At 40.6% G+C, this 57,671-nt stretch carries 49 protein-coding genes, 1 pseudogene and 1 CRISPR repeat array (2 of these 51 cut by a window edge); of the genes and pseudogenes, 19 read left to right on the top strand and 31 right to left on the bottom strand.

The window, feature by feature from the left end; translation table 11 throughout:
- From WKK05_RS20955 to WKK05_RS20945, 3 genes are all read right to left on the bottom strand, one after another.
- Window positions 1-1,080, bottom strand: the 5' portion of a protein-coding gene (locus tag WKK05_RS20955; protein WP_341525020.1) for a tetratricopeptide repeat protein. Its footprint begins 390 nt before the window's first position; 1,080 of the gene's 1,470 nt are visible here — the first part of the coding sequence; it begins with the start codon at window positions 1,078-1,080; the stop codon falls past the left edge of the window.
- A gap of 165 nt (window positions 1,081-1,245) precedes the next feature.
- Window positions 1,246-2,300, bottom strand: a protein-coding gene (locus WKK05_RS20950) for an IS630 family transposase (protein ID WP_341525019.1) whose coding sequence is annotated in 2 segments (ribosomal slippage) — window positions 1,246-1,905 and window positions 1,908-2,300 — 1,053 coding nt in all. Because the reading frame shifts where the segments join, the coding sequence is not laid out codon by codon here.
- A gap of 75 nt (window positions 2,301-2,375) precedes the next feature.
- Window positions 2,376-3,596: an ATP-binding protein gene (locus WKK05_RS20945; RefSeq protein WP_341525018.1), complete on the bottom strand. Its 1,221-nt coding sequence runs from the start codon at window positions 3,594-3,596 to the stop codon at window positions 2,376-2,378.
- Between the two features lie 65 nt (window positions 3,597-3,661).
- Here WKK05_RS20945 and WKK05_RS20940 point away from each other — a divergent pair, with 65 nt between their 5' ends.
- From WKK05_RS20940 to WKK05_RS20920, 5 genes are all read left to right on the top strand, one after another.
- On the top strand, window positions 3,662-4,138 hold the full coding sequence (locus WKK05_RS20940) for a hypothetical protein (RefSeq protein WP_341525017.1): 477 nt from the start codon (window positions 3,662-3,664) through the stop codon (window positions 4,136-4,138).
- A 128-nt stretch (window positions 4,139-4,266) separates the two neighbouring features.
- On the top strand, window positions 4,267-4,413 hold the full coding sequence (locus WKK05_RS20935) for a hypothetical protein (RefSeq protein ID WP_341525016.1): 147 nt from the start codon (window positions 4,267-4,269) through the stop codon (window positions 4,411-4,413).
- A 46-nt stretch (window positions 4,414-4,459) separates the two neighbouring features.
- Entirely contained in the window at window positions 4,460-5,467 is a 1,008-nt protein-coding gene (locus tag WKK05_RS20930; RefSeq protein WP_341525015.1) for a zinc-dependent alcohol dehydrogenase family protein, read from the top strand.
- A gap of 78 nt (window positions 5,468-5,545) precedes the next feature.
- Window positions 5,546-7,711, top strand: coding sequence for a pentapeptide repeat-containing protein (locus WKK05_RS20925; protein ID WP_341531141.1), 2,166 nt, complete (start codon window positions 5,546-5,548; stop codon window positions 7,709-7,711).
- A gap of 215 nt (window positions 7,712-7,926) precedes the next feature.
- The gene (locus WKK05_RS20920) at window positions 7,927-8,634 is read left to right on the top strand and encodes a 16S rRNA (uracil(1498)-N(3))-methyltransferase (protein WP_341525014.1); all 708 of its coding nucleotides are present in this window, start codon (window positions 7,927-7,929) and stop codon (window positions 8,632-8,634) included.
- Between the two features lie 30 nt (window positions 8,635-8,664).
- Here the strand turns inward: WKK05_RS20920 and WKK05_RS20915 are convergent, their stop codons facing one another.
- The gene (locus WKK05_RS20915; RefSeq protein ID WP_341525013.1) at window positions 8,665-9,693 is read right to left on the bottom strand and encodes an acyltransferase; all 1,029 of its coding nucleotides are present in this window, start codon (window positions 9,691-9,693) and stop codon (window positions 8,665-8,667) included.
- A gap of 439 nt (window positions 9,694-10,132) precedes the next feature.
- Between WKK05_RS20915 and WKK05_RS20910 the strand changes: the two genes are divergently transcribed.
- Window positions 10,133-11,218 (top strand): tetratricopeptide repeat protein, encoded by a 1,086-nt coding sequence (locus WKK05_RS20910; RefSeq protein ID WP_341525012.1) that lies wholly within the window; start codon window positions 10,133-10,135, stop codon window positions 11,216-11,218.
- A gap of 21 nt (window positions 11,219-11,239) precedes the next feature.
- On the opposite strand, the gene WKK05_RS20905 is transcribed toward WKK05_RS20910, so the two are convergent.
- The gene (locus tag WKK05_RS20905) at window positions 11,240-11,818 is read right to left on the bottom strand and encodes a hypothetical protein (protein WP_341525011.1); all 579 of its coding nucleotides are present in this window, start codon (window positions 11,816-11,818) and stop codon (window positions 11,240-11,242) included.
- A gap of 438 nt (window positions 11,819-12,256) precedes the next feature.
- On the opposite strand from WKK05_RS20905, the gene WKK05_RS20900 reads away from it, so the two are divergent.
- Window positions 12,257-12,874, top strand: coding sequence for a triacylglycerol lipase (locus tag WKK05_RS20900; protein ID WP_341525010.1), 618 nt, complete (start codon window positions 12,257-12,259; stop codon window positions 12,872-12,874).
- Between the two features lie 190 nt (window positions 12,875-13,064).
- Here WKK05_RS20900 and WKK05_RS20895 read toward each other — a convergent pair whose 3' ends face one another.
- Both WKK05_RS20895 and WKK05_RS20890 read right to left on the bottom strand, forming a co-directional pair.
- A complete protein-coding gene (locus tag WKK05_RS20895) occupies window positions 13,065-13,496 on the bottom strand; it encodes a VOC family protein (protein WP_341525009.1) in 432 nt (143 codons plus the stop codon).
- Between the two features lie 292 nt (window positions 13,497-13,788).
- Window positions 13,789-13,941 carry a hypothetical protein gene (locus tag WKK05_RS20890; RefSeq protein WP_341525008.1) on the bottom strand — a complete coding sequence of 51 codons (153 nt, stop codon included), beginning with the start codon at window positions 13,939-13,941 and terminating at the stop codon, window positions 13,789-13,791.
- A gap of 5 nt (window positions 13,942-13,946) precedes the next feature.
- On the opposite strand from WKK05_RS20890, the gene WKK05_RS20885 reads away from it, so the two are divergent.
- The 4 genes from WKK05_RS20885 to WKK05_RS20870 all read left to right on the top strand — a co-directional run bounded on the left by WKK05_RS20885 (window position 13,947) and on the right by WKK05_RS20870 (window position 20,699).
- Window positions 13,947-14,744: a TIGR00297 family protein gene (locus WKK05_RS20885; RefSeq protein ID WP_341525007.1), complete on the top strand. Its 798-nt coding sequence runs from the start codon at window positions 13,947-13,949 to the stop codon at window positions 14,742-14,744.
- A gap of 287 nt (window positions 14,745-15,031) precedes the next feature.
- On the top strand, window positions 15,032-15,790 hold the full coding sequence (locus tag WKK05_RS20880) for a peptidylprolyl isomerase (protein WP_341525006.1): 759 nt from the start codon (window positions 15,032-15,034) through the stop codon (window positions 15,788-15,790).
- Window positions 15,739-18,462 (top strand): type I secretion system permease/ATPase, encoded by a 2,724-nt coding sequence (locus tag WKK05_RS20875; protein ID WP_341525005.1) that lies wholly within the window; start codon window positions 15,739-15,741, stop codon window positions 18,460-18,462. The genes WKK05_RS20880 and WKK05_RS20875 overlap by 52 nt, the downstream gene beginning before the upstream one ends.
- Window positions 18,463-19,229: 767 nt before the next feature.
- The gene (locus tag WKK05_RS20870; RefSeq protein ID WP_341525004.1) at window positions 19,230-20,699 is read left to right on the top strand and encodes a S8 family peptidase; all 1,470 of its coding nucleotides are present in this window, start codon (window positions 19,230-19,232) and stop codon (window positions 20,697-20,699) included.
- A gap of 70 nt (window positions 20,700-20,769) precedes the next feature.
- Here WKK05_RS20870 and WKK05_RS20865 read toward each other — a convergent pair whose 3' ends face one another.
- The 3 genes from WKK05_RS20865 to xth all read right to left on the bottom strand — a co-directional run bounded on the left by WKK05_RS20865 (window position 20,770) and on the right by xth (window position 24,325).
- Window positions 20,770-22,266: an HlyD family efflux transporter periplasmic adaptor subunit gene (locus WKK05_RS20865; protein ID WP_341525003.1), complete on the bottom strand. Its 1,497-nt coding sequence runs from the start codon at window positions 22,264-22,266 to the stop codon at window positions 20,770-20,772.
- Between the two features lie 206 nt (window positions 22,267-22,472).
- Window positions 22,473-23,348 carry an SDR family oxidoreductase gene (locus WKK05_RS20860; protein WP_341525002.1) on the bottom strand — a complete coding sequence of 292 codons (876 nt, stop codon included), beginning with the start codon at window positions 23,346-23,348 and terminating at the stop codon, window positions 22,473-22,475.
- 194 nt (window positions 23,349-23,542) lie between these two features.
- Window positions 23,543-24,325, bottom strand: a complete 783-nt coding sequence (gene xth, locus WKK05_RS20855; RefSeq protein WP_341525001.1) for an exodeoxyribonuclease III — start codon at window positions 24,323-24,325, stop codon at window positions 23,543-23,545.
- Window positions 24,326-24,789: 464 nt separating this feature from the next.
- Between xth and WKK05_RS20850 the strand changes: the two genes are divergently transcribed.
- The 3 genes from WKK05_RS20850 (at window position 24,790) to WKK05_RS20840 (ending at window position 27,327) form a co-directional block, all read left to right on the top strand.
- Window positions 24,790-25,860 (top strand): glycosyltransferase family 4 protein, encoded by a 1,071-nt coding sequence (locus tag WKK05_RS20850; RefSeq protein ID WP_341525000.1) that lies wholly within the window; start codon window positions 24,790-24,792, stop codon window positions 25,858-25,860.
- Between the two features lie 55 nt (window positions 25,861-25,915).
- The gene (locus WKK05_RS20845) at window positions 25,916-26,101 is read left to right on the top strand and encodes a hypothetical protein (RefSeq protein WP_341524999.1); all 186 of its coding nucleotides are present in this window, start codon (window positions 25,916-25,918) and stop codon (window positions 26,099-26,101) included.
- Between the two features lie 203 nt (window positions 26,102-26,304).
- On the top strand, window positions 26,305-27,327 hold the full coding sequence (locus WKK05_RS20840) for an alcohol dehydrogenase catalytic domain-containing protein (RefSeq protein ID WP_341531140.1): 1,023 nt from the start codon (window positions 26,305-26,307) through the stop codon (window positions 27,325-27,327).
- Window positions 27,328-27,377: 50 nt separating this feature from the next.
- Here the strand turns inward: WKK05_RS20840 and WKK05_RS20835 are convergent.
- A pseudogene (locus WKK05_RS20835) lies at window positions 27,378-27,824 on the bottom strand (DUF29 domain-containing protein).
- A 359-nt stretch (window positions 27,825-28,183) separates the two neighbouring features.
- On the opposite strand from WKK05_RS20835, the gene WKK05_RS20830 reads away from it, so the two are divergent.
- A complete protein-coding gene (locus WKK05_RS20830) occupies window positions 28,184-28,795 on the top strand; it encodes a hypothetical protein (protein WP_341524998.1) in 612 nt (203 codons plus the stop codon).
- Window positions 28,796-28,807: 12 nt separating this feature from the next.
- Here WKK05_RS20830 and WKK05_RS20825 read toward each other — a convergent pair whose 3' ends face one another.
- The 12 genes from WKK05_RS20825 to cas3 form a co-directional block, all read right to left on the bottom strand.
- Window positions 28,808-29,176, bottom strand: coding sequence for a Dethiobiotin synthetase (locus WKK05_RS20825; protein ID WP_341524997.1), 369 nt, complete (start codon window positions 29,174-29,176; stop codon window positions 28,808-28,810).
- A 410-nt stretch (window positions 29,177-29,586) separates the two neighbouring features.
- Window positions 29,587-31,711: a CRISPR direct-repeat array (repeat unit 37 nt; unit sequence GTTTCAATCCCTGATAGGGATTTTTATTAGTTGCAAC).
- Between the two features lie 256 nt (window positions 31,712-31,967).
- Window positions 31,968-32,240 carry a CRISPR-associated endonuclease Cas2 gene (gene cas2 / locus WKK05_RS20820; RefSeq protein WP_341524996.1) on the bottom strand — a complete coding sequence of 91 codons (273 nt, stop codon included), beginning with the start codon at window positions 32,238-32,240 and terminating at the stop codon, window positions 31,968-31,970.
- Between the two features lie 135 nt (window positions 32,241-32,375).
- On the bottom strand, window positions 32,376-33,380 hold the full coding sequence (gene cas1d, locus WKK05_RS20815) for a type I-D CRISPR-associated endonuclease Cas1d (protein ID WP_341524995.1): 1,005 nt from the start codon (window positions 33,378-33,380) through the stop codon (window positions 32,376-32,378).
- A 188-nt stretch (window positions 33,381-33,568) separates the two neighbouring features.
- On the bottom strand, window positions 33,569-34,162 hold the full coding sequence (cas4, locus tag WKK05_RS20810) for a CRISPR-associated protein Cas4 (RefSeq protein WP_341524994.1): 594 nt from the start codon (window positions 34,160-34,162) through the stop codon (window positions 33,569-33,571).
- An 83-nt stretch (window positions 34,163-34,245) separates the two neighbouring features.
- Window positions 34,246-35,115, bottom strand: coding sequence for a CRISPR-associated endoribonuclease Cas6 (cas6, locus tag WKK05_RS20805; protein ID WP_341524993.1), 870 nt, complete (start codon window positions 35,113-35,115; stop codon window positions 34,246-34,248).
- Window positions 35,105-35,725 carry a 2OG-Fe(II) oxygenase gene (locus WKK05_RS20800; RefSeq protein ID WP_341524992.1) on the bottom strand — a complete coding sequence of 207 codons (621 nt, stop codon included), beginning with the start codon at window positions 35,723-35,725 and terminating at the stop codon, window positions 35,105-35,107. Before WKK05_RS20800 ends, cas6 begins: the two co-directional genes overlap by 11 nt.
- 21 nt (window positions 35,726-35,746) lie before the next feature.
- Window positions 35,747-36,454, bottom strand: a complete 708-nt coding sequence (cas5d, locus tag WKK05_RS20795) for a type I-D CRISPR-associated protein Cas5/Csc1 (protein ID WP_341524991.1) — start codon at window positions 36,452-36,454, stop codon at window positions 35,747-35,749.
- A 5-nt stretch (window positions 36,455-36,459) separates the two neighbouring features.
- Window positions 36,460-37,494, bottom strand: a complete 1,035-nt coding sequence (cas7d, locus tag WKK05_RS20790; RefSeq protein WP_341524990.1) for a type I-D CRISPR-associated protein Cas7/Csc2 — start codon at window positions 37,492-37,494, stop codon at window positions 36,460-36,462.
- 44 nt (window positions 37,495-37,538) lie between these two features.
- The gene (gene cas10d, locus WKK05_RS20785) at window positions 37,539-40,853 is read right to left on the bottom strand and encodes a type I-D CRISPR-associated protein Cas10d/Csc3 (protein ID WP_341524989.1); all 3,315 of its coding nucleotides are present in this window, start codon (window positions 40,851-40,853) and stop codon (window positions 37,539-37,541) included.
- A complete protein-coding gene (locus tag WKK05_RS20780) occupies window positions 40,853-41,233 on the bottom strand; it encodes a DUF5615 family PIN-like protein (protein WP_341524988.1) in 381 nt (126 codons plus the stop codon). The genes cas10d and WKK05_RS20780 overlap by 1 nt, the downstream gene beginning before the upstream one ends.
- Entirely contained in the window at window positions 41,230-41,490 is a 261-nt protein-coding gene (locus tag WKK05_RS20775) for a DUF433 domain-containing protein (protein WP_322738635.1), read from the bottom strand. The genes WKK05_RS20780 and WKK05_RS20775 overlap by 4 nt, the downstream gene beginning before the upstream one ends.
- Before the next feature lie 28 nt (window positions 41,491-41,518).
- Window positions 41,519-43,651: a type I-D CRISPR-associated helicase Cas3' gene (gene cas3, locus WKK05_RS20770; protein ID WP_341524987.1), complete on the bottom strand. Its 2,133-nt coding sequence runs from the start codon at window positions 43,649-43,651 to the stop codon at window positions 41,519-41,521.
- Window positions 43,652-43,973: 322 nt separating this feature from the next.
- On the opposite strand from cas3, the gene WKK05_RS20765 reads away from it, so the two are divergent.
- Complete coding sequence (locus WKK05_RS20765; RefSeq protein WP_341524986.1) at window positions 43,974-44,840, top strand: WYL domain-containing protein; 867 nt, start codon at window positions 43,974-43,976, stop codon at window positions 44,838-44,840.
- A gap of 35 nt (window positions 44,841-44,875) precedes the next feature.
- Here WKK05_RS20765 and WKK05_RS20760 read toward each other — a convergent pair whose 3' ends face one another.
- From WKK05_RS20760 to WKK05_RS20745, 4 genes are all read right to left on the bottom strand, one after another.
- On the bottom strand, window positions 44,876-45,250 hold the full coding sequence (locus WKK05_RS20760) for a DUF5615 family PIN-like protein (RefSeq protein WP_341524985.1): 375 nt from the start codon (window positions 45,248-45,250) through the stop codon (window positions 44,876-44,878).
- Between the two features lie 8 nt (window positions 45,251-45,258).
- Window positions 45,259-45,507 carry a DUF433 domain-containing protein gene (locus tag WKK05_RS20755; protein WP_341524984.1) on the bottom strand — a complete coding sequence of 83 codons (249 nt, stop codon included), beginning with the start codon at window positions 45,505-45,507 and terminating at the stop codon, window positions 45,259-45,261.
- Window positions 45,508-45,939: 432 nt separating this feature from the next.
- On the bottom strand, window positions 45,940-46,809 hold the full coding sequence (locus WKK05_RS20750; RefSeq protein ID WP_341524983.1) for a fructosamine kinase family protein: 870 nt from the start codon (window positions 46,807-46,809) through the stop codon (window positions 45,940-45,942).
- Window positions 46,810-46,887: 78 nt separating this feature from the next.
- A complete protein-coding gene (locus WKK05_RS20745) occupies window positions 46,888-48,189 on the bottom strand; it encodes a pitrilysin family protein (RefSeq protein ID WP_341524982.1) in 1,302 nt (433 codons plus the stop codon).
- Window positions 48,190-48,502: 313 nt separating this feature from the next.
- On the opposite strand from WKK05_RS20745, the gene crtD reads away from it, so the two are divergent.
- Complete coding sequence (gene crtD, locus WKK05_RS20740) at window positions 48,503-50,020, top strand: C-3',4' desaturase CrtD (protein WP_341524981.1); 1,518 nt, start codon at window positions 48,503-48,505, stop codon at window positions 50,018-50,020.
- A gap of 23 nt (window positions 50,021-50,043) precedes the next feature.
- Here the strand turns inward: crtD and WKK05_RS20735 are convergent, their stop codons facing one another.
- Window positions 50,044-52,146 carry a chromosome segregation ATPase gene (locus WKK05_RS20735; RefSeq protein ID WP_341524980.1) on the bottom strand — a complete coding sequence of 701 codons (2,103 nt, stop codon included), beginning with the start codon at window positions 52,144-52,146 and terminating at the stop codon, window positions 50,044-50,046.
- A gap of 154 nt (window positions 52,147-52,300) precedes the next feature.
- Complete coding sequence (hslO, locus tag WKK05_RS20730; protein WP_341524979.1) at window positions 52,301-53,206, bottom strand: Hsp33 family molecular chaperone HslO; 906 nt, start codon at window positions 53,204-53,206, stop codon at window positions 52,301-52,303.
- Window positions 53,207-53,702: 496 nt separating this feature from the next.
- On the opposite strand from hslO, the gene WKK05_RS20725 reads away from it, so the two are divergent.
- A complete protein-coding gene (locus WKK05_RS20725) occupies window positions 53,703-54,104 on the top strand; it encodes a hypothetical protein (RefSeq protein WP_341524978.1) in 402 nt (133 codons plus the stop codon).
- 311 nt (window positions 54,105-54,415) lie between these two features.
- Here WKK05_RS20725 and WKK05_RS20720 read toward each other — a convergent pair whose 3' ends face one another.
- Window positions 54,416-54,847, bottom strand: a complete 432-nt coding sequence (locus WKK05_RS20720; protein WP_341524977.1) for a universal stress protein — start codon at window positions 54,845-54,847, stop codon at window positions 54,416-54,418.
- Between the two features lie 593 nt (window positions 54,848-55,440).
- Window positions 55,441-56,742: a histidinol dehydrogenase gene (gene hisD, locus WKK05_RS20715; RefSeq protein ID WP_341524976.1), complete on the bottom strand. Its 1,302-nt coding sequence runs from the start codon at window positions 56,740-56,742 to the stop codon at window positions 55,441-55,443.
- A 924-nt stretch (window positions 56,743-57,666) separates the two neighbouring features.
- Between hisD and rpsT the strand changes: the two genes are divergently transcribed.
- Window positions 57,667-57,671, top strand: the 5' portion of a protein-coding gene (gene rpsT, locus WKK05_RS20710) for a 30S ribosomal protein S20 (protein ID WP_341524975.1). The gene runs 292 nt beyond the window's last position; the window shows 5 of its 297 coding nt (coding positions 1-5); it begins with the start codon at window positions 57,667-57,669; its stop codon lies off the right edge, out of view.

Below are 57,671 nucleotides of genomic sequence, written 5' to 3'. Positions count from 1 at the left end.
AGGTTTAATTTTCAGCGCTTGGTCGTAAGATGCGACTGCTTGTTCATAGCGTCCCAAATCATCTAGCGAAATGCCCTGGTTGTGCCAAGCTTGGTGGTAATCAGGTTTAATTTTCAGTGCTTGGTCGTAGGATGCAACTGCTTGTTCATAGCGTTCCAAATTAAATAGCGCAATGCCCCGGTTGTTCCAAGCTTGGTGGTAATCAGGTTTAATTTTCAGTGCTTGGTCGTAGGATGCAACTGCTTGTTCATAGAGTTCCAAATTCCTTAACGCAATGCCCCGATTGTTACAAGCTCTGTGGTTATCAGGTTTAATTTTCAGTGCTTGATCATAGGATGCGATCGCTTTTGTATAATCTTGTCCAGCCAATTGCAAACTTCCTAGTTTCAAAAGTAATTTTGCTTGGCTACTAGTTACTTGATGTTTTTCTGCAAGTAATTCTTGAATTGCTAGTATTTTTTGAGTTCTTTCTTCTGGTGTTAGCGTGAGATATTTTTTATAGTCTCCATCCTGGAGTATACGTAATGATTCTTGCTCTAAGGTTTCTGAATCTATAGGAAATTCAAATAACCCAGAACGCCAATCAAAGAAGTCTGGGGCGCGTTGAATAAAATATTTAATAGCAAATAGTGGTAGTAAGAAAACAAAACAAATATTAAAGCTATCTCTAAAACGTTCTCGCTGTTGATTCAGGTTAATTAAAACAGGTGGTACACTCTTCCAACTATATGAATAAATATCTCTACTATTCCAGCCTGTTAAAGCTTTAGACTCTTCATATTCATAAAATGAATACTCTAAACCTGTAATAAATAAAATATCTATCTGTTCTTTATTCTCTAATTTGTCTATAATTTCATATAAATTAGTAACAGCTTGCTTTAATCGCAAAACTTCAATAGTTTTATCGGTAATATCTTCTTTAACTTTGCCAATTAACTGCTCACCCTCAGCCGGAGAACAGCGCGCAAATAACAAGCCAAAGCCTTCTGTAAATTTAAGAGTACGGACTAATGCTTGATATTCCTCATCTGGTTCTGGTGGTAAATCTTGATCCCAATCAGTCAGTTCCAGTTTCATAAAGCTGTGTCTCACTAGCTAGGGGTCAGATTATTAAAAGCATCTTGAAATTCTTTAATTCCTTTAATTAAAGGATGAACATCATACCAACATTGAATTTGTTCTTCAGCATCTCGGTAGCGATAAGTAGGTAGGCACCGAAATTTTCTACTATGTAACAAAATCTTAAGTTGATAATCTAGAGCTAAATTTTACACGATGTGTGTTGTGATTGTTTTTTTTTCCTCTAGCTTGAACACCATTGATGACGGCGTAAGCGAGATCTAGCTCATCATCAAATGCTTGCCCGGATAACTCATCTTTCTTGAGATGTTGCCATTCCAATTCAATTGGATTCATTTCTGAGCAATATTTCGGGAGAAAAAAGATGTACAAACCCTGACTTTCCCATTTTTTCCACAATTGTTGAACTTCTTGGCAGCGATGTATTGGCCCGTTATCTTGCACAATCACGCTGATACGTCCAGTTTCTTGGGCTTGTTTGGCTTCTTTCTCCATCATTTCTATATAAGATTTACGGTCAACACCACCGATAACTAAACCGTAAACAAAACTGATTAAAGGTTGGAGAAGCCCGATAATACTTAATCTGCGACCACGGCGTTTAGTCTGTTCTAACCGTTTTTGCTCACCTCTAAAGTAATATGTATAACTAGGTTCGCTCCACATACAGAACCCTGACTCGTCTAGGTATTTCAGGTCTATTTCACCAGTGGCAGCAGCTAATTCCAACATGTCTAGGTCTGCTTGCTTGTTTGCTCGTGCTACTGGGTCTTGTTTTCCTTTATGGCTTTTCCTTGTCCGTTTCCAATCGACCCCCTTTTTTTGAGTACCCGTCTTAATCTGTCGGCACTCATCTCAACGTTGCGTTCTGTTTTCAACTTCAAAGCTAACTGAGAACTATTGTATGTGCGTGGCTCGTTTCTGAGGCATTCTTCTAAAAATATCATGTCATCCTCAAGCCACTTTGGTTTCCCCCCTCGCCCAGGAGATTCCCAAAGCCCTTCTGTGCCCAGTTTTTGCCATTGATGCAAAACTTTTGTGACTGTTTTTTTGTGACAATCAAAGTGATCTGCTATCTTCTCTACATACCAACCATGTGCATTTAGCCTGATTATTTCCGCCCTGTCTTTGACTTTCTGTGGTACATCCTGTTTTCTCAGATTTAGTAAAGTTTGGTCTTGCTCAGGAGTCAGAAATACCCTTAAACGCGCACCCATACACCAACTACCTTGTAGATGCATTATCAGTCTTTACATATCTTAACATAGCTGACTTTTTTGGCACCTACCTACTTATTCTAAAATACAGCGATTAAATAATAAGTTACGATGCCGTTCATCATTTTCTATTTGCTTAGAATGATAAACTTTTGCCAGTGCTTGCCATTCATCGGCATAAACTGTATTACGATAGGTAATTCTAGTCTCACTAATTGAGCGTTGTAAAACTTTTTTAGAAATGGGCAGAGCATCAGTGTATTTAATCGCCTCTTTCATTAATAATAGCAAATTCCGCACATGACCCCCACTCATCAGACATAGTTGATGTAAAGCTTCTGGCTGCTCAAACATATCTAAAATAGAAAGATTAGAGTCAACACGACTAACCCGCTTTTGCAACACTTCCTTAACTTTATCGATTCCTCTTTGATAGCTCTGATTGTCAGGAGTTTGCACCATAATCATAGGCAAAACTTGAGCATCAGTACCATAAATATCTCGTAAATCTGTAGCGCGATTAGAATACACCAGCGAAATTGGTACTGTATAAATGAGATGACAATCTAAAGCTTTGAGTTGTTCACTACGGTCTAAGAAAATATGCTCGTGATTGCTGCGCCCATCTTCTTGGACTATGGGTACAATTCGATCAAGGTTATCAGCGATAACTACTAATTGAGTATATCCAGAAGGTAAACGTCTTTTTGCATCTTTAATAAACTGATTTAACGCTGCAATCAAAGTTGTAGTGTGCGGGTCAACTCGCTGACGAATTTTGTGGCGAAGACTAGGTTCAGTTCTTAAATTAGCTGTGATTTTAGCAAATAGGGGAATTTCTTTCTCTACGTCCAGACTTTCTAAAGATACGTTAGGCACAACATCTTTTAAATCATGCCAACGGTCTTTTAACCATGTCAGCAAAGGTTCAGGATCAGCGTTATCTTTTAATGCTTCTAATAAACGTCGCGTACAAGCGAGGAGAATATCTGTATATTGTGCGTCTTCTGGCTCGATATCTTCTTCAGTGGCAAAATAGACTACAAAGCAGCCTTTGTCATCCAAAAATTTTTGGAGACGTAGCAGTTCTGTTGATTTACCTGCACCGCGATGACCTGCATAAAGTTGACAGGTCATTCTATCTGAATACAAAATTTCTCTACCTACCTCTACAAGAATGTCACCATCTCCCCGCACCTCCCCACAATCGACATAAGCAGGATCTCCTGCGGGTAAAGGTCGAAATGGGTCAAAAACGTTGTATATCTTTTTTAAAGTCCCGAAATCCTGAGCCATAGGTAGAATTTATAGTTTAGTGCGATGATAACGCAACTTTACGCGGCAATTGGGGACTCTGAAAGGTGTTTGCTGATTTTGCGATCGCATTTGTTGATTTGGCGTTCGCATTTGCTGATTTGGCGTTCGCATTTGCTGATTTGGCGATCGCATTTGTTGATTCGGCGTTCGCATTTGTTGAGTTGGCGTTCGCATTTGTTGATTCGGCGTTCGCATTTGTTGATTTAGCGATCGCATTTGTTGATTTAGCGTTCGCATTTGCTGATTTGGCGTTCGCATTTGCTGATTTGGCGATCGCATTTGTTGATTCGGCGATCGCATTTGTTATTTCGGCGTTCGCATTTGTTGATTTGGCGTTCGCATTTGTTGAGTTGGCGATCGCATTTGTTATTTCGGCGTTCGCATTTGTTGATTTGGCGATCGCGTTTGTTGAGTTGGCGATGCCTACGGTGGTCACTGAGCTTTGTCGAAGTGCTGGCTACGCCTACGCATTTGTTATTTCCGTTATCTTAGAACCTATAACTACAGCGTTTTGCAGTTGAATCCAATACAGACCTAACCCCCAGCCCCTTCCCTACAAGGGAAGGGGAGTAAGCCTCAAAGCCTCTCTCCTTGTAGGAGAGAAGTTTGGAGAGAGGTCAGAGTGTATTCTATTTAAATGAGAAGCGCTATGTCTTCTCTGCTCCCTCTTGCGGATAAATTGGCGATCGCACCATCAACTTCCACCCCGCAGGTTGTAAAATTTCTCTCAATCCCTGATGTTGAATATGAGGTACACAAACGCGTAGGCATCGCTATGTTCTCCCGATTACGGTAAAGTTGCAAATGAGTGAGTGTGCATCTAAAGCCAGGAGGAAACAATCGTGAAAGCAATCATCATGACAGCAGCTGGCAGTCCCGAAGTTTTGCAAGTGCAGGAAGTACCAAACCCTGGTGTTCCTGTAGGGAATAGTGAACTTTTAGTCCGCTTGGTTGCAGCTGGACTTAACCCCATTGATACTAAACTTCGTAGCCGAGGTACTTTCTACCCCGATCAAATGCCTGCAATTTTAGGATGTGATGGTGCGGGTGTTGTTGAAGCAGTGGGTGCTAGTGTTCAGCGTTTTCGCCCAGGAGATGAAGTATATTTTTGCTATGGCGGTTTAGGCGCACACCAAGGTAATTATGCAGAATATACCGTTGTTGATGAGCGGTTTGTGGCGCGTAAACCCGCTTCTATCTCCTTTGCCGAAGCAGCAGCAGCACCTTTGACCTTAATTACCGCTTGGGAAGCTTTGTATGAACGGGGAAGATTGGAACCTGGGGAAAAAGTTTTGATTCATGCAGGTGCTGGTGGTGTTGGTCATGTAGCAATTCAACTAGCAAAACTTAAAGGTGCTACTGTATCTACCACTGTGAGTTCTGAAGAAAAGGCTAATTTCGTCAAACAACTCGGTGCTGACCATATAATTTTCTACAAACAAACAGACTTTGTGCAGGCGGCTTTAGATTGGACGAATGGCGAAGGTGTAGACTTGGCTTTCGATACTGTAGGCGGCGAAACTTTTCACAAAACCTTCCCAGCGGTGCGGGTATATGGCGATATCGTGACGATTCTCGAACCAGATGCCAATACTGTTTGGAAGAATGCCAGAACCCGCAATCTTCGCATTGGTTTAGAATTCATGCTAGCCCCAGCGTTATTAGGATTGCAACAAAGCCTTCAACACCATGCAGAGATTCTCGAACAATCTGCTACTTGGATAGATGAAGGCAAGTTAAAAATCCACGTCAGTCACAAGTTTCCGCTAAAAGAAGCAGCGTCAGCACACAAACTACTAGAAACTGGCTCTATTACAGGTAAAATTGTTCTGCTGATGAGCGATGAATAATATACAGCCAATTTGGATAAATTATGTTTTAAACGCATAGGAACGCAGGGGAACGCAGAGAAAACTCTCTGTGTACCTTTGCGTTTAACCTTTGCGTGCCTTTGCGTTTTATTAATTTTCCTCTTTCTACCCCTACCTGCTTTGGTAGCACAACCAGAACGCACACCTTTAACTCTGGAATTATTGCAAGAACGACTACGTACACCGACACTCCGTGAAGGTAATTTGACAGTCGATTTGCAGAAGATGCTGATAGATTTGCGGCCAGAAAATGCTACTTTCCGTGATGCTTTTTACCAACTGTTACGCAAAGAATTGTACAAAACTGGTACGAAACCCTTGGGTTTAGACCTTAGCTACTCTTTGATTCAAGGGGATTTTGTGGGTAGCGATTTGGGTTTAAAAACACCTCTTTATGCCCAAGCCATTGCTCCTATTTTCAGCCTAAATGAACAAGAACAACTGGAACGCTTACGCTTGGTATGCTTGCAGTCACTGGCAATAGATTTACCTAACTCTAAAGATTGTCGATCGCTTTTAGGAACTCAGTCAACTCCATCAGGTGAAATCACAGTATTTCGTGGTGTCTTAACATTGGCGCAAACTCGCTTCAATGGAGAAGTCCAATTTTCCAATGTATTCTTTCTTCAGTCTGTGGATGCTCAAGGTGCAATCTTTCTTAAACCAACTAACTGGACTGAAACTAGGTTTGGGCGGACTGCCAACTTTATTAATGCCACTTTTCGACAGTTGAGCAATTTTCAAGGCAGTATTTTTTTTGACAAAGCTAATTTTAGACAAACTCAATTTTTAGAAAACACTGATTTTCAAGGTAGCATCTTTGCAAACACTGCCAACTTCAACCAATCAATTTTTAAGCAATTGGCTAAATTCAGTAGTGTGCAGTGGCAAGGGAATGTTGATTTTTCTAGCGTGCGCTTTTTTCAACAAGCACAATTTACTAAAGGTAATTTTAATCAGAGTTTCATATTAGAAGATGCAAGTTTTGAGCAAAGCGTTACCTTTCGAGAAGCAGAGTTTAACCAACCTGTAAATCTGCGCGGTGCTAGCATTCTTAACCAAGCAGATTTTAGTGATGCGAGGTTTGCTAAAGAAGCTTTTTTAAATGTACCTAGTTTAACTTTTAACTCTAATCAAGCCAAAATTTTAGGTAATCCTGGTCAAATTGGTAAGGTATTCTATGTCTCTACATTGCAAGGTAATCAAAACGTCTTGCGAAATTTAGGGCAGAATTTCCGTCAGCAGCAGCAAGTAGCGGATGCTAATCAGTTGGAGTATACAAAACAAAGGCTGCGATTAACAGAGTTAAGCTACCTGCTAACAGCTACAAATATTAATAGTGCTTCCCTGGCTAGTTTAATTAATGTAGGTTTTTCTCCAACTCAGGCGGAAGCGATCGCTAACCGTCGTCTGGTAAAATCATTTCGCAATAGCAGTGAGCTACTCGCTTTAGCAGACATCGATTTAGAAAAATACACCCAACTAAGCAATCACCTGATTATTAGTGAACCTCTTTCTCCTGCTGCCTGGTTACTGCAAGCTTGGAATTGGTTGGCATTGAGTGTACTGTTGTTATTGAGTGGCTATGGTACGGATTTTTGGTTAGTGTTCGGCGTTGGAGGATTAGCGATCGCTTACTTCGGACTACTATTTTGGCTAGTAGATCGCTATCGTCGTCTACTTCCTATGCCAATTATTCCTACATACTATGAAACCAGTTCAATATTAATTAGTTTTAGCAGCTTAACACTGTTTAGCTTATTAGCTATATTTCGTAATGCCGAACAGCCTTGGCTCACATTAGGCTGTCTTTTAATTATCATAGTCCCCGTACCCGCAGCTTTACTATTGCAACTTTATCAGCAAGGCCGTTATCACAGCTTAATGGATGTTTCCTACTTCACAGAAGATGGAACGATGCGGCAGTTACGATTATTGATTGGGCGCTTACCAGTAATTCCCAGAAATCAGGCTTTCCGTGAACGATATATGCCCATACTATGGGAACGTCGCTGGAATTGGCTGAACTACTACGACTTTAGCCTCAATAACCTAGTTAAATTAGGATTTAACGATATTCGTTTGCGAGACGAACACCTTCCTAGCATCATATCTGCACTTGCTTGGTATCAGTGGAGTTTAGGTTTACTTTACATCACCCTAGTTTTATGGACACTTTCCCGCACAATTCCAGGATTGAACCTGCTGATTTATCTCAAGTAATGCAAAATAGTTGTGTCAAACCATTTTCTCTGCCTCTTAATTACACGTGAGTTCGACAAGTACTATGTTGACCTCTCCCCCAGCCCCTCTCCTCGTAGGAGAGGGGAGTAAAACGATGATTTGTTTCGTTGCTCCTCCCTTTCCGCTTCGGAGAGGGAGGTTGGGAGGGAGAGGTTCATCGAACTCACGTTAATTACGAATTACGAATTATTCTCATGTCTCAGCTGCAAAGAATAGCGATCGCACCCTCTCAATTTCAACAAGGACAAATTGTTCTGACAAAAGAACAATTACATTATCTGGTGCGGGTATTGCGCTTGCGCGAGGGCGATCGCTTTATTGCAATGGATGGTGTAGGTAAATGGTGGTTAGCGCAGCTAGCTGGGGAGCAAGCAGAGGTTTTAGAAGCACTTTTAGTAGAAACTGAGTTACCAGTATCTATTACGTTGATCATGGCGTTGCCTAAAGGTAATGGATTTGATGAAGTAGTGCGTGCTTGTACAGAGTTGGGAGTAGCTTGTATTGCTCCTGTATTGAGCGATCGCACTTTACTTCATCCCAGTCCTCAAAAACTCGAACGCTGGCGGCGCATTGCCGCAGAAGCCGCAGAACAATCAGAACGCTCATTCGTACCAACAATTTTAGAACCTGTTGCTTTTAACACTGCTGTTACTACTAATCTGGCAACTCACCGTTATATTTGTGAAGCTCGTGGTGAGTATCCTTATTTAAGCAAGGTGCTGACTGATATCTCTGGTGAAATCATCATTGCAACTGGCCCAGAGGGAGGATGGACAACAAAAGAATTAGAAAATGCGATCGCATCTGGATTCCAACCTGTTTCCCTTGGTCGTCGCATCCTCCGAGCAGTTACAGCCCCAATAGTTGCTTTATCCCTAATTATGGCAGCCTCGGAAGTTTAAAATCAGCGATATGTATGTTGCCAATTAGGCTTATCTTTGTACTAATATTCTGATTTTATACTGTTCTTTTATAAACCGCATCATTGGTTTTTCAATTTTAAATGTGATTGTAGTTGCTAATAATATAGATATTATTAAAGCAATACATATACTTATATTAGGATTAATTCCCAATTTGTAAAAGGTATATATTATTGCATAACCAATATTTTGATGAATCAAATACAAACTGTAAGATATCGTACCTATAAATAATAGAGGCTGTTGAACAATAAATTTCATTTTATTATCCAATACAAAATTAAATATTGCAGTAAAAACAATAATTAATATGGTTTCTTTCCAAGAATGCTGAAGTTTATATATTAATATACAGCCAGTAATAATACTATACTGCTTTAACGAAAACCCTTCTCTATATTTTTTATAAAACATCATCCCGATTAGAAATAAATTAGCAAATATTAATGAACTATACCTAAGAAAAAATAAAATTCCAACTCTGGTTTCAATAGATATAATTCCTTGTTTTTCTAATACAATATTTAATGCCATCAACACCAGCCATATTATTGCGATTTCATATATATGCTTTAATAGCCTTGATTTGTAAAAAATGAACATAATAAAGTAGAAGCATAATTCTATTCCTAAAGTCCAGTAAACTCCATCAACATTAGAAATATTAAAGAATAATTGGAACATTGAGAGATTTATTATGGCAATATCCCAACTAACTCTATAGTTAGGTAGCCCAGCAATATTAACAATTGCGTAAGTTAAAATAACACAAGTCCAGTAAGCTGGATAAAGCCGTGAGAAACGCCCAACTATAAATTCGAAGCCAGTTTGAATTTTCTCTAGGCTCATGAAAATTACAAAGCCACTAATTATGAAAAATAATTCAACACCATGATGACCTTGAGGAAAGTACATTAACACATCATCTGAATGACTATACTTTTGGTTGTATCGAGTTGTGTAATGAAATAGTACAACACTTATAGCTGCAACCCCTCTGAGAACATCAATTTCTAGGAGTCTATTTTTTGTATTCATTAATAAAAACAATATGCTTGTTTATAGTTATACATCTTCTTTTTGAGGGATATGATTTTTTATATGTTATTTATAAAAAAATTCCAAGCTAGCCAATACTAATTATTTATATAAAGTTTATCTAGAATAAAATATAGGCGCTGTTTTTAATAACTTTGCCTGATTAATTGCAACCTATACATAATCTAAATTACATTTTTTAATTATTCACTTTTAGGTAAATAAGCTATGTCAATTTAATTTATATAGAGTATACATATTGACTCAATACAATCATGAATTACATAAGGTTAAGCCGATTGCCTAAAATTTGTTATTAATGTTAAATTATATCCACTTACCTGCTAAAGGATGTATCTGGCTGGTAACGTTGAGCCTACATTTCTGTTTTTATTGGTGCTAGATGTTGTCAATAAACATAGCTGTTGTGACTTAATTTATGATTGAGCAAGTTGCCACCGCCTTTGAGCGTAAAGATTATCACACTGCTGCTAAATTACTCAAACAGCTACTAAAAGAAACCCCAGACAATCCTTGGGTGCAATTTTATCTTGCAAGACTGCATGAAGCATCTGGAAAACGCCAGGATGCAGAAGAAATTTATCGTCAATTGCTACGAGACACAACCAATACCAAAATAGTCGTCCAAGCACGTGAAAGTTTGCGACGGCTACAAGAAATTGAGCAAGAAGAAAGAATAAGAGCCATTTCTCAAGCAACAGCCCAAGCCAGTGACACTAAACTTGGCGTACTCGTCTTAGAACCTCTCGCTAGCGAACTCAAAACAGTAGCAGCCGGAAAATTTGCTCAGATTATGCAGCTAGATGCTTATACTGCACGGTTAATACTACCAAGTCGTGGCTGGAGACTGTACCGCACTGGACAAGTAGGAGAACTCAGATTTTATGGCGAACAACTACAACAGGCTGGTATTCCCTGCTTTTGGACAACAATAGCTGATATTCAAAAAATTCAAGTCTTTCAAGTTGACTATTTCCAAGAAAACACCTCAAAAGTTACTGTTGTTTGCCGCAACGAAGCAAATCAACTTGGTTCCTTAACCTTTGATTGGTCAGAAGTCAAAGCACGAGTCTTAGGACTGTTACCGATTTTTGAACAAGTTGTAGATATTGACGCTCGTCGTAAACTAGAACGCAAAACTCAAACCCAAGATTACGTCCAGTTTTGTGATTTACACCTAACCGACAGAAATTGCATTCTGCGACTTTACGACAATGGTTATGAATTTCAGCAAGGTCTAGAAATCATTTCCCAAGTTAGCCAAAATACAATCAGAATCAATTGGAATAGTTTATTGCATTGGCTTGAACAGCAAATGCCGCAAGTCAAAGTTTGGTCAGATTTCACACATTTTGCAGATACAGTATTAGATCAAACAGAAATGCTGAGTCAAATTCAATCTCACGTTCACCTATTTCGTAGGGAACAGACGAATTGGGACTCAGCATTTCATTTGTATAGCGGACTAGTATTTGTTAAGGGGGTGATGGATAGTGGGTTATGATTTTTGCGCCAATTACCAGACTTAGTTAGAAGTTTTAACCTTAACTTGACTTGCCATGTCTAGGTAAGCACTCATATTTGCCCCTGGACGACGACGACCGTTAGAGCCGTTAGCCGAAGGAGCAAGATATTTGGGCGCAAAAGTGGTTTCTTTTGGCTCCTCTTTGAGAACTTTAGCTGCTGCGGCTTTTGCATTCTTACCAGGTTCAATCTTAAGTCCCTCAGCAGTCTGGACTAGTTGAACATCAGCTGGTTTTGGATTTTTAGCTGATTTTGCTTCTTTCACTGATTTTGCCTTAGCTTTAGCTGCGGCACTTTTTGATCCGTTCGATGAAGCTGGTGTCTTTGATGTAGCTGTTTCTGCTGTTTGCTTTGCGTTTGATGTAACTGTTTCCGCTGCTTGCTTGACGTTTGATGTAACTGTTTCCGCTGCTTTCTTCGCGTTCGATGCTACTTCTTTAGCTGCCTCTTTAGCTGCCTCTAGTGGCTTCAAATCCTTACTTTCGTCTAGTTCCAAGTAGTAACCGTTACCTTTCTTCTTCGGTAACAGCCCAGTAATGAAACTCAAAATCCCACTGATTAATTTTTTGATAAAATCCATGATTAGAATTGCTCCTGCCTCTTAATATCTGGAAATTAACCGCAATTATTAAGAATTACGGTTGAATGTTACATTTGTTTACGTCACTTAATTCCAGTGACAACCTTATAGGTTTCTACTTAATTAACATTGTAATAACATTACAGGGCAAATGTTCTCGACATCTTTCTTGCAAGCATTTGCAACCTGTATATGTGTATATCGAGAACTAATTATTAAATTTTACTGTAACCAAGCGCAAGATTCTGAAAGCACACTTAATAAAAATTAATATTTATTTATAGCGAATACCTCTTCGGTTGAAGTTAAGTAATTTGCTCTCTACCAGTGGGATGAGTGTCATAATCTCTGGACAGATAGCGATTGCCCAAAGGGCAGTGGCAAAGCCAATCGCACTCGGTTAGATTTTCTACAGATATGATTGAGCGAATTTGATCAATGAACACAGAAAATCAGCAGCACAACCCCGTGTTATTGGTACATGGCATTGAAGACACGGGGGCAGTTTTCAATAGAATGGCAGACTACTTAAGACAAAAAAGTCGGTCTGTTTATACTTTAGATTTAGTACCTAATAATGGTGATGTTGGTCTTGATGAGTTAGCAAAGCAGATAGTCAATTATGTTACCGCCAACTTTCTGCCAGAACAACCGCTGAATTTAGTAGGCTTCAGTATGGGAGGAATTGTCAGTCGTTATTATATCCAACGACTGGGCGGAATTAAACGCGTACAACGGTTAATCACCATATCTTCACCCCATCAGGGAACTGTAGTTGCTTATGGTTCTCTGCGTCCTGGTTGCGTGCAAATGCGCCCCAACAGCCTTTTTCTCAAAGATTTAAATGCTGATGTTGCTATGTTAAAGCAGCTAAATTTTACTTCTATCTGGACGCCTTATGATTTGATGATCCTGCCAGCGAAAAGTTCACAAATGCCTGTGGGAAGAGAAGTAATAGTACCAGTTGCGCTGCACCCTTGGATGTTGACAGACATTAGAGTTTTAGCAACAGTAACAGAAGCATTGGCAGAACCGATTAAGCTGCCTTCGCTCTAATTTACCAGCCAACATGCTAAGCGCGATTCTCCCAAGAGGGAGACGCTAGGCGATCGCATTTCTCAATTACGAATTACGTTAGCGATAGCGAGTCCGCGTATCGCTAAAGCGAAAGCTCCGCTAACGCCTTGGTCTTGTAGAGAGCGTCATTACAAATTACGAATTACGAATTACGAATTACGAATTACAATCAACTTCTATCCCCAATTTGGGCATACTCAGAACTGCCAAAAATTGCTTCTGGGTGGCGATAATATTTGAATTCCATCAAGTTATAAAAAGGATCTTCTAAAAAGAAAGTGCGATGTTCTAAAGCAGAACCAACAAAGCGATTCTTGGGTTCTTCTCTAAAAAGGAGCTGTTGTAGTTGCGCCCTTTCTAGTAAGTCCTGCCAATCATGTTCTTGAGTAAAAATTAGCCCAAAGTGCCTGGGATAGATAGTGCGTTGAGGTATCAGGGGTTCTTTGGTAATATGAGCTACTAATTGATGACCGTAAAGGTTGAGAATTAGCGCGTGGGGATTTTCCCGGCCGGGAATGCAGCCCAAGCCATCCACATAATATGCTTTTGTCTGGGCAATGTCAGTTACAGGGAAAGCAAGATGAAATAAAACTTCGCTCATAGCTAGTGGTGAAGAGGCTGATAGTTGATGCTATCTACAATTTATGCTCTTAAGCTCTAGTTGCGGTCAACTTGAACACAGTTTTTATTGACTTTAACTTATATCCTGATCAGCAAGTTTAGATGTAGAGTCTCTCGCCGGATGCCCGTCGCAGTAGGCTAGTATGAAAATTTTGCTACAGCTGATTTCATATTTTACATTTCATCCTTAATCTAATTGCTTTCTCTTGTGGAGCTATACTAATTTATGTTTGCACTACAGGCAAGGGCGCAAAAACTCTTGCGCTGGATGTTTAAGATATCACCTGTATTTCTACTTTCAGGGCGATCGCCTGCTGCACACTCGAAGCGATCGCAATCCAACCACATGACAAAAAAATTAGACTAGTTAGAGGTAGCAGAATCCGATATTCTGTTGATATTCTGGCAAAACTCTCGTGATTCATTGCTAATGTTACCTTTAATAAATTCTCTGAATCCCTGGTTGGTTGGAGTAGGATTAAACGCAATTTTGTTAGGTGTAGTTTGGATTGCTCCTAAAAAATTGCTCACCCCAGCTGGATTATTCCATGCTTGGTTATTGGGCGTACTCATTTGGGGAACTCTCGGCTGGCAAGGATATTTAGTAGTAGCGTTCTATTTTCTGGTTGGTTCTGGAGTTACCCGCATCGGTTTAGCACAAAAAGAAGCAGAAGGAATTGCCGAAAAGCGTTCTGGGGCAAGAGGCCCAGAAAACGTCTGGGGTTCAGCTTTAACAGGGGCGCTGTGTGCCTTGGGAGTAGGGATGATAAATTCAGGATTTCTTATATCCAATCCCCAGTCCCTAATCCCCAGTCCACAGTCGCTACTGCTATTAGGTTATGTGGCAAGTTTCAGTACCAAACTTTCTGATACCACTGCTAGCGAAGTTGGTAAAGCATACGGTAAACGTACTTTCTTGATTACCACATTGCAACCAGTATCTCGTGGTACAGAAGGGGCAGTAAGTCTTGAGGGAACTATAGCTGGGATTGTGGCATCAGTGGCGATCGCTTTGGTAGGTTGGGGAGTTGGGTTGATTGATGTATTAGGAGTAGCTTGGTGTGTGTTGGCAGCCTTTATTGCCACCAATTTAGAAAGCGTGATTGGAGCAACACTACAATCTAAATACACTTGGCTAACCAATGAAGTGGTGAATATTTTCAATACATTAATCGGGGCGATCGCCGCTATACTACTTGCCTGGACATGGACGAGTATTATTGCCTGATTATTAAGTCAACGTCGATAGAGCTTTTTAACACAACTTACTCTTAGCATGAGAGTTTCGCTACTTCGCCAGCGTTGAAATTTATAATACAGTCCTGTCTTGACTCAACCATATACTTGATAATGCAAAATTATTTTATTTACTAGCAATATAATTTTCAGCTTATATTCTCCGTAATCTAGTTTATAGAATCTTTACCATTTTCGCCCGCTGATGACCAGCTTATTTCTATATGATTTAATTAAAAAGTCATCTTAAGTGTTTAACCATTTCTCCATAATTAGTTCATGGAATCTTTACCATTCTTGACCGTCAATGACCAGCCAATTTTCATTGAGCAAGCAGTAAAATACCTGCAAGCCTCTGGAAAATTGGGACAGTACATTGGAGATATTCTGCGCCAGTACGTAATTGAGCAAGAAATAAAAACACGAGATGATATTGAAATCAAACCGGGATTAACTGAACAGACAATTATAGATTTCCGGTTGAAAAATCAACTGACTGACCCGGAAAGTTTCCAAGAATGGTTAAGTAAGAATAGTACAGACTACGCTACTTTTTATGCATCAGTTGCTTTTGGTTTCAAATTAGAAAAACTCAAGGCTGTAGTTACCGAAGCAAAAATCCCCGAATATTTCATTGAACGTAAAATTTTTTTGGATCGGGTAGTACTATCTCGGATTATGGTTGAGAACCGGGAACTCAGCGAGGAACTACAAACTCAAATCGAAGAAGGAAGTAGCTTTGAGCAACTGGCTAAAGAGTATTCGCTGGCAGATGATCGAGTTGTCAACGGCATGATGGGGCTAATCAGTAGAGGCAGCCTACCGGATAAATTACGGGCGGCTATTGATGTGGCCAGTTCTGGACAATTATTAGGGCCGATAGAACTTGATGGACGTTATGGATTGTTTCGAGTAGAACAATTTCTACCAGCGTCTTTAGAAGATACTCAACTAAAGCAAGCACTACAAAATGAGTTGTTTGAGAAATGGTTAGCAGAGAAAATTCAAAAGCTGACGGTCAAATTACAAGTGAGTTAAAAATTCTGAATAATGAATCTCGACAATTAAGCGTGCTAGCTTCTTTACCTTGGAATCAACCACCGCTATGCTGGCTTACTCCTGAACAGAAATCTCGATTGCAAAGCCAATCAGAAATCCGTCAGTACAATTTGGGAGAAAAAATTTGGTCAAATGAAGCCGGAGGTTACCAATTCTTTGTTGTATCTGGTAAAGTTCGTTTACGAGAAGAGAGTTTAGGCAAACCATTAGCAGCCTTGGAAGCAGGAGATTGGTTTGGTAATTTACAAAAGTTTTCAGCAGATTGTAAAGCTGTAGCTGCTAGTAAAGAAGTATTAGTAGTCTGTTGGGATATTGCAGTGTGGGCAGAAGTTTCTCACCCACAAATTCAGGAGTTTTGGCAAGGGTTATCGCTAGAAAGGGAGAGAGGGAGAGAAGGAGAAAGGGAAACTTTTTCCTACACATCTACGGCCTCCTTGTCTGCACTTCCAAAAGCCTCAGAGGTAACTCCTAGCCCTCATAGTCTCCAACCCCAAAGAGGACTGCCATCTGCAAATTTTGTCAGATCGAATTATCCGTTTGTTGCTAGCTGGAATACAGCAGCTGCCTGTTTAACAATGGTGGCACAACAATTGGAAAATCCCGTACAACTGGAATGGGTGCAACGTCAACTCAGAGGACAAAGCCCAAAAAATGTTGTAGAAGCAGCCGAAAAGTTAGGGTTGGTATTGCGACGGTTAGAACTAAGTTGGAGTGAATTGCGACAGATTTCATTTCCAGCTTTATTGTTGTGGAATAACTCTTCAGTCAGTACTCCCCAGTGGGTGGTAGCGTATGCAATTAAAGGCGATCGCTTAATTATCGCTAATCCGCAAAACCCTGACGGGGCTTGTGAAAGCTTGCCAGAGTCGGTAGTCGAAGCCTCCTGGGATGGGCAACTATGGCAAGCAGAACTGATATCCAAGCAAGAAAAATTTAATCTCAGTTGGTTCACACCAGCAGTTTGGAAATACAAAGGATTACTCACAGAAGTTTTATTAGCATCTTTTACGTTGCAGCTTTTGGGGTTAACGACACCACTAATTACGCAAGTCGTTATTGATAAAGTGATGGTGCAGGAGAGTTTACCGACTCTTGATGTCATGGCGATCGCACTTTTGTCGGTAGCCATATTTGAATCAATACTCGGCACACTGCGTCTATTTATCTTTACCCATACAGCCCGACGCCTGGATTTGAGCTTATCGGCTCAGCTATTTCGTCACCTGATGCGTCTACCTTTGGCTTATTTTGAGTCGCGACGCGTTGGAGATACAGTAGCACGAGTCCAAGAACTCGAACAAATCCGCCAGTTTCTTACAGGTACAGCATTAACCGTAATTCTAGATAGCTTCTTTGCTGTGGTCTACCTAGCATTGATGTTTTACTATAATGTTCCACTTACTTTTGCAGCCTTAGCAGTACTGCCCTTATTTGCCACTTTAACGATAGTTGCAACACCAATTCTGCGTAACTGGCTGAACGAAACATTTAACCGCAGCGCCGACAGTCAATCGTTTTTAGTCGAGACAATCACCGGAATTCATTCCGTGAAAGCCCATGCAGCCGAACCAGTAGCACGCGATCGTTGGGAAGGCTTATTTGCTCGCTTCATCCGCACAGGTTTCAAAGCTTCTACCACCTCCAATATCAGTAGCAATATTGGTGACTTTCTCACCAATTTTTCTACCATGCTAATTCTCTGGTTTGGAGCCAAATTAGTTATTGAACAAAAACTGACAGTCGGTCAGTTGGTTGCCTTTCAAATGCTCTCTGGTAGAGTCACAGGCCCACTTTTACGTCTAGTGCAGTTATGGCAAAACCTCCAACAAGTTCTACTTTCTGTAGATCGGATTGGTGACATTCTCAACGTCGCTCCCGAAGCTGAACTCGGAACTGGTCTAGTTTTACCACTCCTCAAAGGTCAAGTCACCTTCGACCAAGTATTTTTCCGTTATCAAGCCAATGTTGAACCAGTTCTTCGGGGTATTTCCTTTAATGTTGAACCAGGGCAGTTTATCGGCATTGTCGGACGTAGTGGTTCTGGTAAAAGTACCCTATCTAAACTACTGCAACGCCTCTATCAAATTGAATCAGGGCGTGTTCTCATTGATGGATTTGATATTAAAAGTGCCGATTTAGCCTCATTACGGCAACAAATTAGCGTAGTCCTCCAAGAAGACTTTTTATTCAACGGTTCCATCTTAGAAAATATCACTCTCGGTAATCCCGACATCACCGCAGAGCAAGTAGTAGAAGCTGCAAGATTAGCTGTAGCGCACGACTTTATCAGTCAATTACCCTATGGTTACGAAACCAATGTAGGAGAACGCGGTACAGCTCTATCTGGTGGACAAAGACAACGCATTGCTCTGGCAAGGTTATTTCTTTCCCAAGCGCCGATTTTAGTATTGGATGAAGCTACCAGTGCTTTAGATAGTGAAACTGAACAGCAAGTACTACAAAATCTCCAAAGAATTTCTGCCAACCGGACTGTATTCTTGATTGCTCACCGTTTTGCTCCTCTCAAACGTGCTGACTTGATTTTGGTATTAGAGCAAGGTGTGATTGCTGAACGTGGTACGCACTCACAGTTATTGCAACAAAAGGGTTTGTACTGGTCACTATATCAACGGCAGCAGGCCAATGTCTAGTAAGACAAAATCAGGATTTTATACCGCCTTTCTTATTCCGGTTTCTAGAAAGCTCGTCGGATAACGAACCAATCACAATTTAATAGTAGTAATTGAATCAAAAACGCTCTCTGATATTGAGGGCGTTTTTCTTTTTAATGTAATACCAATTCAATTAATGATTGCAATACATCGTTGGGTGAAGGCGCGATTCATTGCGTCTCTACAGCATGGTTTATTTGTCACATTCTTTTTTCAAATTGGTATAACTTTATGATGCTCTTTTTGGAAACAAAAAATACTGCATCGGCTCACTTTATTAAGCTACGGTGTACACACAACTCAGAAAATATTATTGACATACTTTTCATCTAGTAGTAGCGTGGCAAGGCTAAAGTTGTGCATTAGATTTATGTTTTTGGGGCTGAAGCCCAACTACGAGCCTTTTTCTATTCTCTCATTTTAGCTGTGTCACGCCAGTAGGGTGTGTTATGGACGTTATAGTCCTAACGCACCGAACATCGTTAATGGTGCGGCGCTTGGCGACAACACCCCTACTGGCTATTCAAATGAAATAAAATTTGCTTTAAGGTTAATTTAACAAATAAACTCTTAATTAAAATCAAAGTTTTCATAATTAATTTGTAATAAAACTAGCATTTTATATTTAGTTTCAGAGTAATTATTATTTAGCAGATAACTAATTACTCATTAAAACCTGTTATTTGTGCGGGTTTTAATGGTTAAAGCTGTCAAAAAAGATTACTAGTTTTGAGTATAGAATACTTATGATCAGGAATGATGTTAATAAGAGTTTGCTGTCAAATCAAGAGTTAAATGCCACTCCAATCTCTTCATCAGATATCTTTACTCAAAATGATTACAGCCTCGGTGTTCGCAGTAGTAGCTACAACTCAGATGATGCTGATGTGCAGATGCTCAAAAGCAGTAAAACCAGCGATGTTACTACTACCGCCACAAGCACTGGAAACTATAACTCTACTAATGGCTACGGCTTAGTAAATGCCGGGGCCGCAGTAGCTGAAGCTGCTGGTAAGAATACTTTTGCTGATGTGCCTAACCTGGGTGGGAATAATTGGGGAGCGGATCTTGTAAATGCTCCAGAAGCTTGGGCAAATGGGTACACAGGTAAAGGTGTTGTTGTCGCTGTTGTGGATACTGGCGTTGATTACACCCACGAAGATTTAAAAAATAATATCTGGACTAACAGCAAGGAAATTGCTGGTAACGGTATAGATGATGATGGCAATGGCTATGTAGATGATCAATACGGCTGGAACTTTGCCAACAATAACAATAGTACTTTAGATAAAGAAGGTCATGGCACTCATGTTGCAGGCACGATCGCAGGGGAAAATAATGACTACGGTGTCACTGGTATTGCCTATGATGCCAAAATTATGCCAGTCAAGGTTTTAGATGACTCTGGCTCTGGTACTTCGAGTTCTGTAGCTAAGGGCATTCGTTATGCTGCGGACAATGGAGCAAATGTAATTAACCTCAGCTTAGGAAGCAGGTATTCTAATAGTACTTTAGAGTCAGCTATTAAATATGCCAGCAGTAAAGGAGCGATCGTTGTTATGGCAGCGGGTAACAATGGTGGCTCATCACCAGAATATCCTGCTAAGTATGCAAACCAGTCGGGAATTGCTGTTGGAGCAGTAGACAAGAATAATCAAATCGCTGATTTCTCTAACCGCTCTGGAACAGATAAAATCACATATGTCACAGCCCCTGGAGTTGATGTTTACTCCACCGTACCAGATAATCAATATGCCACTTTAAGTGGTACATCTATGGCAACTCCCCACGTTGCTGGTGTAGTTGCTCTGATGCTAAGTGCTAACCCCACACTCACTGATGCCCAAGTACGTCAGATCATCGCAGATACGGCTGGGAATAGTACATCATCTACAACTTCTAGTTTGAATAGTGGCAATGTCAATTCTTTAGTTGATCAAACAATTTCACAGCCGATAGGACACTCTACACCATCTACAACTTCTAGTTTGAATAGTGGCAATGTCAATTCTTTAGTAAATCAGACAATTTCACAGTCGAGAGAATACTCTACACCATCAGCAACCTCTAGCTTATACACTATTTCTACATCTAAAGTCTCGCAGCCATTCCGATACTATCAAGACGTTTTAGACAGTAATAGTATTAGCTATGGTTATGATACTGATGGTGAAAACATCTTGAATCAAACTAAAAAACAGCTAAAGAATTATTAGATAGGCACGATTTATAAATAAATATAGCAGAGACAACAGTAGAGACGTTGCAATGCAACGTCTCTACTATCTACCTGACTGAAAATGCTTCACTAAATCGCCGCGTCACAGGCTCGGTGATGAATGTCAAAATTGACTTTTTACGTGTGACAATTTCACCTGTAGCAGTCATCCCTGGTGTAAATTCTACTTCTTGACCCCGGACATTAACTGAGTGTTTGTTCAGCCTAATTCTTGTGGGAAAAACTAAGCCCAATTCTTTATCAATAATAGAATTTGGGCTAACTTGTGCGACTTCGCCTTCAATAGTGCCAAATTCCTGAAAAGGAAAAGTTGCCATTTTTACTTTTGCTTTCATCCCCTGACGAATAAACCCGATATCGCGGTTGAGGACTTTCACTTCTAATAGCATCTCTTCTCCTTCGGGTAAAATTGACAGCAATTCTTCACCCGATTGCACTGGCCCTTTTGTAGCTTTGACTCTGTAAATCGTGCCGTCAACGGGAGCCTCAATAGTTTCTAAAGCTTGTTGTTTTCTGGCTTGTTCTAGTTGACCTTGAACTGTGGTTAGCTCTTCTTTGCGCTTATTCATCTGTGTCAAAATTTCGCTTTGACGTTCTGATGCTACACGCTGAGCTTGATTACGAGCAGATTGATAGGCTTCTTGGGCTTGGCGAATTTCTTGGGCTTGAGCAGCAATATCTTTTTCTAAGGATGTAACTTTGTCTTGTGCTTCTGTTATTCTGTTTTGGGCATTGATTACTTCATCTTGTGCCTTGGTAATTTCTGTTTTGGTGCGAGTTAATCTTTCTTGCGCCTCAAGATAATCGACTCTCGGTACAGCACCAGGAGTCATAAGAGTCCGCAGACTTTCTTCTCTTTGTTGGGAGATCGCCAAATTACTCTCAACTTTAGTACGGATGTCTTGGGCGTTAGCTAGATTCGTTTTGGCATTGCCAAGGCTGCTTTTAGCATTGACTAAGTTGTCTTGCAATCGAGTCAAACGGACTTTTGCCTGATCAATAAGTGCTAGTTGACGATTTGCTTCCGCTTCTGCGCCTGCTTGCCGCGCTTGGAAGTCTTGCAAGCGGGAGTTTAAAAGTTCATCTTGCAGTTTTGTCCCTGTACTTTTGCCACCAGTGCGTTCTGCATCTAAACGTTGCAAGTCATCCTGAATTAACCTCGTTGATTGGGATAAGCGGGTAACATCGGTTTTTTGCAAGTCTGGATCTTTTTGAATCAAAACTTGACCTTTGGTAACGCGATCGCCTTCTTGCACCCTAACGGCAACGATTGACCCTCCACCCAAGGATGTTACAGGTCTTACCTGGGTAGAAGCAATTAATTCCCCTGGTGCAGTCGCCACTTCATCCACTTTCGAGAAGTGCGCCCAAGCGATCGCTCCAAATACGATAACGCTCATAGTTCCCGCCAATAATCTTGTATACAGGGGTGGTAATTCCTGTACCGCCTTCCCCAATTCATAAGTTAGTTGTTCTTCTGGTTTAGCAAAGCGTTGTTTTGTCTGACGTGCTTGAGCAGCATTTGCAGTTAAGGGAAATCTCATAGAATTTTTGATTATTGGGGATTGGGGACTGAGGATTGGGGACTGGGGATTGGGGATTGGGGACTGAGGATTGGGGACTGGGGAAGGTGGGGCCCCCTCTGGGGATAAGGGGTAATGGGGATTGGGAAAGCTCTTCTCTTGTCCTCCTAGTCCCTAGTTCCTAGTTCCTAGTCCCTAGTCCCCAGCCCCTAGTCCCCAGCCCCCAATTACACTGCTAAATAGCGTCGCAAAAAATTTTCTAATGTTTCTAATTGGAAGTTGAAAATTGCTTCTAATTTGGCAATTTCATCTTTTGTACAGAAAAATTCATTTGCTAGCAACGTACGATAGGTTCCTAAAGCTGTTTGGGCTTGGGGATTAAATAAACCCAATCCACTCCGTAAACCATCAATGACAAATAGAGGCGAGTTAATTACTACTGGTTCTTTGTTGAAGATCCGACCGAAAATTCGAGGAATGTCTTCTCGCAATAAAATCTCTGGGCCTCCGACTGCTAAAGTTTGGTTACGAGCGCCTTCAACTGTCACAGAATCTACCACTATCTTGGCTAAATCATCGGTACTGACAATTGAGGTACGGTTTTTGCGATCGCCAATGAGCAAATACAATTCAGTTTCGCGAAATTGTTCTGCCAGGGGTAGCAAATTTGATGCTAATCCAGATGGACGTAAAATAGTGTAATTTACGCCACTAGCTTCCAAGTATTGCTCTACAGCTCGTTTGGCTTTAAATGTGGGAGCATCTTCATAGCCGCGATCGGCTCCTAGTACAGAAATAAAGACAAAGTGCTGTACGCCATTAACTTTTGCTTGGTCAATCAGTTCAATATTGGCGCGATAATCTAGGGATAAAGCATCGCCATCAGAACCGTGGGCGCTGATAACATATTTTGCACCACGAGTAGCTTTTTGGATATCTTTTTCCAGCTGCAAATCACCAATGAAGATTTCTGCACCCCGGTATTCTAACTCGCTGTAGCGTGAGGTAAGGCGGACAAATGCCCGCACATACTGCTCCCGTTGGCGTAGGAGTCGCACAACTCTGCGACCAATTCCTCCTGTTGCTCCAGTTACCAGAAACATAATGATTAAGGATTGGGGATTGGATATTGGGTATTGGGGAAGGTGGGGCCCCCTCTGGGGATAAGGGGTAATGGGGATTGGGTATTGGGATTGGGCAAGGAAGCAGAAGTCAACAGTCAATAGTAATATTTTTTCTCTTTGTCCTCCTCACCTCCCAGTCCCTAGTCCCCAGCCCCCATTCCCTAGTCTAAAATCTAAAATTCCACTATTACTGGTGTATGGTCGCTGGGCTGGGTTAGTTTTCTAGGTTCTACATCAATCATGCAACTTTTAGCCCGCTCGAAAAGGACAGGTGTAAGATAGTGATGGTCTATCCGCCAGCCTAAGTTACGGCGGAAGGCGGCGGCGCGATAGTCCCACCAACTGTAGTGTCCACCTTCTGTAGTGAATTTGCGAAAGGCATCGGCAAATCCCAGTTCTAAAATATCTCGTAAAGCTTGTCGCTCTGGTTCAGATGCCATGATGTGATTTTCTTGATTGACTTTATCGTGAATATCTTTGGCTTCTAAGGCAATGTTGAAGTCGCCGCACACACAAATGGCAGGTTGTGATAGCAATAATAATTGCAAATATTCCCGCAATACTTTCAACCAGCGTAGTTTGTATTCGTATTTTTCTGTTCCGACTGCTGCGCCGTTGGGAACATATAAATTCACAATTCGAGCGCCATCAATTACACCTGTAATCACTCGCTTTTGTTCGTCCCATTCGGGCTGTATATCTGTCAAAATTCCTGTGAAACCACGGCTCACATCTTGGAGTGGTTGGCGGCTGATTAGGGCTACACCGTTATATGTTTTTTGTCCTGATAAATAAAGGTGATAGCCTAATTCTTCTAAAGGTGATCGCGGAAACTCAGCGTCTATAACTTTAGTTTCTTGCAGGCAGAGAACATCAACCGGATTTTTACTGAGCCAATCAATAACCTGTTCTAAGCGAATACGAATTGAGTTGACGTTCCAAGTAGCAATTTTCATTAGTTAGTTATTTGTATTTCAATAAACAATAAATTACGAATTATATAAATATTTCACATTTTTTAATATTTATAACTTCTCTTCTGACTTTGCCATTTTGACTAAACAAGGCTTTGTTAAATTGATCCCAAGTCATAATTTAGTATTTTCAGCTACAAAATATGCAATTTTGTAAGTTCTGCTACAAAATATTCTACTTGGTTATGATCCTCAAGATAGATGAAGGGATTAACTCATAAGTTGTAATTTAAGAGAACACTTGTCAGTACACTATTGCCGATAGTCTTAATTGGTAATAATTGGTAATGTTTTTGCGATACGGTTAACCAAAACTGCAATTTTGGTAGTCAGTTAGGTTAATTTAAATTTCAGAATAGTGAGTACAAATGCTCCTTCCTCATAAAATAAAAATGACGTAACTCATTATGTTGAGGATGATTTCACCGACTGAGCCAAAATAAGTTATGAAAATAGCTCAAGTTGCCCCTTTATGGGAAAGGGTTCCGCCTCCTAGTTACGGAGGAATTGAATTGGTAGCGAGTCGCTTGACTGATGAATTAGTTCGTCGTGGTCATAAGGTAACTTTGTTTGCCTCTGGTGATTCTCAAACACTGGCTCGTTTAGAAGCAGTTTATCCACGTGCATTGCGCTTAGATCAAAATGTTCAAGAGTATGCAGCGTATGAAATGTTAGAACTGAGCCAAGTTTACGAACGTGCAGACCAATTCGATATTATCCATTCCCATATAGGAATTTCGGCATTACCTTTGGCGAGTTTGACAACAAAAACTGCGACTGTGCATACCTTGCACGGCAATTTTACAAAGGATAACCGTAACGTATTTAGCTACCATCAGAAACAATCATACGTCAGCATTAGTAACGCGCAACGTGAACTTAATCTCAACTATGTTGCCACTGTTTATAACGGCATTGAAACCAAAGATTACCCATTTGTAATCCAGCCGCAATCACCTCCATATTTGGCATTTTTAGGACGCTTTTCACCAGAAAAGGGCCCATTACGTGCGATCGCTATTGCTAAGCAGAGTGGTTGGCGCTTGAAGATGGCAGGAAAAGTTGATTTAGTAGACTCTAAGTTTTTTGAACAAGAGATTGCCCCCCATATTGATGGTCAGCAAATTGAATATCTAGGCGAAATTACCCACGCCGAAAAAACTGAACTTCTGGGCAATGCTGCTATAACTCTCTTTCCCATTAGCTGGCAAGAACCTTTTGGCTTGGTAATGATTGAATCAATGGCAACTGGTACACCAGTGATTGCAATGAATCAAGGTTCTGTACCAGAGGTAATTGCTCACGGCATATCAGGTTTTGTCTGCCAAAGCTATGAAGAAATGGCGGCAATGATTCCATTAGCTTTGTCACTCAATCGTCAAACCTGTCGAAAATATGTGGAAAACAAGTTTAGTGTTAGCCAAATGGTTGACGGATATGAATCTGTTTACAGACAAATTATCAAAGACCGCATAGAATCGAATGGCCGCATTTATGCCGCCAAAATCCAGTTTTAATCAACAGCTTTTTTGACCATTTTAAACAACAACTTTTTTTAAGGAGGACATTGGTATGAGTATGAGAGCGAACACTTGCCCATGTTGTGGTGGTTCCCTCCTGCGTCATGCCCGTCATGGAGAGCTATATTGGTTTTGCCAGTCGTGTCGACAAGAAGTACCGCTGTTGACTGTAACTCGCCTGCCTAATGTAGAAACCCGGAATACGGGAGTAGTTCCCCAACCAGTAGTGAACCCTTGAGGATTGAGGGGGAGATGAAGGAGCAGAGGACAAGGGAAAATAATAACTATTAACCTTTGACTTTTAGCTCTTGACTCAGCACTTTCACTGTTATAAACAACGCTTCCCGATATTAAAGAGTCAGTGCTTTAGTAATTTAGTTTTAATAAAAGTATTGCTCCACTTGGTAAAATCAGGTGGAGCAAATTGATAGGTTAAAAATTTTGTTAGCAGCGTTGCTTTATGGGCAAGAAGATTTACGCTTAGAAGAAGTAGCTGACCCCACTCCAGCAACGGGTGAAGTGGTGATTCAAGTGGGGGTAGCCACAACTTGCGGCACAGATTTGAAAGTCTGGCGACGTGGTGGTCATGCCAAAATGCTCAAACCGCCAACACTTTTTGGTCATGAAGCTGCTGGGCAAATTGTTACTTTGGGTGCAGGCGTTACCGGTTGGCAAGTAGGCGATCGCGTTGTCGCTAATAATTCCGCCCCATGCATGAATTGCTTTTTTTGTCAACGGCAAGAGTATTCTTTGTGTCCAAATTTGACATGGAATAATGGGACTTTTGCTGAATACCTAAAAATTCCGGCGGCTATAGTAGAGCATAATTTATTGAGAATTCCCGATGAGTTGCCGTTTGAATTGGCAGCGATGACGGAACCTTTAGCTTGTGTGTTACACGGTGTAGCGCGTTCAAATATTAAAGCCAAAGATCAAGTAGTCGTCTTGGGAGATGGGGCGATTGGTTTGATGTTTGTAGCGGCGTTGAGTGTAAAAGCTGAAGTGTTGTTGTGGGGAGGTAATAACCACAGGCTAGAAATTGGTAAAAAATTGGGTGCAAGCAAGACTTTTAATTATCACCAAATCCCGAATATTTCTGGTGTAGTGAAAGAATTTACACAAGGATGGGGTGCAGATGTGGTGATTGAAGCTACTGGTGTGCCAAGTGTTTGGGAAACTGCGATCGCTTGCGCCCGTCCTGGTGCAACTGTCAATTTATTCGGCGGTTGTCCACGGGATACGAGCATTACTGTTAATACAGAACAGCTACACTATAGCGAATTAACCCTTAAAGGCGTGTTTCACAATACACCAGAGTATGTAAGGGCGGCACTATCACTGATAGCTAGTCGTCAAATTCCCTTTGAATTGCTTATTAGCGAACAGCGCCCATTGAAGGATTTAGAACAGGTGTTTTCTGACATGAAGGCGCGTAAAGTGATTAAGGTGGCGATGCTGCCATAAAATAATAAATTTTTCATCTTCAAATATGAGTTTTCAAGTTAGTTACTCTTTCATGATGGTAACCAATTTTTATCTATTAGCTGGTCTAAACTATAAGGAAAAATATCAGGCAAAGTGTTCAGCTTTGTTTTAGTTTTAATATAATCCAGAGCATTGCTATAAATTAAAGTTAAATTTTCTTCTAGATATTGGCGTAAATTGGTTGTTAAGTCCTCATTAAGTTGATTAAGAAAGCTAATAATTTCTGCTTTCCAGTGGCTAGAATTTTGTTGGCGTTACAATTCCCAGTATTGGTAGAGAAGTAAATGTCTAATAATCTGCTCTAGTAAACTTCTTAATCTTCTTTTTTATCTTTTAACCAAATCTTCTATTTCCTCAATTAAGTTTTCATAATCAATCTGCTCCATTTGACGGTTTTTCAAAAGTTCAATAGTTTGCTCTAGCCATTCTATGTAATTAGTATCATAAAGTTTTTTCAAATCAGTAGTTACTTTCATTAATAACCTCTTTTAAAAGTAATGTAGAGATACTTTCCTTATGCATTATTAATTCTTGCAACAAGATGAGCCATGACATAGTTGTGGTACAGATGCCTGCGATCGCCAGTCTATAGTTCTGTACGAGTAGTAGCGGCTTGCTGATTTGAAACCGAAGTCATGCTTGTAATCTCTCAGATATCTATCTATATAGTACTTGATGTAAAAAACAAGGTAGATACTCTCTACTTTTCTATGTTAATGAGTCAGATCCTTAATTTGTTAGGTTGGGTTGACGCTTGAAATGATCTTGCTGAAAAACGGGAAGACTATGGTTATTCCCTAATGGGGAAATTTCCATATAAGTCCGGAATAGGAAGATGCTCAAGAAATCTCTGCTTCAGTGTTTGATTTTGCCTTTATCTCTAGCGCCTTGGTTATGTGTAGAAACGGTTTTTGATTCTAGAGCTAATGCTTTACCAGGACAAGGTACTGAGGAAGTTAGTACCTGGATTAAAGCACATCCCACGCTTCGCCCTAGAGTTGGTGAGCAATTATTCGTTCAAAAAACTGATACAGCAGCTCAGCGATTCACGTTTTTAGCATCGGTATTGCCTCCTGGGAAAGTAGCTTTTAGCAAAGACCGGGGGACAATTCGCACTGAGCGGATTACTATGTATGATGCGATTAACGGAATGTCATTTGCCCGTCTTCAAGAAACGTTACGGGTGATTTATAACTTGGATATTTATCAAGACTACGATCGCGCTCAGGTAGTTTACCAATATCCCAACCAAAGTACAGTTAACTCAGCACGTTTGGCGAAAAGTCCTATTAGAGAAGCGTTAAAGGGAGAATTGCGTGTAGGCGATCGCTACGCCTACTGGGTGGAAATTGCCCAACCCAAGGAAGGAAAAGCTTTCACTGGTCAATTGACGATTTTCCTTAAGACTGACTTAGACAAGTTGGAAACTGAACTGCAAACTCGTTAATAATTCCATTTCCTAGAGATTCCCCAACCCCGCAGGAGCTAGGGTTTGCCATGTACCAGAAAAGATACTTTCAGATGCTAGGGAAATTCGTAACAAATCTTCCTTTAGCAGTGGTGGCCAATCAACCCCAGCTTTGCGTCCTGCGGCAAATAACTGTTGTGCCTTGATGCCTAACTGATAAAGGGCTAAAGCCAGTTCTCTGTCAAGGCTTGGGGCATCTTTTAGCGCTTCATAAACTACTTTCAATGCCAGTAAAATCGAGGTTATTTGACCCGGTACTGGCGGTTTACCCTGTTTGAGACGTTTTAACAGGGCATCTGGGTTTTCCTCTTTTGTGAGTGTCTGGTCTATGAGAAGTTTGCGAGCTGTTTCGTAGTTCATTGCTCAAGAGTAACCCTAATTCTGGTACAGAAAACTGAGAACTAGCATACTTGATATTTAAACGACGAGCGATCGCTCTTACTTAAGCTACAGTAATATCTTTTTTAATTTGACGCAAACCTTTGTTGTTATGATGTCGGCGTAGCTTCATACTTATCTAAATTGTGAAAATTAGTTTTTTTAATCAAACCGCAGAGGCACAGAGAAATATTAAAGAGATATTTTCATAAATGATTTAGGTTGCTATAGGTAATGCGCTAAATAATGATTAATATAACGTGAGTTCGACGAGTGCTATGTTGACCTCTCCCCCAGCCCCTCTCCTACGAGGAGAGGGGAGTAAAACGATGATTTTTTCGTTGCTCCTCCCTTTCCGCTTCGGAGAGGGAGGTTGGGAGGGAGAGGTTCATCGAACTCACGTTAATATAGACTTTTATTAGTTGCAACCCAATTTTCAAGCATACTCTCACGCTCATAAACTTTGTTTCAATCTTTAATAGGGATTTTTATTAGTTGCAACGCTGTAATGCACTTTCAGTAGGGGGTGTCTTTGAGAGTTTCAATCCCTGATAGGGATTTTTATTAGTTGCAACGCACTTTTGCTTTTACCTACCCTGGCAAATATCGCTGTTTCAATCCCTGATAGGGATTTTTATTAGTTGCAACCTTAATGTCGTGTTCGGCTTTGTCGTGAGAGTGAGTTTCAATCCCTGATAGGGATTTTTATTAGTTGCAACGTCTAAATGTGCAATCTGAGTTTGCACATTTAAAGTTTCAATCCCTGATAGGGATTTTTATTAGTTGCAACATACCCCTGTTTTTATATATAAATATAGCTATCTATGTTTCAATCCCTGATAGGGATTTTTATTAGTTGCAACCCTGAGAATGTGGAGCGGTGCAAGCGATGGATTGCCGGTTTCAATCCCTGATAGGGATTTTTATTAGTTGCAACAAAGGTGTTTTTGAGGTTTAATTTAAGAAAAGATGTTTCAATCCCTGATAGGGATTTTTATTAGTTGCAACCCTAAACCGTGCCTTTCTCTGTATCCATCACTTAAAAGATGTTTCAATCCCTGATAGGGATTTTTATTAGTTGCAACCCAAAATGTGAGCGAACACAAAGCTAAAATGTAAGTTTCAATCCCTGATAGGGATTTTTATTAGTTGCAACCTTATGATTCGGATATGTTTTTATTCATTGAAAGTTTCAATCCCTGATAGGGATTTTTATTAGTTGCAACGAATTGCACAATTCACAACAATAAAGCTACAAACGCGTTTCAATCCCTGATAGGGATTTTTATTAGTTGCAACTTAAAGAGGGCGATGTATTTCTTAAAGAATTATGTTTCAATCCCTGATAGGGATTTTTATTAGTTGCAACCAGTACTTGGCATTGCAGCAGGGTAGCTATCAAGTTTCAATCCCTGATAGGGATTTTTATTAGTTGCAACAAGCGATCGCTTGATAATGAGGCATCGGAAGCTTTTGCTTAGTTTCAATCCCTGATAGGGATTTTTATTAGTTGCAACCTGATGATGTATCTTCTGAGTGGATTACTTTCAGGAAGTCTACGTTTCAATCCCTGATAGGGATTTTTATTAGTTGCAACTTCCCAAGTATTATCATAAACTTCTATATCTGGGTTTCAATCCCTGATAGGGATTTTTATTAGTTGCAACCTTTTAGGAATTCGCGTTTTGATAGCTACCCTGGTTTCAATCCCTGATAGGGATTTTTATTAGTTGCAACCGATGAGTATTGCTCAAAATCTAACATATTTTTGAGTTTCAATCCCTGATAGGGATTTTTATTAGTTGCAACTGGTCTCTGTGATATGGATTGTTTTCTCTTCGTTGTTTCAATCCCTGATAGGGATTTTTATTAGTTGCAACTTCTATTGCCTGCCTGTCAGCTTTCACTGGCGAGTTTCAATCCCTGATAGGGATTTTTATTAGTTGCAACTATATTGCCAAACTATTATTGAAGTTTGTATAGTTTCAATCCCTGATAGGGATTTTTATTAGTTGCAACGCGAAGGAGTTGACAAAGAGTGGCGATCGCAAAGTTTCAATCCCTGATAGGGATTTTTATTAGTTGCAACTTAGAAAACTTATTAGGCGTGGTGAGATCGCAGTCCGGTTTCAATCCCTGATAGGGATTTTTATTAGTTGCAACAAGAGTTTGGATTTTCCTAGCTTGAAGTTGCCGGTTTCAATCCCTGATAGGGATTTTTATTAGTTGCAACTGGGTATTGATTTGTCCGGTGTGGTGAGAATAGAGGTTTCAATCCCTGATAGGGATTTTTATTAGTTGCAACTTGGTGGAACTGGAATTAAATCTTTCTCTAATGCGTTTCAATCCCTGATAGGGATTTTTATTAGTTGCAACGAACTACAATTCGGTTGGCTTATTCCTCAATATGTTTCAATCCCTGATAGGGATTTTTATTAGTTGCAACGTGATTTGGGTAATGATTGGAAGCCTAATATAGCGTTTCAATCCCTGATAGGGATTTTTATTAGTTGCAACTGCTCAGCTTGAAAGCCTTGATATATTTGGTTTTCAAGGTTCATTGGTGTCAACCTGCAACAAAGATAGCTTTCCAGGGGTTGGGTTGTCAAGATAGGTAGAGGAGTAAATAACCTCAAAAGCAGTTGTAGTGAAGGTTTGCGGGTATGGTGTCAACCATTGAATTCATTAAATATGGTTCAAAGCCAGATTGTGTAAGCTTTTAAGCCGCTAAAATTCATCTTTGTTGAAAAACACCTACTGGTTGACACTTGTGTCAAGCAAAAAAGACTGTGGTATCAATTGGCATTTCGCCGCCGATGCGCTCAATCTTGGGTTGACAGCAACCACAGAGGAAGTAAAAGCGGATACTGTCTTGGTCTGGCTTGATCACTTTAGCAAGACGCGATCGCAGTTTAGCATACTGGGTCTGTGTCAGGTCGCACTCAAATACTGAATACTGCATCCACTGCCCATAAGATTTGAGAATCTTGTGAATTTTAGTACGGCGACTGTCTTCTGATACATCGTAGGAAATCACAACGTACATAGGGAGTAGGGAATGGGTAATAGGGGAATGAGGAATTATTAATTCTATTTTTTACTCTTAACTCTTGTACAGACGCGTAGACGCTCGAAGAGCGGCTTCTCGTAAGAGTATAATCGCGTCTCTTAACTTTACGAATTACTTCATCACTAGAGGTGGATATTTATCAATTTCTCCCATAAGGTATTTCGCTAGCAATCGAGCTTGAATTTCCATACTTTCTTGATAGCTATGCTGCTTTTGCATTACGGGATGTTTAAATTTATCTTGCTTCTTTTCTTGATATAGTCGTAGAAAAATATGCAAGCCTTCTTTAGTTAATGAAACTGCATTGCTTACAGGTTCAGTAATAAAATCTTTTGGTGCTAGCATCCGACGATTAATCGCTGTCAGAACAACAGCATCTACTATTAAAGGTCGAAATTCTTCCATTAAATCTAGTGCTAAAGAAGGTCGTCCATAACGCTCTGTATGTAAGTATCCTAAATAAGGGTCGAAGCCAACAATATTTAATGCACCTTGAATATCGTGGCGTAATAAAGAATAACCTAAACTCAAAAGCGAGTTGACTGGATCTATGGGAGGACGGCGGTTACGAGTGGTAAACTGAAAATTATCCACGCGAATTAGTTGATTAAAATTACCAAAATATGCGGCACTGCCAGCACCTTCTAAGCCTCTGATAGAATCAATTGAGGTACTTTTATCGATGGATGCGATCGCACTTGATAATTTGGTAATTCCAGCATTTAAATCTAGTTCAAAATAGCGGCGCTGTGCTTGTAATAAAGCATAACGATAATTTTTCAGTTTACCTCTAACAAAACCTTGGGTAACATGAACTGCTGATGCTGATTCTCCAGCAGCTTTCCATTGTGCAGAACGTACAAAAATATTTTTACTCATTTCTGGTTCTAGACGAGCAATATATTTACCTGTATTAGTCAGAAAGGTTAGGGGAATTTTTTGGTTAACTAGTTCGGTAATTGCAGCAGGAGAAATGCTGGATCTTCCCATGACTACCAAACCGTCAATTTTAATCAGGGGTACGTCTAAAATTGTCTTTTTATCAAATTTGACATGAAGACGTTCGTCTATTTTGCCAATGAAGGAATCATCTTGTGTGATGTAAACTGTTCCCATAATTTGATTCAAAATTTAATTGATTATTTTCTTAGCGGCTGGAAGTTGCGTCTACACAAACAAAGTCCATATACGCGGACTTATTCAGCAGAGGTGATATATTGATAAGTGAATACACAAACTAAGTCCGCCTGCACGAGCTTATTCGGCAGGGCAAAGTATATTCTAAAAAGGCAGGAAGCTAAAATTTAATTAGCTTCTTGGTAAGTTCTTACCTTATCAACTACTTTGGGCAAACATTGTGAATAAAGACTGCATCCTTTGCAGCGTTTGCTGTATACTGGTTGTGGTATTAATCCTGTTTCTAAGAGATTTGTTACAGCTTGAATAGTAGCGATCGCACTTTGCCGCAGTTCTTGATTAATCTCTACTAATTGGCGTTGATGAGAGTGAGCATAATATATATATCCAGTGGTAACAGTCTGTCCTGTCATTTCTTCTAAACATAATGCTTGAGCGCAGACTTGCAACTCATCGTTATCCCATTCGCCCTTACGTCCCCGTTTGTATTCCACTGGATAAAATTGACCGGATTCAGCTTCAATTAAGTCAGATTTTCCCAGCAGTTTATATTTTTCTGACTTCAGCCAAATTGCCCGAACTTGCCAAGTTTCTCCTCGCTGTCCGTCGCTTGTGGTGTGGACGCGATCGTGTAAACTTGTGCCTTCAATTGTATATTGATTATCGCTAAATTCGCCTGCACAAAACATCCGCCAGCACCGATGCGGACAATAGGCATATTGATTCAATGCCACAATGGAAATATAATCTAAATTGTTCATAAGTCAAAAGTCAAAAATCAAAAGTCAAGAGTTATTATTCTCTCCCTTATCTCCGTCATCTCCATTACTCTCCACTTCCAAATTCAGGGAGAATCCAACCGCCGCGCCATTCCCATACCCATTGTTGTTTTCCGTCCAATTCCTGCATATAAAGCAAAGTCAGCTAAGGCATTAATTTGCTTAATTCGTATTGGTGTAATTTCTCCTAATATCCTATAGCTAACTTCTCCCAGTATGCCAATAAATTTACTGCGGGAATCAGCTATTATTTCGGTATGAATGTTGACAAAAGAAGGAAAGATTGTCTCTATCGCAAGGTTAGAAAATTCGATACCACTGTATTTATTCCACCGTGAAAGTAGAGAATTAAAAACAGATTCTCTAGTAGGAAGGGTAGTATCATACTGTCCCTGACGGAAGGCGGTGGGTGTGGAAAAGACCAAGTTGAGAGTACGTACGCCTTTGGCGTCGGCGAAGCCATCGCTTTCACTAGCCTGCTCATACAATTGAGCATAAGTGCAAGCATTTGCCCAAGGTTGCGTAGATTGGGGTGTACCTTGAATGCTGGTAATATATAAGTCTGCGGGGCCAAGATGCCAAGGGTGGTTGGGATTAAGATTTAGCCATAGTTGAGTAAGTTGACTAAATAAAGTGTCATCTAATAAAGAGATACGCCACCAACAAGGCGTTCCGGCGGGGATGGGTTGTTGATGTGAGTATTGTAATTTAGATCCCCCCCTACCCACTTTCAAAAGGGGGGAGTTAGTTCTACTAATTTGCAGGGGAGAGAGGGTGAAAGCTTTATCTGCGGTGGAATCGTGCAAGCGATCGCCCAATGTGCTATCTACAGAACTAACGAGGGTTAAAAATAGGGCGTGGAGATGTCTACCTGTAAGATATTGTGGTGGAATGGGCGATTGAGGTAGCAAATTCAACACTAAACTATGAGGCATACTTTCTTTTTTTGGTTGTAGACTGAGAGCTTCTTGACTCTACAGTAAACTCAGGGATTTCCTGGAGTTCAGCATCGCTCAAACTATACTGTTCACATACTAAGCTCAGACGATTTCCGGGAGTTTTCACAGCGTTAACGGAATGGGTTAAATCACCTTGAAAATAAACTAAAGTATTGATTTGAGGCTTAATTTGCCCAAGTTGGCGTTTGTGCGACTTGAGTACCAGTTCTCCCCCTTCCATGTCTGCTGGTACTCGCACATACAGAACACTAACAACCGCAGGTGGCTCAACAGTTTTGCAATAAGAACGCAGAGAGCGATCAATGTGCGGATCAACACGGGAGCCTTCCTTTAGCTGTAAAGGATTGAGGTAAAAAGCGTTACAGTTCGGCTGGAGAGCTAAATCTAGGTAAGGCTTGAAGTAGGGGAATTGCTGCTCTACTTTGGAGAGGTGCGATCGTGTGAATACTACCGAGAATCCTTTAGTACCGACAAAATCGCGGTTGAGGTTGTTGATAGCAAAGTAAGAGCAAGCTTGGATTTCTCCCCACAAGTTGTTTAGGTAATCGTTGGGGAAGGCATTGGATTGTTGTTGATAATGTTTCACAGTGAGGGCTTGGGAAAATAATTAATTCCGAAAACGATATTCCATTCGAGCCGGAAGTTTTAGCTCTTTGATACTATCAAATTGGTAGTATTGCCCTCGCATTTGTACATTCTGAATTAAGCTGACTGGAGGCATATTCACCACGTCATAGCTAATTACTTGATTGGTGAACATGACATCTAGAGGATTTAGAGGATAAGTACAGGTGAATAAACCTTCAGCTATTTTAGGTTTTGGTAGTTGTTCAACTGTGATCTCAGCCTTACTCATCCATTTACCCAAACGAATCCACTTTGGGAGCTTGAGTTCTTTTTGGGAGATGACAAAAAACTCAAATACACTTTCTGGTGCTATTTCTTTTGCTCTGCCAAAACTGGGGATATTTTTTTGTGTTTTCTCCATTTCAACGTGGTAGTTATTGTTAGCATACTTCCAGGTGTTGAGGATGGAAGAATGATTGAGCGATCGCGCCGGAGTTACGTAAATTCCCTGTTGATTGAGTGGCGTTAAATGCTCCTCATATTTTGGCACTTGTTCCGGGCAAAAATAGCAGTAGGAATGTTCTTCAGCAACGGTAGTAGAGTAGATTTGGCTATCAACTAAACCCAGTGCATAACAGAGAGCATAATTATTAATTATTGGCTCTGTTTCATACAATCGCCCGATTTCACGAGTTGCGTAATAAAGGCTGTCATGTAGTTCTATTTGACAACGATAAATAATTGTCATCTTGCTTACTCCGTGACAGCAGCAGCTTTCTTATTAACCTTGGTATCTTTCTTAGGGTCTTTCTTACCTGATTTAAGAACCCATGTTTGAGCATAAATAGATGATTCAGCATTTGCTTGAGTCAACATTTCTTGCAATCGAGTTTCATTACTGGTGATAGACTTCACTTCACTCAAAAGTGGTATGAATGATGCACCAACAAAATCAGTATGAGAAATACACTCTTGAGACATTAGAGCAGTAATTGCTTGCGTAGCCGCCTCTAAAACCTCGTCTTCATTGAGCGGATCAGGAGGATTAATTTGCTTTGGAGTTGCATTACTCATTACGTCATATATCTTTTGAGTCCAGAGAAGATTACTAACAATCTCACCATCAGCGAAAATAACTCCAACTAACTCATTACGCACTCTACCTGTGCGGGTAGTCTGCGCTCCGTAATGGCGTGTCCTGAGAATGTTATTGAAAACGTAGAGAAATCCAGCTTCAGTAGGATCTTTGAGCGTGACAATACTGGGAAAAAAGACTTGAGGTAATATATGGTCTTGACTATTAATCCGGCTGGTTACTTCTCCTTGACGGCTCATCGTCCCATTTTCAAAAGGTGCATTGAGGGTAAAGTTAAGGTGAGAATCATCAAAGGGTGTAATAGAGTAAGCTGTGTCTACAACTACTTTCGACTTTTCAGAACCAGAATCACCAATAGCAAAACCGTAGAGAATACAATCAGGAGTAGTTTTGCTGAAATCTACGTTGTAGTCGCATTTTTCCGAATCACCAATTTTGTAGTTACGTAATAATTCTCTACCTGTTAAACGTTCTGGTGTAGACTGCTTGCGCTTAAACATTGCCAAGCGACTAATAGGTTCTTTGTTTTCAATTCCAGCACGCACTCTGGCTTTATTCAGTTCACCATCTGTCTGGAATAAAGGATAAGATTCTGTAACGCGAATAGTAATGAAATGAACATATTTCCCCATAGGTTTAGCAGGAATTACATCGTGGAAAAATTTAGAATCGAGTGTTTTTAAGAATTTCATGGTTTAATTGCTCCGTTTTAGTTAGTTGAAAAAGAAAGAATAAATTAGACTGATGCTTCAAGTTCTAATTCAGGAATATCATCAGGTTCATCTTGTGGACGTGCTTTACGTTCTTCATCATCTGCTAGGCGATAAAGGTATTCACAAGTATCTCTAATTAAATTGAGTTGAGTACCTGCTAAACGTGCGCGATCGCTTTTAAAACTTTCCTCAAAAATGCTTTTCACAAAATACTTAGAAAACTCATAGACTGCTTGACGTTCTTCTTCTGAAGTTAAGGCAGGTTTCCACTTACCATCAATTAAAGTTAATGTTGGTTTTCCTTCAGCCGCTCTCCGTCGTACATTATTCATCAGCTTGGCTAGACGAGCCGCTACCACATCTATTAAAGAATCAGTGTCACTAGCCATAGATTTATCAATTTTCAAAATTACATCAGCAGCCTCATCAATTGGTTTGAGAATTGCATTAGCTTTGGCATATTGACTTTTAGAACGATAAAAACGACGGTAGAGTTCTGTTAACTTACGCAGTTGATTCACAGCTTTTCCTTCTGGTTCAAAATAGTGATAAAAATCCAAGTATAGGCGAACTTTCGCCATAGGTACAGAATCAATTTTGTCTTGCTTTCGCAACCATTTATTAAGGTAATAGAAGACATAGAGAGGACTAGTTTCTAAATCCCGTGCTAAATCTGCTAATTTTCCCCAATCTGGATCGCCATCCTTTTTACGGTTAACTTCCAAGTGAATAGAGTAAGCAGCAGTGAGAGCATTGAGGGGAGAAAATTCACGCTTTTCTGAACTACGAGGTAGAATGCTATCTAAACGATAGTTATCTTTTTGAATCAAAGAACGAATCGCTTGATGTTCTCCATCAATTAAAACTGTTTGTTCAAAATCAGCACCACTAATGAAAGGTGGTACAGGTGATTCTGATGCTACGACTTTCACATCGAGAATAAGCGGTAACGCTAACGCTAACCAAGCTGGTGTTACCCAAGATTCTGTATCTGTAGCGTCTCTTCCAGGCGGTAAACCTAAAAAGAAAAAGGTCAGAGTTTCATGTTCTGGAAAGCTAATTTTGAAAGTCCGGTCATCTTCTGGCTTTAGATTTTCTTTAATCAGTAGAGAATCAACTGTTTGATAATCATCAATTTGAAACTTTGCAACTTGATTTTCTGTGATAAAATGCTTACGCATTTCGGCATCAAACCGAGTTCGAGAAAATTGATTGTAAGCCTTTTGCAAAAATTTATTAGTTTCTGGGGTAAAAAAGTAAGTTGGGTAAAGGTAGAGATAGCGATATTTGCGTCCTTCAAAATCTGCTCCTACGGCATTTGTTTGGTTCATCAAAATTTGTCTCAACATAATTTCAATTGACCAAATTGAGCAAATTTGCCGTTTAGCAGCTTGAGCATTAAATAAAATCTGACGATTACTATAGACTTGAGGAGCAAATAAAGTCGCTGATTCCATCTGTTCAGTCACAGTATATGAAGAACTAGAAATTGCACAAACATTTTCTCGTCCTCTACCTGTAATTTTTGCGGCATTATAGCGTTTAAGTTCAACTAAAAATGAGTCTGGGTTTGGTTCTATAACTGCGCCTGTTGGTAAAGAAATAACTTGATTGACATAAGTTTTTAAGTCATCCCAGCCATCGGGCATATCTTGAAAATCTGCTAAAATGGGTCTAATCAAAACTGCAACATGATTCACCATCCCTTTCATAACTTCCAGAATTTGAGCAAAGTCCAAACCTGAATTATTACGAAAGTATTGCGCTGCTAGGTAATACCAATCAAGAGGTACACCACCTGTTTTTTTCAAAGATTGAATTTCTCTGACGGCTGGAATTTCTGCTGACAATTCCAAATATTCAGCTAGCTTTTGTGTCAAATCTAAATCAGGAATACTTTTTCTCTGATTTTTTGCTAGCTGTTTCTGCCAATCATTAACTTTTTCGCACCAACTACCCCAAATCCCTCGACACAAAACATCACCAAATTCTGCCAAGCGATCAATGCGAATTTCATTAGCAATTTGTAAATTTAAGTGTGCTGATAGTTCGCCTTGTGCTTGATAATTCAGCAAGCTTTCGCCTCGCTTACCAGCAGAAGCAGGTTTTGTGTCTGGAAGTAGCCGAGAAGCAGCATTAATGCTAACTTCCATTAATTCAACTACATCAAAAAATAACCAGTAATAATCTGCAAATTTAAAACCCTTGCCATCACGATTAAAACCTGTCTGTCTTTCCTTCAGTTTCTCTGCACATAAGTACTTTATTTTGGTAATAACTTGTTCAGGAATTCCATCAGTTGTAATCGGAGGAGCATCAACAGTAGCTAAATAGACAACGCCATCAGGTAGATAGAGTAATGGTGTATAAAACTCTTCAGGATGTGCTGTGATTAAAGCATTATTGAAAATATTTGTGAGAATTCCACGATTTTCTGAAAGGGAATGATAGGTAAGTTGTAATTGATGATTGCTTAATCTTGCCAGTAATGTAGGTAAACGACCATTTTCTACATCTCTCGGATGTTTAATTACTGAAGCAAATAAATCAGATAGTGAAACTAAGTCAATCAAAACCTGTCTAATTCTGCTATCTAGTCTTTCATCATTTGAAGGTTTTAATCCACGAGTACTTAAACCTAAATCCGAATCATTTTTAACGCCTGCATTGCTGCTAATTTCAATAATGTCATCGATAAGTTCTTCCCATTGTTCGCCTAGTAAGTGGTATAAACCAAAATCTAAAATCTTTTTGGTAATGTATTCACGTCCCAAATTCGGAGCATCATCTTTTTTTGCTGGTTCTTCTTCCCAATTGCGAATGATAAAATTTTGTTCTAACCAATCTCGATAGTCAGGGAATTTTTCATAGTCATGCAACAAGTAAGAAACAATAAATACAGAGGATTGCAAATCTTCACAATTACGCTTAACTGGATTTGTGCCTATTCCTTCTGCTTGTAACTTCCTTAAAATTCGATAGCTGGGAAATAGACCATTAAGTAAGTGAGCAAGTATAGATTGGTCGCCAGCGTTGTCTCTACGAACAGGATTTTTACCTGCGGCTGCGCGTTTGGCATTTATAATTTCTATCGTGACTTCAAAGAATTTACCGCCTTTAGCGGTTGCGCCTGCTAACTGCCGAATTAAATTAGGTAAGACATAATCTGCAAATTTTTCTAGGATGCGATCGCCTTCATTTCCTTTTGCCTTTTTTACAGCTTCTTTAAATAACCGAATAGTGAGAAGTTCGCGTTTTACAGGCAATTCATCATCTTCATCTTTTTCTGAATCAAAATCTGGTACTTCTTCCGGTAAATCATCATCAAATTCGTTCATTAATTTGCTTCCTCATTTTCAATAGCTTGATATTCGAGTATTTTTGCTTGTTGAATAATCCATAATTTACCTATCACATCGGCGGATTCTAGCCCAGTGATTAATATTTCAATAGCTTCACGCCAATCAGCAAATGTGTAGCGAGAGGGTAGACGGATAATTACAATTCCTGAATAGGTAGAGGGATTATATTTCAGACGATTTCCAAAGCCGCGATCGCAAGTGACTAAACATCTACCCTCACAGCGACAAACATCAATAACTTCGGCATCGGGTGCAGAACTTAAGCCTTGTCCTGGTACTGTTGCAACATCGTGTCCTGCTAATTGCAATAAAGTTACAACGCGCAAGTCGATATTTTCATCTAGCTTTAATTTCACGCACTTGCTTCCTTTTTTTTTGTCAAAGGAAGTTCCACAAAAACATCCCGCGCCATCTCTGCACCGTAGGCGATACAAGCCAGTACATCTTCTCTTTCTATGCTTGGATAAGCTTCAAGAACTTCTTCAATTGTTGTACCACCAGCTAAATAATCCAAAATTAGAGAAACCCAAATCCGATGTCCGCGAATGCACGGTTTACCAAAACAAATATTTGGGTCGATGGAAATACGAGAAAGCAAATCATTGTTAGTCATGTAGCTTCACCTCTAATAGCCTCTAGTTCTAACATATCCATCCTTCATCATCCTTTGGCTTCCAATGCCAAGTTAAGGTTTCCAATAACAGCGCATCTTGTCCAAAAGTAATGGTGTAGCGAGGACTTTTATCCTCTGGCTCATTAGTGAGGGGGTAAGCTTGAAAGTGCATAGGTAATCCGAGAGTGCCGCGTAAAAAGTTGCGATCGCGGTCTGAAATGAAGCACACTAGTTTACGTCTACTCACAACATCACTAATTTGGTTGATACCGTAGCCGTGTCGTTGCGAAATCTCTAAACCTTGTAGTTCGTGTTGTTTATCTGGTAGAACTTGCACTTTACCAGAATTAGCTAATTCTCTCAGATTCCCTAGATAATAGAAGTGCCAATCTTCCCGCACATCCCGATAGCCTTTGAACTTTAAATAACACAAAGCTTTATCAAAGCGAGTAGTAATTACTCCAGCTTTCTCGGCTTTTTCCATAAAGCTATTTTTATCCCATAACTCGAAAATAAAGTTATTGAGAATGCCAGGAAGATTATACATTTTAAATCTTTCTGCTTCTGGCTCATCTGGATTAGTTAAGTCATAAATTGCACAATCTAACTGGCTACTTCCCCGAAAACTCCTAGCCTCATCGATAATTTTGTCTTTCTTTTCACCCTTACACCGATAATATTGAGCTTTCATGCGTTCAAGTTTGATTCCTAAAGCTCTTTGAATACTAGTACCAAATTTTTTATCAATGTTTGGGTATTTATCTTTCATGTGATTATTATTGCTCAGTATTTTATATATGTAATATGACTGGATTCCACCCCAACGCCTTGGATAACATTCAAAGTCGTTTTTAAATATCCAAGATGAACGAATAGCATTATTAAACTCAACCCGGTTATAACTTTCACCATTTTGTAAAGGATGAAATTCATCCTTAAATAACCTTGCAACAAGAAAGTTAGGTATTAAAGCGTAAGCTTGATAAGTTTCAAAACCTTCATGTCTGCCAAGCCTACCAAATCGTTGAATAAAATTTCCTGCATCAGCAGCTTCAAAAACTAAAAAATTAATCCGAAAGTCCACGCCAACATCAATTGTAGATGTACCCAAAAGTAAATCTGCTTCGGCAACTGATTGAGACTTTTCTGTTTCTCCTGTTAAGCCAGTATTTTCTCTAACCTTCCATCGCGGTTCAAAAATAGGTTTTAATTTGTCTATGAGCTTTTTAACTGCTGCGATGGAATTGAGAATAATTGCACCTTTGCTATTAGGATAGTCTTGAAAAAACTTTAAAATCACCGTTTCAGCATTTTCTTCTATCCATTTGTAGCTAGAACTCAGATTAGGCTCTATTCCTTGAGCAAAGCATAAGTTAATAGGTTGACTAATCTGCCGCCACCCATCGGTTGAATCATCTGATGAAAATTTGTAAGCTCCAACATCAACCGGATCGATAATCTTCGGTTCTATTCCAGCTTTTTGAAAATAACTCTTGAGCAATTCATTAGGTGTTGCAGAAAGAAAAAGAAATTTCTTGTTTGGATTCCCAGTGTGTCTCATTAAAAGTATTGTATTGATGACACTAGCTATTTGCGGAGATGAAAAAACATGAAATTCATCATATATAAATAATTTGTAATTCTCGTCTATACGTCTGAATAACCTGTCAGGGTTATCTATTTTTTCTCTCAAGTAGTAAAAATTATGGATGTAATGAAAAATGTCAGGGTTGGTCAGCAGAATTTCATAGTTAATAGAAAAGTCTTCTATCCCATCTCGTTTAGAAGAGAATTTACCAGTCGCTATATCTTTCTCCAAAATAGCTGCTGTTAATCGTCTTATTTGCGGATTTTTCTGAGGTTTAAAAATATCTTTGTATCCTTGAACCTGTTTTTCTTGATCTCTTGCTAACTCGTTTGTTGGATACATTGCCAAAGCCAGTGTCCTACTTGTCATAGCCTGCAAATAAGCAGCCAAGCTTTTACCATCTCCAGTCATTGCAGTGTTGAAAATTACCTCAATACTTGGATCGCGTAATGCCTCCAGAGTTGCCACTTGATGCCAAGAGAGTGACCAATTATTAGGTAATTTCACGCCATCAGGTGTAGGAAAGGTTTTAGAATAAACAGGTTTGAGGCTAATACTGTAATTTTCAGACATATCTTTGAAATTCCTATGTTAAATGCTTGGTTTCTCGGAATTTTTATGCAAAAAGAATGACAGATTTAGTAAATCTAATCAATTTCTGCCACTAATGGTGGCAGTTTTTATATATATGCTAAATACCACCCACAAATTTCTGCAACCAATGGTTGCAGTTTTTCAGATGGGTATAAAAAACATCTCTAGGCTATTTCTCGCACCAATGGTGCGAGTTTTTAAATTTACTTGAAAACTGTCCGTAACTTGTTGTTATTCCCTATAATGCCATGCAAAATAGAAGTTGCCAAGATATATCCGTATAAAAGTGTCCGTATAAAATATGAGTCGAAAAGGTCAATCTATTACACTGTCGATATCAGAACGTGATAAAGCCGAGCTAGAAGCGATCGCTCGTGAATTCGGTATGATGTGGGGCGATCGCCCGAACATCTCTAAATTAATAGAAGCGATCGCTCAACGTAAGTTACTCATAGGTAACAATAACGATTGGAAAGAACCACGCATCAGGGCATTACATAGATGTATCAATGCGTTGACAGATATTGGACAAATCGAACAAGCAAAAATCATTGCAAACTTGCTTCTCGAACGTAGCGAATTATCGATACCACTAAGAAACGAAATCGAACGTTTCTTAGAGAATCTTCCCCCAGCTTGGCGCTTACAAATAGATAGCTACATTTTGCGGAACCAACCATTTCAGCTTTCTTATCAAGATGCAACTGGACGCTTGTTAAATTTCACAGTTCGCTATGCCAAAGTTACACCCCACGAAAAGCGGGTATATCTTGATTGCTGGTGTGAAGAGACAGAAGGAAACTTTGATATTCCAGAATTAACTCATAACTGGAGTTTACGTCTAGACCGGATTACAGATGCTGCTGTGACTTCAATTTTTGGTGAGTGGCGTACTAAGTTGGATGAAATAAAAGTAGAAATGCACTTATTCGCAGGTTTAGCTTTTGCCTATCAAGCTAAACCAGAAGATGATATTAATGAGTGGCTACCAGATAAAGCGCGAGTCCGGCGAGTTGTCAGGCGAGTATCTAGTACATTTTGGTTTAGCCGCGAAGTTATGCAGTATGCGCCAGATTGTGTAGTGATACTACCAGAGAATGTGCGCGATCGCCTCAAACAAAAACTCCTCACTCTCTGCCAGTTATACAATATCGAAACCAAGAGTTAAATGTTGTGGGGTAAGCATCTTACCTGTCCTGACAATCATATCTCTGATTCAATCTGTTGATATTCTTGAATCGTTCCGCCCTGAATAATCCACAATTTTCCAGTGACTTCTGCTGTATTCAGTTCTTGAATAAGGGTCTCTATAGCTTCTTGCCAAAATGTAAAATTAGGACGAGAAGGCAAATGAATAATGACAATTCCTGCATAATCAGACAGGTTGTATTTGAGACGATTTCCAAAGCCGCGATCACAAGTTACTAAGCATCTACCCTCGCGGCGACAAACATCAATTACTTCCCCATCAGGTGCAGAACTTAAACCTTGCCCTGATATATTCGCTACATCGTGTCCTGCTAAACGCAACAAACTTACAACACGAAGATCAATATTTTCATCAAGCTTTAAATTCACCGATTTGCTTACTTTTTTTCAGTTAAAGGAAGTTCTACAAAAACATCCCGTGCCATTTCTGCACCATAAGCAATACAAGCAAGTACATCTTCTCTTTCTATACTGGAATATGCTTCTAAAATTTCCTCAATAGTCATTCCACCCGCCAAATAGTCAAGAATCAAAGACACCCAAATACGATGTCCGCGAATACAAGGTTTACCAAAACATATATTTGGGTCGATAGAAATTCTCGACAGCAGATTATCTTGCTGCATATCAATTTACCTCTAATAACCTCTACTCGTAACTGATTCACCCATCATCATACTTTGGTTTTCAGTGCCTAGTACATTTTGGATTAGCCGCGAAGTCATGCAGTATGCGCCAGATTGTATAGTGATATTACCAGAGAATGTGCGCGCTCACTCCTCTAGCAAAAACCCCGTACTCTATGCCAGTTGTACGATATAGAAATCAGGGATTAAATCTACTAACTCGTAAATCAAGTTTTGAACTTCTAAATCAGGTTTAGAATTTCCAAATCAGGTTTTTAACTTCTAAATCAAGTTTTGAACTTCTAAATCAGGTTTTTAACTTCTAAATCAGGTTTAGAATTTCCAAATCAAGTTTTTAAATCGTAAACCTGTAAATTTCAAAGAATTTTAGAAAATATAGCTTTATTCATCTTATTTCCTCATACTTTTGCTTTAAAGGTGCAAAATCTGGTCAATCATCCGGTTTGCCTGCGAAGCATAGCCGCCGCCAAATAAATTGAAGTGATTCAAAATGTGATACAGGTTATAAAGTGTTTTTCTCTTTTCATAGCCTGCATCCAAAGGAAACACTTCGTTATAACCTTTGTAAAACGCTGCTGGGAAACCGCCAAACAATTCTGTCATGGCGATATCAACTTCGCGATCGCCAAAATAAGTTGCTGGATCAAATATCACTGGTTCTCCCGACGTAGTACACCCAGCATTCCCACCCCACAAATCTCCATGTACCAAAGAAGGTTGCACCTGATGATCTGCAAGTAATTCTGGAATAGCCGCTAATAATTCCTCTTGTTTAGGAAAATTACCACCCCGCTGTCTTGCTAATTGAAATTGATAGTCCAGACGATGTTTAGTATAAAATTCTGCCCAATCTGCTGTCCAAGTATTGATTTGGGGTGTAGAACCAATAGTATTGTTAATTTTCCAACCGAATCCTTGACTACTGCTAGCTTTGTGCATTGCCGCCAACTTGCGCCCCATTTCCGGCCAAAAGTTGCTGTTACCGCCACCAAGTTCCAACCACTCCAAGACGATGTAGCCAGAATTGCCAGCCACACCCCAGCAAATTGGCTTCGGGACGCGAATGCTATTTGTTGTCTGCATTTCCTCTAACCCCAGTGCCTCAGCCTCAAACATCGCCACTTGCGATGCTTGATTGAGCTTCACGAAGTAACTAAGCTCACCATTAGAGACAGCATAACCTTGGTTAATGCACCCGCCACTAACCGATCGCCTTTGCTGACTCTGAAATTTTTCGCCAGTTACTTGGGTAATATGGTTATCAATTTCATTCCAAATCATTGAATTGGGGAGTAGAGAATAGGGAGTGGGGAATGGGTAATAGAGAATTTAACTACTCCCTACTCCCCACTCCCTAATTTAAAACGGTTTGATCACAACTACACCATAAGCATCTGGGGCAAGATGTTGATTTGCTGCTAACAGTAAGTCATTTGCTTCTTGACTCTGAATATAATTTGGGTAGTTAAACGCGGGTTCCAAATCTCCTACCAAAGACTGATAGTAACCATATAACCCAGCCCGATCGCTTGGTGTTTCATTACCAAAAATAAATCTGTTAGCTACTCGTCGCCGCACACGAGCAATTTCTGATTCTGTGACTAATTCTGTTTGTAAGCTGCGAATATGTTGAGCGATCGCATCCTCCACCGCCTGCAAATTTTCCACAGCACACTTTGCTGAAATATAAAACGTCCCTTGCAGCAGGTTGCTCATATTGCTCACAGAAATTGAGGTAACTAATCCTCGTTCTTCCCGCAAATCTCTCACTAGTCTTGATGTCCGTCCATGTCCTAAAATTCCTGCTAAAACATCCAATGCATAAGTTTCATTTAGCTGGTTCAATCCTGGAACTCGCCAAATCATCATCAGCCTTGCTTGCTGAAGACTCTCATCAACAAATTCCCGCCGGATGATTTCTGTAAATGCCGCTTCAGGATTAACAGATGCACCAGGGCGCGTCTCTATATTTAATCCTTGTAGAGACACACCAGGGCGCGTCTCTACATTTGTAAATCCCTTAATAACAGTTTCAATTAATTCTTCTACAGGCAAATTCCCCACAGCCACAACAGTAATTGACTGGGGCTGATACCAACTAGTATGAAAATCCCGCATCTGCTGAGGTTGCAGTTGAGAAATCACCTCTTCTGGCCCCAATACTGGACGGCGATATGGTAGCACTTCAAACGCTGTCTCCATAGCCCGTCGAAATGTGCGGCGGCGAGGATTATCGTCTGAACGCTTAATTTCTTCCAAAACTACCAATCGCTCCCGTTCAAAAGCATCATCAGGGATACTCGCATTAAATACTACATCCATCTGCAATGGAGCCAGTTCGGCAAAATCCTTGGGAGCAGTAGTTATATAGTAGTGAGTATAGTCTTGGCTGGTAGCGGCGTTGGTAACAGCACCCCGCTCTTCAATTTGACGTTCAAACTCGCCACTAGCCAGTCGTTCAGTTCCCTTGAAAATCATATGCTCTAAAAAGTGAGCCATGCCGTTAATGGCATCAGATTCTACAGATGAGCCAACTTTTATCCATAAGCTCAAGTTAACGGCTTCAACTGGCATTTGTTCGGCTATGATTGTCAAGCCATTTGGCAATTGGTGCAGCTTTGGAGCATTGAGTAGAGGAAGTTTCAGCAGGCTTGAGGTCATGGGTAGTAGTGAGTAAAAGGGTCTTTTACTCCTTTATCTTATCTGTGACTTAAAAGTAGTAGTCTGATTGCACACAGCGCAGTACCGGAGGCGATCGCTTAATTCCTGGCAATTTGCTGAAAAATGGCTATAACTGCCACACAAACTGTGTTAACACTCTTACTGTAGTTAGTCTGTTCTGGTGAAGCAATTTCTAACTCTTGTATAGGCAAGTTTAACCAGTTACTCTGTGTGCCTACAAAGTATCTCTTCTAGTCTCCTAGACCATGTAAAATTATTAATATAAATATTAATAAATGTAAACTAAAGCTCAATGTCCAGTCTTCTTATTGACAAAAGTCAATCCCGCGTCATCGTCATCGGTGCAGGAATCGGTGGACTAACTGCTGGGGCATTATTAGCCCATAGAGGTTATAGCGTCTTAATTTTGGATCAAGCCCTCGTACCGGGAGGCTGTGCTTCTACATTTAAACGTCGAGGATTTATCTTTGATGTTGGAGCTACTCAGGTAGCAGGGTTAGAACCAGGGGGAATTCACCATCGCATTTTCTCAGAATTAGCCATAGATTTACCAGAAGCGACACCTTGTGACCCCGCTTGTGCTGTATACTTGCCTGGGGAAAGTACACCAATTAACGTCTGGTGCGACCCAGAGAAATGGCAAGAGGAAAGACAAAAGCAGTTTCCTGGTAGTGAACCATTCTGGCAATTGTTAGCAACTTTGTTTGCAGCCAGTTGGGAATTTCAAGGACGCGACCCAGTGCTACCGCCACGTAACTTGTGGGATTTGTGGCAGTTAACTCAGGCTGTACGTCCTAGTACATTAATTACCGTACCCTTCACCTTGTTTACTGTCGGAGATGCTTTACGGTTATATGGGCTGGGAAATAACCAACGGCTGAGAACATTTTTGGATTTACAACTAAAGCTTTATTCTCAGGTCAACGCCGAAGAAACTGCATTACTTTATGCCGCAACCGCATTAAATGTATCCCAACTGCCTCAAGGATTATTTCACCTCCAAGGTAGTATGCAAGTACTAAGCGATCGCCTAGTACAAGCTTTAGAACGAGACGGTGGCAAACTGTTGATGCGTCACACCGTAGAGCAGATCAAAGTGGAAAATGGCCAAGCTACTGCTGTTGTGATTAAAAATCAGAAAACTGGCGAAGTCTGGACAGAAGCAGCTGACCATGTAGTTGCCAATGTCACGGTGCAGAACTTGGTGGATTTGTTGGGAGAACAGGCTCCATCTGGCTATAAACAGCGAGTCGAAAGACTCCCCCAAGCATCGGGAGCATTTGTAGTGTATTTAGGTGTAGATGCCAGCGCCATTCCCGTGGATTGTCCGCCCCATCTACAATTTATGTACGATGCTAACGGCCCAATTGGGGAGAATAATTCTTTATTTGTCTCCGTCAGCCATCCTGGAGATGGTCGCGCACCAGCAGGGAAAGCTACAATTACCGCTTCTTCATTTGTAGATCCTGCACCTTGGTCGCGTACACAAGATTATCCATTGCTCAAGCAAAAGTATACACAAGAAGCGATCGCCCACCTTGCCCAATACTTCTATTTGAAACCAGAAACTATTATCCATCAAGAAGCTGCAACACCCCGTACCTTCGCCCACTTTACAGCACGCGATCGCGGTATAGTCGGTGGTATTGGTCAAAGGATACCCACCTTTGGCCCGTTTGGGTTTGCCAATCGTACACCCATCAAGCATCTGTGGTTAGTTGGTGACTCTACCCATCCAGGTGAAGGCACTGCTGGGGTGAGTTACTCAGCTCTGACCGTGGTCAGGCAAATTGAGGCACAAAAACCGTAGAATACTCTCAAAATTGTAGATTACTATCCATTGGGAGTGGTCAATGGTTGAATTGGTTGAAATGTCGGTGTCGGTGTAGGCTGAGGATTAAGAAATTGCTGCCAAGTTTGAATTTGCTCTTGTGCCGCACTGTAAGCAGCACTACCGCGAGGAATCAACTTTGCAGTCTCTATACCTCTAGCTATATCAGATTGACCTTGAGAACGTGCTATTTCCAATAATTGCTGACTCCATTGGTCAATAGCAAGATTTGCATCCATCCGCAGAATGCTCCGGTTGGCGACCCGATCAGCCAACCGCATTGCTTCAGCCAAGGCTTCAGGTGTGCCAGCAGTTGCCGCTTGCTGCGCTTTCTGCCAGTTTTCTTGGGTACGAATTTCCCCTTGCCAATCATCTATAGCCGCTTGTGCTTCACCAGAAAGCGCTCTCCCCGACGATGCAATTGCTTGAGCTGTATTAATTGCAGCAGGTAAATTGCCACTCTGAGCCAGTTGTCGCGCCTGATCTAAGTAAGGTTGGTCTTGAATTTGCTGAATTTTTCCTGTCCAAGTACGAATTTTTTTCCGCGCTTCTGGATATAATGCCCGACCTCTACGAACTTGACTAGCTTCAGCGATCGCAGCTTGTAAAGAGTTGATATCCTCAAACAACGCTATCTGTTCGGCACGTTCTAAGTAAGGTTGGTCTTGGATTGTCTCGATTTGGGCTTGCCAGCGACCCATTTCTTCCCTAGCTTCTGTAGCGCGGGGGTTAGTGGCTGGTATCAGTTGTGCTTCGGAGATCGCTGCTGCTAAATCATTGACTGTTCCTTGACTAGCCAGTGTTCTAGCTTTTTCTAACCGGGCAACATCTTCAATTTCTAATTGCCAACGTGCCACAAGTTTTTGTGCTTTGTTATACACTGGTCTTGAGGGATCGATTTGTTGTGCCTGAGCGATCGCTGACTCTAAACCAGAAACATTACCGATCCATGCACTCCTTTGCGCCTCACCCAAGGCAATAAAATCATCGACTTCCGATTGCAATCCTGTAGTTTCAGGAATTTGTCTAGCAATATCCAGTGCTGTATCTGCATCCCGTGCATCCAACTTTGCTTGTGCTAAGTTCAGCATCTTGCGTCCAAATTCTGGAATCGATTTTTGAGCTTTTTGATAAAAGTAACTACCTTGCCCAATCGACTCGACAATTTTGATAGCTTCTTGTAAATTATCTACTACGCTGCTATTTGCTAGACTTTCAGCTTTTGCCAACTTCTCAGCATCTTCCCGCGCTGTAGTAATTAACTGGTTCAATTGGTCGTACTTAGTACTTGCCCAGTACTTATTATCCACACGCAATAATTTGGCTGACAGCATATACGCCGATTGCCAGCGGCTTTGCTGTAGTTCCTTTTCCGAGTCTTGGTAGATTCCTTCTGCCTTCGACCAGATGGACTGCCATTTGGCAACTTGCTCGTTTACTAGTTGGTAGGCTGGCAGGTCTTCAGGTATTTTTTGAGCAATAGCGATCGCTTCGTCTATATTTCCTGACTGGAAACTCTGATCAGCTAACTGTAAAATATCCCGCGACCATTCTTCTACAAAACGACCAATCTCGGTATGTAATGGGTGACTTTCTGGCAGTTGTTTCACTAGGGCGATCGCTTGTAACAGATCATTTACTGTCTGCTTAGAAGCTGCTAATTGAGCGCAATGTAACCGCACCGACGCACTAGCCAAAGGCCAAAAAATTGATGGGCAGTTTGGGGCAGATGGCAACTTCAACAGCATTGCCATTGCCAGGAATCCGATACTGCCAGGAATCAAAGTTAGTAATAATGACCACAACACCCAGCTTTTCATCCACCGGGGCAATTTTTTGCCCTTCCTACTGAGTGTTGCAGATTCTTCTGAATGATTATTTATAGGTAATTCTTCTCCACGAGACGCTCCGCCTAGCTTGCTTCCACCAAGTGGTACGGAATCGTTTTCTTTTTGCCGCTTTACTGACTTCGAGGTAGAATCAGTAGCCGGGACAACAAATGCTTGAGTTTCACCGAATTGTTGTGTTTGGGATAAGAGTGTATTATTATCTGGCTCTCTTGCTCTGGCTGGGGGCCAACTGTCTGGAATATCCCGCTCTGTCATCTCTCACACCACAATAATTGAATAGCGCTCTGTTTTAAGTCGATAATTCCATTTTTGACATAGTAGCTTTCTCATGCCCAAAAAGCTACTTTTTTCATTATCTCTAGTTCACAGATACCATTACCATTTCCAAGCTTTAGTGTTGTTTTATACTTTATTTTGAAATTGAAGATTCTGTCTGTAAATCAACAATTAACTGAGCTAAATCATCACTACTAGCTTGGTAAACTCTGCCACAAAAATCACAAGTTGCCTCAGCACCATCATCTTTAATAATCATGTCTTGCAATTCTGCTTCTCCCAAAATCTTCAATGCTCCCAACACCCGGTCAAAAGAGCAACGACAGTGAAAGCGTAGCATTTGGCTTTCGGGAAAAATCGTTAGTCCCATGTCTCCTAGCAGATCATCAAAAATTTCGGGTAACGTCTTTCCAGCTTGCAACAACGGCGTAAATCCTGATAAAGCAGCTACTCGTGATTCCAAGGTTGCAACTAGAGCTTCGTCTCTAGCAGCTTTGGGCAACACTTGTACCAGTAAACCTCCAGCAGCCGTAACTCCACTTCCTCCCACAAATACCCCTAAAACTAGGGCTGAAGGAGTTTGTTCAGAACTTACTAGGTAATGAGCTACGTCATCACCAATCTCACCAGAAACCAGTTCTACTGTACTAGAGTAAGGGTAACCATAACCGATATCTCGTACAACGTAGAGGTACCCTTTACCTACTGCGCCCCCGACATCTAGCTTACCTTTAGCATTAGGAGGCAATTCTATAGACGGGTTTTCTACATAACCCCGTACAGTGCCATCTAATCCGGCATCTACCAATATACCACCTAAAGGGCCATCGCCCTTCACTCGGACATTGATTCTTGAGCCAGTTCGCTTCATATTGGAAGCCATTAACAACCCTGCTGCCATAGTCCGACCCAGTGCTGCCGTTCCCACATAGGAAAGCTTGTGGCGCACTCGTGCTTCTTCTGTTAAGCGTGTGCTGATCACACCTACTGCACGAATTCCACCTTCGGCTGCCGTGGCACGAATTAACTGATCCGCCATGAAAAACCTTACCAAATAGTGTCTTAGTGAAAGCCCCAGCTTTTAAGCATGGGAATGAAAATAATACTTATTATAACAAAACGTAACTTAAACATATATTTTATCAGTAGATTATAATATAGGTATGAAGGAACTAAGACTGACAATTAAATAAAAATTTCTTCCCTGAGATAAGCAATTCAAAATTCCAAATTTAAAATGAAATAACCTAATTTTAGCCAGCTTATGAACAATTACTTCTCTTTCACTAAAATGCATCTTAGCTCAGTAAGTTTAAAGCATTAAAAAAACAAAATCTATTTTAGCAAGCGTTGCAATTCAACCGAAAAATTTACTTAAGATATATCTCCCGTTAGTTTACTCTAGGAGAAGTATTGTATTTATTGAAAATCGGAAATTAATTGTTAGTCAGGAAACAAAATCTCGCACAAGTTTTTACATTAGTCTTTACCATAATAAAACAATAACTCACTCAGGTAGAGTGTAATCATTAAAAATGCTGGGTACTTTTCAACAAAGCCAACTACGGATCGAAATTGAAGCATCAGCAAGTGCAATACACGACAGCTTGCTGTATCCAAAAAAACTAGAAAAATGGCTCTTGGGGCAACGCTTTGCTTCAGGTATGCCAGAAGAGCTTCATCCAGGATTCCAGTTTACAACCTGGACTGGGCCAGTTCCGATTCATCATCAAGTCGACGTTGTTAAACCTAATTGCCTACGCTTGCTACTAAGTGGAGGAATTGACGGTTTTCACGAATGGTATTGGGGAGAAGGTTGGATACAGTCCCGCTTAGAAGGGGTGACAATTCTGCCTCTGAATTTGGGTCAAACTCTGAGTTTATTGAGCTTGCGTCAGTTTTTAGCAACTCAACAGGATGGAGAATCCCAAAAATAGCTAGAAATGCAATGTCTCTTAAGTCTATTTAATGGCGACACAAACAAAGCCTATCCCTCTTTATTTTCAAGGGTAGGCTTTTTTTCTTAAATGATTTTATCTGCTTTTTATAAGGGTTCTTAATTGTTTGCAATACCTCTGGTTTGGGTATATTAGAGACAGTAGAAAGAACATTCTGACTTCTAATTTCTTCGGAGAATGTATTTGATTATTCTAAAAATTGCTATAAATTTTCAAGCTAAACCCCAAAAAGACAAAACCACATTCAATAATTACTACTCTATTGACAATTAAGATTTAATTATCAATTTTTAAATCTTATTGGGCTTCACTACTAACACTGAGCAATTAGCCTCTTCCACGACTTGATTACTAACAGAACCTAGTACAATTCGCTTCATACCAATTAATCCACGACTGCCAATTATAATTAATTCAGTCTTATAAATATTTGCAAGGCGAATAATCTCTTCAGCAGGGTCGCCGCTTACTAGCTCTAATTCAGTTTTAACTGACACCTTTTCTTGATAAGATTGCAGTTGTTGTTCTATATGAAAATACGAAAGTGTTTGCGACTCTGGCTGAGGACGATCAGCAGGTAGTTCCATATCTGACTCGGGATTGGGAAACACATGACATAGAACAACTTTGCTATCATCTGATAGCACCAAATCATCCAAAGCCTGAATTACTCGTTCTGCAATTTCAGAACCATCCAGAGCTACCAAAATATTTTTTAGCACCGCTCTCGTCTCCTAACTCTTAAAGAGTAGACCCCTGACATAAATAAGTATCTAGCGAAAGTTTTTGCAAATGTGAACCAACCAATTTCCTTAATAAAAACTCACTTTGTTGAATAGAGAATTCGCCATATGAGATTTTTACGCTAATTTGCTCAAGTTGAGCCATAGTATTGCAGAGCTAGTCCCGTAAGTTTAGTCCTTTTGGCGTAGTGTCTCGGTAAAGTCCTGCGGCATAGCTGCGCTTACCATGCTGCGTACAAGGGAGAACTTAGCAGATAGGCTGGTCTCCCAACTGAGAGAACTAGTGAGTCAGTCCGCTTTGATAGGGGTTTCCACGCCACTGCTTTTAAGTCGGCAAAGCCAACACCTTGTACACGCCTGATGGGTGGCTTAAGGTAGGGTAGCAAGTGGCGTGATTTCCCGAGGAAATCTTTTTTGGAGTCTCCCCAAAGGAAAATTTTCCTTAGAACTGCTCGTTAACTGACTGTACAGTGGCTGCTCTAGTGAGGCTGCTGCTGTCTAAACTTTCAGTGTGAAGCCCCTGAGTGACTTTTGCCAACAGTACAACGTAGAAAAAAATTAAGCATTCCAAATCACTCTTCCTGCTGAATTCGGCGTCGTACTGAATCGGCGTGAGAAGGTAAACCTTCTGCTGTTGCTAGCACGTCAATTGCACCAGCCACCTTATATAGCGCCGCTTGTGAGTATTGAATAATACTAGAGTGTTTGAGGAAAGTTTCGACACCTAACGCCGAAGTATAGCGAGCAGCACCAGAAGTCGGCAAGGTATGGTTAGGCCCAGCCAAATAGTCTCCTACAGCTTCTGGTGTAGAGTAACCCAAGAAGATTGCTCCAGCATGGCGAATTTGTGGAATTAATGCCCAAGGATCTTTGATTTCTAACTCCAAGTGTTCAGGGGCAAATTCATTCGATAGTTCTGCTGCTGCTTCCAAGGATTCCACAACGACAATTAAACCGTAATGAGCGATCGCTTTTTCTGTGTCTATTCGCCGTGGATGATCTACTAACTGTCTCTCCACAGCTACTTGCACGTTTTTTGCCAAACTAGCATCTGTCGTCAGCAAAATTGCTGCCGCCATCGGGTCATGTTCGGCTTGGGCTAACAAATCAGTGGCGACATGCACCGGATTTGCAGTTTCATCGGCAATCACCAGCACTTCGCTTGGCCCTGCTAAAGAATCAATGCCCACAGTACCGTAGACCAGTTTTTTCGCTAGCGTCACATAAATATTCCCAGGCCCAGTAATCACATTCACTTTCGGAATTGTTTCTGTGCCATAGGCTAACGCGGCGATCGCTTGTGCGCCCCCGACACGATAAATTTCTTGTACTCCTGCTTCTTGGGCGGCCACTAAGACTGCTGGGTTAACTGTACCCCCTGCTCCGGGTGGTGTTACCATGACTACACGGGGTACACCAGCTACCTTTGCCGGCACTGAATTCATCAGCACTGTACTGGGATAGGCGGCGCGACCACCGGGTACATATAATCCTGCTCGGTCTACAGGAGTATAGCGTTTGCCCAGCACTACTTCATCATCGCCAAAGTGTACCCAGCTTTTTGGTACTCGCTGACGATGAAACGCTTCAATTTGGCGGTAAGCTAGCCGAATCGCCTGGAGCAATTCCTTAGACACCTGTTGATAAGCTGCATCCAGTTCCGAGCCTGTAACGCGCAATTCTTCGGGTGTCAGGTTTTGGTGGTCAAATTCGGCTGTGTAATGCAGTACAGCTTTGTCGCCTTGGCGCTTCACTGCTTGCAACACTTCCCGCACCGTTGCTTCCTTGTGAAGCACCTGTTCGTCATGGGTGCGATCGCAGATACGTTGTAGCTCTGCTCTGACGTCTGCCTGCTGAGTAATGATTCGCAGCATGGAGTAAGGACAATGCCAAAATTTAGAATATACCCGCCTGAGAATCAGTTTTGCTCTTTACCCACTGGGATATAGAAACTATTCTTGATTCTCTTCTCTAGCTTAACCTGGATTTTTTTGATACTCCCAAGGCTGCCAGCATATTAGATTGCTTGAAAAGGCGACTTAATTGCTCAGTCCGAAAGCTTGTTAAAGCTATCAGCAGGGAGCGGGCGTGCCAGTACCGCTACCCTTATGCCCTACACCTCACTCTTTTGGAGATGCAGGCGGTGTGATGACACATCCAGCCCCCAAATTCAAGAGGGATAGGGTCTGAGTATAATTTTTACTAATTTATTCTACTTTAGTAGCTAGGATGTGTACATCCACGATATATCGTGTCTATACATTATAAGCCCCTGAAATTTAGACTTTTACGGTTTTTTGCCTTTGAACAATGCATCCTATTTAGGACACACCGACTCAGCAGACCACCGCATTATCAGGTGGCGACTTAAAGTGACTATTTAATTGAAGTACCTAATTTTAACGCATTTCCCGAATTGAGACACACATATTTAGGGATTAGGGACTGGGGATAAGGGGTAATGGAGATTAGGAACTGAATTATTCTCAGTAGCCAGTACCAAATTTCCAATTACATCTTATGTGAATTAGGTGTTGAAATCCATGTAATTTCATTGATAATTCCCAAATTTTATTTTTGGGCAGCCCTGCAAACTCTTGTATAGCAACAGTATTTTTAAATTCACCTGAAGTGTTAATCCCCATTACCCAATCCCCAATACCTAGTTACCAATCCCCAATATCCAGTCTCTAAATGCGGTATTTATTTTTTAGGAAATTCTAACATTGGCAATATGGATGCTATATTAGTAAGTCTAGTAGTGTGTGTACATATTAATAGTCTTTTTGGAATTGACTGTGGC

This window comes from Nostoc sp. UHCC 0302, assembly GCF_038096175.1.
Classification (GTDB): domain Bacteria; phylum Cyanobacteriota; class Cyanobacteriia; order Cyanobacteriales; family Nostocaceae; genus UHCC-0302.
This window is presented reverse-complemented; position numbering and strand designations above follow the sequence as displayed.

Bases quoted from the DNA above. Each gene is read 5' to 3' on its own strand.
- WKK05_RS20945 (WP_341525018.1), bottom strand. From the start codon at position 3,596: ATGGCTCAGGATTTCGGGACTTTAAAAAAGATATACAACGTTTTTGAC.
- WKK05_RS20935 (WP_341525016.1), top strand. From the start codon at position 4,267: ATGTCTTCTCTGCTCCCTCTTGCGGATAAATTGGCGATCGCACCATCA.
- WKK05_RS20920 (WP_341525014.1), top strand. From the start codon at position 7,927: ATGTCTCAGCTGCAAAGAATAGCGATCGCACCCTCTCAATTTCAACAA.
- WKK05_RS20915 (WP_341525013.1), bottom strand. From the start codon at position 9,693: ATGAATACAAAAAATAGACTCCTAGAAATTGATGTTCTCAGAGGGGTT.
- WKK05_RS20910 (WP_341525012.1), top strand. From the start codon at position 10,133: ATGATTGAGCAAGTTGCCACCGCCTTTGAGCGTAAAGATTATCACACT.
- WKK05_RS20905 (WP_341525011.1), bottom strand. From the start codon at position 11,818: ATGGATTTTATCAAAAAATTAATCAGTGGGATTTTGAGTTTCATTACT.
- WKK05_RS20900 (WP_341525010.1), top strand. From the start codon at position 12,257: ATGAACACAGAAAATCAGCAGCACAACCCCGTGTTATTGGTACATGGC.
- WKK05_RS20895 (WP_341525009.1), bottom strand. From the start codon at position 13,496: ATGAGCGAAGTTTTATTTCATCTTGCTTTCCCTGTAACTGACATTGCC.
- WKK05_RS20890 (WP_341525008.1), bottom strand. From the start codon at position 13,941: ATGAATCACGAGAGTTTTGCCAGAATATCAACAGAATATCGGATTCTG.
- WKK05_RS20885 (WP_341525007.1), top strand. From the start codon at position 13,947: ATGTTACCTTTAATAAATTCTCTGAATCCCTGGTTGGTTGGAGTAGGA.
- WKK05_RS20880 (WP_341525006.1), top strand. From the start codon at position 15,032: ATGGAATCTTTACCATTCTTGACCGTCAATGACCAGCCAATTTTCATT.
- WKK05_RS20875 (WP_341525005.1), top strand. From the start codon at position 15,739: ATGGTTAGCAGAGAAAATTCAAAAGCTGACGGTCAAATTACAAGTGAG.
- WKK05_RS20870 (WP_341525004.1), top strand. From the start codon at position 19,230: ATGATCAGGAATGATGTTAATAAGAGTTTGCTGTCAAATCAAGAGTTA.
- WKK05_RS20865 (WP_341525003.1), bottom strand. From the start codon at position 22,266: ATGAGATTTCCCTTAACTGCAAATGCTGCTCAAGCACGTCAGACAAAA.
- WKK05_RS20860 (WP_341525002.1), bottom strand. From the start codon at position 23,348: ATGTTTCTGGTAACTGGAGCAACAGGAGGAATTGGTCGCAGAGTTGTG.
- xth (WP_341525001.1), bottom strand. From the start codon at position 24,325: ATGAAAATTGCTACTTGGAACGTCAACTCAATTCGTATTCGCTTAGAA.
- WKK05_RS20850 (WP_341525000.1), top strand. From the start codon at position 24,790: ATGAAAATAGCTCAAGTTGCCCCTTTATGGGAAAGGGTTCCGCCTCCT.
- WKK05_RS20845 (WP_341524999.1), top strand. From the start codon at position 25,916: ATGAGTATGAGAGCGAACACTTGCCCATGTTGTGGTGGTTCCCTCCTG.
- WKK05_RS20830 (WP_341524998.1), top strand. From the start codon at position 28,184: ATGCTCAAGAAATCTCTGCTTCAGTGTTTGATTTTGCCTTTATCTCTA.
- WKK05_RS20825 (WP_341524997.1), bottom strand. From the start codon at position 29,176: ATGAACTACGAAACAGCTCGCAAACTTCTCATAGACCAGACACTCACA.
- cas2 (WP_341524996.1), bottom strand. From the start codon at position 32,240: ATGTACGTTGTGATTTCCTACGATGTATCAGAAGACAGTCGCCGTACT.
- cas1d (WP_341524995.1), bottom strand. From the start codon at position 33,380: ATGGGAACAGTTTACATCACACAAGATGATTCCTTCATTGGCAAAATA.
- cas4 (WP_341524994.1), bottom strand. From the start codon at position 34,162: ATGAACAATTTAGATTATATTTCCATTGTGGCATTGAATCAATATGCC.
- cas6 (WP_341524993.1), bottom strand. From the start codon at position 35,115: ATGCCTCATAGTTTAGTGTTGAATTTGCTACCTCAATCGCCCATTCCA.
- cas5d (WP_341524991.1), bottom strand. From the start codon at position 36,454: ATGACAATTATTTATCGTTGTCAAATAGAACTACATGACAGCCTTTAT.
- cas7d (WP_341524990.1), bottom strand. From the start codon at position 37,494: ATGAAATTCTTAAAAACACTCGATTCTAAATTTTTCCACGATGTAATT.
- cas10d (WP_341524989.1), bottom strand. From the start codon at position 40,853: ATGAACGAATTTGATGATGATTTACCGGAAGAAGTACCAGATTTTGAT.
- WKK05_RS20775 (WP_322738635.1), bottom strand. From the start codon at position 41,490: ATGACTAACAATGATTTGCTTTCTCGTATTTCCATCGACCCAAATATT.
- cas3 (WP_341524987.1), bottom strand. From the start codon at position 43,651: ATGTCTGAAAATTACAGTATTAGCCTCAAACCTGTTTATTCTAAAACC.
- WKK05_RS20765 (WP_341524986.1), top strand. From the start codon at position 43,974: ATGAGTCGAAAAGGTCAATCTATTACACTGTCGATATCAGAACGTGAT.
- WKK05_RS20755 (WP_341524984.1), bottom strand. From the start codon at position 45,507: ATGCAGCAAGATAATCTGCTGTCGAGAATTTCTATCGACCCAAATATA.
- WKK05_RS20750 (WP_341524983.1), bottom strand. From the start codon at position 46,809: ATGATTTGGAATGAAATTGATAACCATATTACCCAAGTAACTGGCGAA.
- WKK05_RS20745 (WP_341524982.1), bottom strand. From the start codon at position 48,189: ATGACCTCAAGCCTGCTGAAACTTCCTCTACTCAATGCTCCAAAGCTG.
- crtD (WP_341524981.1), top strand. From the start codon at position 48,503: ATGTCCAGTCTTCTTATTGACAAAAGTCAATCCCGCGTCATCGTCATC.
- WKK05_RS20735 (WP_341524980.1), bottom strand. From the start codon at position 52,146: ATGACAGAGCGGGATATTCCAGACAGTTGGCCCCCAGCCAGAGCAAGA.
- hslO (WP_341524979.1), bottom strand. From the start codon at position 53,206: ATGGCGGATCAGTTAATTCGTGCCACGGCAGCCGAAGGTGGAATTCGT.
- WKK05_RS20725 (WP_341524978.1), top strand. From the start codon at position 53,703: ATGCTGGGTACTTTTCAACAAAGCCAACTACGGATCGAAATTGAAGCA.
- hisD (WP_341524976.1), bottom strand. From the start codon at position 56,742: ATGCTGCGAATCATTACTCAGCAGGCAGACGTCAGAGCAGAGCTACAA.